Source organism: Pontibacter sp. SGAir0037, assembly GCF_005491705.1.
In the GTDB taxonomy this organism is placed as follows: domain Bacteria; phylum Bacteroidota; class Bacteroidia; order Cytophagales; family Hymenobacteraceae; genus Pontibacter.
Genome location: NZ_CP028092.1, coordinates 1268775 through 1326445, shown reverse-complemented (window position 1 = coordinate 1326445; position 57671 = coordinate 1268775). Strand labels below are relative to the sequence as shown.

At 43.3% G+C, this 57671-nt stretch carries 46 protein-coding genes and 1 tRNA gene (2 of these 47 cut by a window edge); 19 read left to right on the top strand and 28 right to left on the bottom strand.

All coding sequences use genetic code 11. The annotated features are described in order from the left end of the window. The 9 genes from C1N53_RS05490 to C1N53_RS05450 form a co-directional block, all read right to left on the bottom strand. On the bottom strand, positions 1 to 1040 hold the 5' portion of the coding sequence (locus C1N53_RS05490; protein WP_137758354.1) for a folylpolyglutamate synthase/dihydrofolate synthase family protein. Its footprint begins 256 nt before the window's first position; 1040 of the gene's 1296 nt are visible here — the first part of the coding sequence; the start codon lies at positions 1038 to 1040; the stop codon falls past the left edge of the window. 11 nt (positions 1041 to 1051) lie between these two features. Continuing rightward, positions 1052 to 1966, bottom strand: coding sequence for a hypothetical protein (locus tag C1N53_RS05485; RefSeq protein WP_137758353.1), 915 nt, complete (start codon positions 1964 to 1966; stop codon positions 1052 to 1054). An 11-nt stretch (positions 1967 to 1977) separates the two neighbouring features. Beyond that, positions 1978 to 2370: a biopolymer transporter ExbD gene (locus tag C1N53_RS05480; RefSeq protein ID WP_137758352.1), complete on the bottom strand. Its 393-nt coding sequence runs from the start codon at positions 2368 to 2370 to the stop codon at positions 1978 to 1980. Positions 2371 to 2372: 2 nt separating this feature from the next. Continuing rightward, the gene (locus C1N53_RS05475) at positions 2373 to 3080 is read right to left on the bottom strand and encodes a MotA/TolQ/ExbB proton channel family protein (RefSeq protein WP_168193970.1); all 708 of its coding nucleotides are present in this window, start codon (positions 3078 to 3080) and stop codon (positions 2373 to 2375) included. Between the two features lies 1 nt (position 3081). Then, a complete protein-coding gene (locus C1N53_RS05470; protein WP_137758351.1) occupies positions 3082 to 4236 on the bottom strand; it encodes an SPOR domain-containing protein in 1155 nt (384 codons plus the stop codon). 5 nt (positions 4237 to 4241) lie between these two features. Continuing rightward, complete coding sequence (locus C1N53_RS05465; protein ID WP_137758350.1) at positions 4242 to 5939, bottom strand: TonB-dependent receptor; 1698 nt, start codon at positions 5937 to 5939, stop codon at positions 4242 to 4244. Positions 5940 to 5963: 24 nt separating this feature from the next. Next, positions 5964 to 9011 (bottom strand): tetratricopeptide repeat protein, encoded by a 3048-nt coding sequence (locus C1N53_RS05460; RefSeq protein WP_137758349.1) that lies wholly within the window; start codon positions 9009 to 9011, stop codon positions 5964 to 5966. 275 nt (positions 9012 to 9286) lie between these two features. Beyond that, the gene (gene holA, locus C1N53_RS05455; protein WP_137758348.1) at positions 9287 to 10348 is read right to left on the bottom strand and encodes a DNA polymerase III subunit delta; all 1062 of its coding nucleotides are present in this window, start codon (positions 10346 to 10348) and stop codon (positions 9287 to 9289) included. 156 nt (positions 10349 to 10504) lie between these two features. After that, positions 10505 to 10984, bottom strand: coding sequence for a hypothetical protein (locus C1N53_RS05450; RefSeq protein ID WP_137758347.1), 480 nt, complete (start codon positions 10982 to 10984; stop codon positions 10505 to 10507). 221 nt (positions 10985 to 11205) lie between these two features. On the opposite strand from C1N53_RS05450, the gene tyrS reads away from it, so the two are divergent. Then, positions 11206 to 12510 (top strand): tyrosine--tRNA ligase, encoded by a 1305-nt coding sequence (tyrS, locus tag C1N53_RS05445; RefSeq protein WP_137758346.1) that lies wholly within the window; start codon positions 11206 to 11208, stop codon positions 12508 to 12510. A 74-nt stretch (positions 12511 to 12584) separates the two neighbouring features. Here the strand turns inward: tyrS and C1N53_RS05440 are convergent, their stop codons facing one another. Both C1N53_RS05440 and C1N53_RS05435 read right to left on the bottom strand, forming a co-directional pair. Next, on the bottom strand, positions 12585 to 12770 hold the full coding sequence (locus C1N53_RS05440; protein WP_137758345.1) for a histone H1: 186 nt from the start codon (positions 12768 to 12770) through the stop codon (positions 12585 to 12587). A gap of 105 nt (positions 12771 to 12875) precedes the next feature. After that, complete coding sequence (locus C1N53_RS05435; RefSeq protein ID WP_137758344.1) at positions 12876 to 14114, bottom strand: aminotransferase class I/II-fold pyridoxal phosphate-dependent enzyme; 1239 nt, start codon at positions 14112 to 14114, stop codon at positions 12876 to 12878. 211 nt (positions 14115 to 14325) lie between these two features. On the opposite strand from C1N53_RS05435, the gene accC reads away from it, so the two are divergent. After that, positions 14326 to 15831 carry an acetyl-CoA carboxylase biotin carboxylase subunit gene (gene accC, locus C1N53_RS05430; protein ID WP_137758343.1) on the top strand — a complete coding sequence of 502 codons (1506 nt, stop codon included), beginning with the start codon at positions 14326 to 14328 and terminating at the stop codon, positions 15829 to 15831. Between the two features lie 88 nt (positions 15832 to 15919). Here the strand turns inward: accC and bshB1 are convergent, their stop codons facing one another. The 8 genes from bshB1 to C1N53_RS05390 form a co-directional block, all read right to left on the bottom strand. Next, entirely contained in the window at positions 15920 to 16639 is a 720-nt protein-coding gene (bshB1, locus tag C1N53_RS05425) for a bacillithiol biosynthesis deacetylase BshB1 (protein WP_137758342.1), read from the bottom strand. A 17-nt stretch (positions 16640 to 16656) separates the two neighbouring features. Beyond that, the gene (locus tag C1N53_RS05420; RefSeq protein WP_137758341.1) at positions 16657 to 17703 is read right to left on the bottom strand and encodes a M23 family metallopeptidase; all 1047 of its coding nucleotides are present in this window, start codon (positions 17701 to 17703) and stop codon (positions 16657 to 16659) included. Positions 17704 to 17836: 133 nt separating this feature from the next. Next, positions 17837 to 18775 carry a thioredoxin-disulfide reductase gene (trxB, locus tag C1N53_RS05415; protein ID WP_137758340.1) on the bottom strand — a complete coding sequence of 313 codons (939 nt, stop codon included), beginning with the start codon at positions 18773 to 18775 and terminating at the stop codon, positions 17837 to 17839. A 261-nt stretch (positions 18776 to 19036) separates the two neighbouring features. After that, entirely contained in the window at positions 19037 to 19900 is an 864-nt protein-coding gene (locus tag C1N53_RS05410) for an RNA polymerase sigma factor RpoD/SigA (RefSeq protein ID WP_137758339.1), read from the bottom strand. Positions 19901 to 20085: 185 nt separating this feature from the next. Beyond that, positions 20086 to 22227 (bottom strand): polyribonucleotide nucleotidyltransferase, encoded by a 2142-nt coding sequence (gene pnp, locus C1N53_RS05405; RefSeq protein ID WP_137758338.1) that lies wholly within the window; start codon positions 22225 to 22227, stop codon positions 20086 to 20088. Between the two features lie 140 nt (positions 22228 to 22367). After that, entirely contained in the window at positions 22368 to 22643 is a 276-nt protein-coding gene (gene rpsO, locus C1N53_RS05400) for a 30S ribosomal protein S15 (RefSeq protein WP_137758337.1), read from the bottom strand. A gap of 115 nt (positions 22644 to 22758) precedes the next feature. Further along, a complete protein-coding gene (locus tag C1N53_RS05395; RefSeq protein ID WP_137758336.1) occupies positions 22759 to 24195 on the bottom strand; it encodes an LptF/LptG family permease in 1437 nt (478 codons plus the stop codon). A 109-nt stretch (positions 24196 to 24304) separates the two neighbouring features. Next, the gene (locus C1N53_RS05390) at positions 24305 to 24706 is read right to left on the bottom strand and encodes an START-like domain-containing protein (RefSeq protein WP_137761400.1); all 402 of its coding nucleotides are present in this window, start codon (positions 24704 to 24706) and stop codon (positions 24305 to 24307) included. Positions 24707 to 24848: 142 nt separating this feature from the next. Between C1N53_RS05390 and C1N53_RS05385 the strand changes: the two genes are divergently transcribed. After that, a tRNA-Met gene (locus tag C1N53_RS05385) sits at positions 24849 to 24922 on the top strand. A 134-nt stretch (positions 24923 to 25056) separates the two neighbouring features. Here the strand turns inward: C1N53_RS05385 and C1N53_RS05380 are convergent. Together C1N53_RS05380 and C1N53_RS05375 are read right to left on the bottom strand one after the other, a co-directional pair. Then, positions 25057 to 25311: a hypothetical protein gene (locus C1N53_RS05380; protein WP_137758335.1), complete on the bottom strand. Its 255-nt coding sequence runs from the start codon at positions 25309 to 25311 to the stop codon at positions 25057 to 25059. 299 nt (positions 25312 to 25610) lie between these two features. Continuing rightward, a complete protein-coding gene (locus tag C1N53_RS05375) occupies positions 25611 to 27128 on the bottom strand; it encodes a malate:quinone oxidoreductase (RefSeq protein WP_137761399.1) in 1518 nt (505 codons plus the stop codon). A gap of 662 nt (positions 27129 to 27790) precedes the next feature. Between C1N53_RS05375 and C1N53_RS05370 the strand changes: the two genes are divergently transcribed. Further along, on the top strand, positions 27791 to 28198 hold the full coding sequence (locus tag C1N53_RS05370) for a two-component system response regulator (protein ID WP_137758334.1): 408 nt from the start codon (positions 27791 to 27793) through the stop codon (positions 28196 to 28198). A gap of 212 nt (positions 28199 to 28410) precedes the next feature. Next, positions 28411 to 29697 (top strand): citrate synthase, encoded by a 1287-nt coding sequence (locus C1N53_RS05365; RefSeq protein ID WP_137758333.1) that lies wholly within the window; start codon positions 28411 to 28413, stop codon positions 29695 to 29697. 88 nt (positions 29698 to 29785) lie between these two features. Here the strand turns inward: C1N53_RS05365 and C1N53_RS05360 are convergent, their stop codons facing one another. Continuing rightward, complete coding sequence (locus C1N53_RS05360) at positions 29786 to 31717, bottom strand: OmpA family protein (RefSeq protein ID WP_137758332.1); 1932 nt, start codon at positions 31715 to 31717, stop codon at positions 29786 to 29788. 692 nt (positions 31718 to 32409) lie between these two features. On the opposite strand from C1N53_RS05360, the gene C1N53_RS05355 reads away from it, so the two are divergent. Genes C1N53_RS05355 through thrC form a run of 3 tightly spaced genes read left to right on the top strand, consistent with a single transcriptional unit; the run spans position 32410 to position 36114 of the window. Continuing rightward, positions 32410 to 33822 (top strand): aspartate kinase, encoded by a 1413-nt coding sequence (locus C1N53_RS05355; RefSeq protein WP_168193969.1) that lies wholly within the window; start codon positions 32410 to 32412, stop codon positions 33820 to 33822. Positions 33823 to 33832: 10 nt separating this feature from the next. Next, a complete protein-coding gene (locus tag C1N53_RS05350) occupies positions 33833 to 34795 on the top strand; it encodes a homoserine kinase (protein ID WP_137758330.1) in 963 nt (320 codons plus the stop codon). Beyond that, a complete protein-coding gene (gene thrC / locus C1N53_RS05345; RefSeq protein ID WP_137758329.1) occupies positions 34792 to 36114 on the top strand; it encodes a threonine synthase in 1323 nt (440 codons plus the stop codon). Before C1N53_RS05350 ends, thrC begins: the two co-directional genes overlap by 4 nt. Positions 36115 to 36180: 66 nt before the next feature. On the opposite strand, the gene folD is transcribed toward thrC, so the two are convergent. Together folD and lepA are read right to left on the bottom strand one after the other, a co-directional pair. Next, positions 36181 to 37065, bottom strand: a complete 885-nt coding sequence (gene folD / locus C1N53_RS05340) for a bifunctional methylenetetrahydrofolate dehydrogenase/methenyltetrahydrofolate cyclohydrolase FolD (protein ID WP_137758328.1) — start codon at positions 37063 to 37065, stop codon at positions 36181 to 36183. Positions 37066 to 37220: 155 nt separating this feature from the next. Then, positions 37221 to 39005 (bottom strand): translation elongation factor 4, encoded by a 1785-nt coding sequence (gene lepA, locus C1N53_RS05335; RefSeq protein WP_137758327.1) that lies wholly within the window; start codon positions 39003 to 39005, stop codon positions 37221 to 37223. 484 nt (positions 39006 to 39489) lie between these two features. On the opposite strand from lepA, the gene C1N53_RS05330 reads away from it, so the two are divergent. From C1N53_RS05330 to C1N53_RS05315, 4 genes are all read left to right on the top strand, one after another. After that, entirely contained in the window at positions 39490 to 40200 is a 711-nt protein-coding gene (locus C1N53_RS05330; RefSeq protein ID WP_137758326.1) for a LuxR C-terminal-related transcriptional regulator, read from the top strand. Positions 40201 to 40570: 370 nt separating this feature from the next. Continuing rightward, on the top strand, positions 40571 to 43957 hold the full coding sequence (locus C1N53_RS05325) for a methylmalonyl-CoA mutase family protein (RefSeq protein ID WP_137758325.1): 3387 nt from the start codon (positions 40571 to 40573) through the stop codon (positions 43955 to 43957). Between the two features lie 658 nt (positions 43958 to 44615). Further along, complete coding sequence (locus C1N53_RS05320) at positions 44616 to 45224, top strand: FKBP-type peptidyl-prolyl cis-trans isomerase (protein ID WP_137758324.1); 609 nt, start codon at positions 44616 to 44618, stop codon at positions 45222 to 45224. Between the two features lie 163 nt (positions 45225 to 45387). Continuing rightward, complete coding sequence (locus C1N53_RS05315) at positions 45388 to 46812, top strand: Glu/Leu/Phe/Val dehydrogenase (RefSeq protein WP_137758323.1); 1425 nt, start codon at positions 45388 to 45390, stop codon at positions 46810 to 46812. Positions 46813 to 46838: 26 nt separating this feature from the next. On the opposite strand, the gene C1N53_RS05310 is transcribed toward C1N53_RS05315, so the two are convergent. Next, positions 46839 to 47285: a hypothetical protein gene (locus C1N53_RS05310; RefSeq protein WP_137758322.1), complete on the bottom strand. Its 447-nt coding sequence runs from the start codon at positions 47283 to 47285 to the stop codon at positions 46839 to 46841. Positions 47286 to 47746: 461 nt separating this feature from the next. Here C1N53_RS05310 and C1N53_RS05305 point away from each other — a divergent pair, with 461 nt between their 5' ends. The 3 genes from C1N53_RS05305 to C1N53_RS05295 all read left to right on the top strand — a co-directional run bounded on the left by C1N53_RS05305 (position 47747) and on the right by C1N53_RS05295 (position 49885). Then, positions 47747 to 48334: a C40 family peptidase gene (locus tag C1N53_RS05305; protein ID WP_137758321.1), complete on the top strand. Its 588-nt coding sequence runs from the start codon at positions 47747 to 47749 to the stop codon at positions 48332 to 48334. A 124-nt stretch (positions 48335 to 48458) separates the two neighbouring features. Next, positions 48459 to 48794, top strand: coding sequence for a hypothetical protein (locus C1N53_RS05300; protein ID WP_137758320.1), 336 nt, complete (start codon positions 48459 to 48461; stop codon positions 48792 to 48794). A 659-nt stretch (positions 48795 to 49453) separates the two neighbouring features. Continuing rightward, complete coding sequence (locus C1N53_RS05295; RefSeq protein WP_240773398.1) at positions 49454 to 49885, top strand: DUF2147 domain-containing protein; 432 nt, start codon at positions 49454 to 49456, stop codon at positions 49883 to 49885. Between the two features lie 119 nt (positions 49886 to 50004). Here the strand turns inward: C1N53_RS05295 and C1N53_RS05290 are convergent, their stop codons facing one another. After that, on the bottom strand, positions 50005 to 50397 hold the full coding sequence (locus tag C1N53_RS05290; RefSeq protein ID WP_240773397.1) for a hypothetical protein: 393 nt from the start codon (positions 50395 to 50397) through the stop codon (positions 50005 to 50007). A 463-nt stretch (positions 50398 to 50860) separates the two neighbouring features. Here C1N53_RS05290 and C1N53_RS05285 point away from each other — a divergent pair, with 463 nt between their 5' ends. Further along, positions 50861 to 53053: a gliding motility-associated C-terminal domain-containing protein gene (locus C1N53_RS05285; protein WP_137758319.1), complete on the top strand. Its 2193-nt coding sequence runs from the start codon at positions 50861 to 50863 to the stop codon at positions 53051 to 53053. A 7-nt stretch (positions 53054 to 53060) separates the two neighbouring features. Here the strand turns inward: C1N53_RS05285 and C1N53_RS05280 are convergent, their stop codons facing one another. Then, complete coding sequence (locus tag C1N53_RS05280) at positions 53061 to 53687, bottom strand: cytochrome c oxidase subunit III (RefSeq protein WP_168193967.1); 627 nt, start codon at positions 53685 to 53687, stop codon at positions 53061 to 53063. Positions 53688 to 54064: 377 nt separating this feature from the next. On the opposite strand from C1N53_RS05280, the gene C1N53_RS05275 reads away from it, so the two are divergent. Further along, a complete protein-coding gene (locus C1N53_RS05275) occupies positions 54065 to 54631 on the top strand; it encodes a hypothetical protein (protein WP_137758318.1) in 567 nt (188 codons plus the stop codon). Positions 54632 to 54705: 74 nt separating this feature from the next. Continuing rightward, entirely contained in the window at positions 54706 to 55212 is a 507-nt protein-coding gene (locus C1N53_RS05270) for a DUF4920 domain-containing protein (RefSeq protein WP_240773396.1), read from the top strand. An 89-nt stretch (positions 55213 to 55301) separates the two neighbouring features. On the opposite strand, the gene C1N53_RS05265 is transcribed toward C1N53_RS05270, so the two are convergent. After that, positions 55302 to 56498, bottom strand: a complete 1197-nt coding sequence (locus C1N53_RS05265) for a sorbosone dehydrogenase family protein (protein ID WP_240773395.1) — start codon at positions 56496 to 56498, stop codon at positions 55302 to 55304. Between the two features lie 250 nt (positions 56499 to 56748). Between C1N53_RS05265 and ligA the strand changes: the two genes are divergently transcribed. After that, a protein-coding gene (ligA, locus tag C1N53_RS05260) for an NAD-dependent DNA ligase LigA (protein WP_137758317.1) crosses the window boundary here: on the top strand, positions 56749 to 57671 show its 5' portion. It continues 1087 nt past the right edge of the window; 923 of the gene's 2010 nt are visible here — the first part of the coding sequence; it begins with the start codon at positions 56749 to 56751; its stop codon lies off the right edge, out of view.

The window sequence follows — 57671 nt, the reverse complement described above, 5'->3', positions numbered from 1 at the left end:
GCCCCGAATACAAAGTGCACCTGCTTAGGCTCCAGGCTCTGCAACTGTTGTAGTATTTGCTTAATTCCATCTATATTATGACCTGTATCGCAGATAGTTAAAGGCTTACCAGATAAAACCTGCCACCTTCCCTTCAGACCAGTTATTTGTTTGGAAGCAGACAGACCAGAACGAATGGCTTCCTCAGCTATAGTAAAACCCTTGCGTTGCAGAAGCTCAATCGTCTGCAGTACTCCGGGTAGGTTGTACTGCTGGTAAATACCCGTCAGATCCAGTGCTAGGTTAAGCAGCTGCTTCTGATGATCGGCATACTGCACATCAAATACCTGTTTCTGCAGATCAGCCTGCTTGAGCTGCACCTGTACATGTTCGGTTGCAAAGTATAAAGGGGCCTGCACCTGCAGTCCTTTTTCCTGGAAAACAGACATAATTTCTTCCTGCTTTGTACTTATTACAACAGGAACGCCAGCTTTTATGATTCCTGCTTTCTCAGCAGCAATTTCTGCCAGTGTATTGCCAAGCAGCGCCTGATGATCAAAACCAATATTGGTTATGAGTGAAACTTCCGGGAAGATGATGTTGGTTGAGTCGAGCCTGCCCCCCAAGCCTACTTCAATTACAGCAACATCTACTTTTTCATCTGCAAAGAATTTAAAAGCCAACGCAACCGTCATTTCAAAGAATGATGGCTTAACTGCTTCAAACAGAGGTTTATTATCTTTCACAAACTGTACCAGGTAACTTTCAGACAGTTCTATTCCATTGATTTTAACCCGTTCTGTAAAAGATTTTAAATGAGGAGAAGTGTAAAGGCCAGTTTTATATCCTGCCTTTTGAAGTACTGCAGCCAGCATATGAGAGCTGCTGCCTTTACCATTGGTACCAGCAACATGAATGGATTTAAAATGTTGCTGCGGATTTCCGAAGGCCTCACATAACTCGATAATGTTATTCAGGCTCTTCTTAAAAGCAGCATTGCCGATGCGGTGAAACATCGGCAATTGCTCGTAAAGATAATCAAGGCACTCTTGATAGGTCATTCCATGTAATTTTATTGAGCTCGGATCACGAAAGTTACCACACCGGATGCTCCTGCATTAGAACTGCTGTTCCCTGTGCGGCTAAAGGTGGTTTTCTGCAACTGCTCTCTATACCAGCGCTCCACATGCGGCGAAACGGTCTTCTCAATTGTAGAAATATTGGTAATGTTTCCGTCACCGTCAATTTTGATGCTGAATTTTACAAAACCGGTTTCATTCTGATATGGGTCACGTTTCGGATCAATATCATAGCGCCAGCCAGGCATATCCAAACCACCGGCTCCACCGCCAGGGTTACCGCTATAGTTTTTAGCAGTCATTACCCCTCTTGGGTCGCCTTTATCTCCTACTTTGTTCGCATCGTCGCCGTTGTTATTGCCGGTAGCATTATCAGAAGTACCCGCTTTGCCTGTACCAGTACTTTCGGTTGGCTTTCCCGGATAAAGAGCCCTGGGCTTCTCCGGCTCCTTTTTAGGTTCTTCTTTTGGCTTCACTTCCTCCTTCTTTACCACTTCTTTCGGCTGTGGCTGAGGCTTGGGTTGTGGCTTTGGCTCTTCTTTCATGGCAACAGGAGCCTCGGCAGTAGTAGTTACTACTTTCGGCGACTCAACCGGAGTAGGCGGCGAAGCAGCTGCCACAGTAGGTTTTGGCTGCGGCTCTGGCTCCGGATCAGGCTGTGTTGGAGCTGGTTTACTGTCCTGCACATTTTTAGACACATTGGGAGTAGCCTGTGACTGCACATCGCCGCTGCCAACGGCATCCGTACCAAAATTCACCTCTATTCCGATTTCCTGAGCAGGCTCACCGGCAGGGCGCCAAGCCAAAATGTAGAAAAGCAGTAACACAATAATAGCATGCAGCACCACACTGATAATGGCTGCAATGCGCTTATTCTTTTCCTCTTCTTTTGTTAATGCTATTTCCATAGTTAAAAAAATTACTCCGGCACAGAAGCCAGCGTTACTTTTGCTTTCAGGTTCGAAGCAATACCTGCCACCCTTACCAGGTGCTCTACAGGTACTGTTTTATCTACGTGTAACACAACAGACCCTTCTTCTGTTCCCTGCAAAAGTGCTGCCAGTTGCGGCTCGATCTCCGATTCGGCAACAATTTTATCGTTAATGGCATACCGCAAATCCTTATCGATACTAACGCTGATCTTCTGCATAACGATAGTGGTAGCCTTGCTGGAAGGCAGGCTCACCGGCAGCCCTGTAGGCGTAACGAAATTAGAAGTAAGCATAAAAAATATGAGCAACAGGAAGATAATGTCAGTCATAGAAGACATGCTGAACTCTGCATTGATCCTGTTTTTAGAGCGAAGATTCATTCTTACAGTTGTGGTTCTTGTAATAAATCAATGAATTCGATAGAGCTATACTCCATGGCATGCACAATGCTGTCGATTTTGCTCACCAGATAGTTATAACCAACATAAGCAGGTAAGCCGATAATCAGACCTGTAGCTGTCGTTACCATAGCCTGGTAAATACCTGCCGATAATAATTGAGGACTAACAGATCCTTCTGCCTGTGCAATGGCAATAAAAGCCTGAATCATACCAGTTACAGTACCCAGGAAACCAAGCATTGGAGCAGCACCGGCGATGGTTGCAAGACCCGAAAGGTTTTTCTCGAGGCGGCTGATCTCGATCTTTCCTACGTTTTCGATGGAAGTCTCAATATTTTTTAAAGGGTTACCTATACGGGTAATACCTTTCCCCAGCATCCTGGAAACCGGTGTATTAGCCTGGGCACACAACATCTTGGCACCGTTAATATCACCGGCCAAGACCATGCTCTTGATGCGATCGTTAAACCCTTCCGGATTTTTTGCCGCCTTTTTTAGAGTAAGATACCGCTCAAAGAAAATGTACACAGCAGCTAAAGAAAGCAAAGCCAGCGGAATCATGGCCCAGCCACCAGCCAAAGCCAGGTCAATTAAAGAAACAGTATGATTGGCGGCTTCAGCGCCATCTGCCAGGGTTGTGGTCGTATCTGCAGGAGCAGTAGTAGTAATTTGTAATAAAAGCGGTGTCATGTTAATTATTAAGTACCCAAATTGTTTCTCCAAATGTTTTTCTGTAGGTAGCCAAGGAAGCTTTCGCATCTTCTTCAGTCGCAAAATCAGCTACTGATACCCTGAATAATCTGCTGCCTGGTAATGGTAAAAGTACTTTAGCTTCGTGTCCTCCTTTTTTTACGGCTGTTCTGGCCACTTCAGCATTTTCTAACCTGGAATAACCTCCTGTAATAATGTAAAAACGGCCTGTCCTTTCTTTCACTAACAGCGGATTTACTTCTTTCTTCTCTTCCTTTGGAGGAGCAGTATTCGCTTTAACTTCTTCTTTTATAGCAGGTTCGGCATCTTGCACTGTTGCTTTACTTTCAGCAGCCACAGTTTGCTCTGCAGAGAGCTGATATGTTTCCACTGCTACGGCAAAACTATCCGTATGTGCTGTCACATCATAGGCAGAATCTGATACTGCTCCAGCGAGATCTTCTTCTGTATAGAGCTTTTCCCAGTCTGTCACTGCCTCCACTGTTTCAGAGGTCTGAGGCTGATAACCTGATCCGAAAAGAGCAAGCGGGTTCAGGCTGCTGAGATTATAGTCTGTTTGCAATGATAGCAAGTATAGTGCCGAAACGGTAAGACCTCCGATTAAAAGACTTGCAGTAACATTAACGGCACGTCTCAAGCGTTTGCGCAAAGGCAGCTTGGTATAGACCGGAACCTGCTGGCGCTCTTTTAACAAGGTACGAAGCAGAGCAGGATCTTCCAGTTTTACGGGTCTGGCAATCAGCTCCGGCAGTCCAAAGCTGTCTTCCAGCAAGTTATCGCCTTCTACATATTCAAACTCCAGGTTTCTTTCAGCGTTATAACGGAAAATACCGATATCCTGCATTTCAAGCCTGTTTTCTTTCTCCAGAACTTGTTTCGATCTGAAAACAAAATCAGCCACCAGTTTGCGAGCGTCTTCTTTGTCAATGCCATTATGATAGGCAATGGTGCTGATAAGAAGCCCATCGTTCAGCGTCAGTTTTTCATTGAAAGCAATTTTTTTCGACGGTGGTACCAGCGAGTGCTTAACAGGCAGAACGCGCGCCGAAACATAGCGGGTGATCAACCCCCCAAAATCTGGAATAATGACGCAATCATGGTCATATAACAGTGACTTGATATGCTTCTCAACCATAGGCTTTAGAATGAATATGTAACTCCTCCTATTAAATTCAATCCTTTGTTCGGATAATTAACAAACCTTTCGTATTTCTGCCCAAGCAGGTTATTCGCCATCAGGAAAAGAGTAAACCTGCTGGTAAATCTGTAATCTGCTTTCAGGTTCAGATCAACAATTGTATCTGTTTCCCGGAGCACAGACGTGCCGTCGGCCTGGTAAATCTTTCCGAAAGAACTGCCAATATAATAAAGTTCTGAATTAAAGAGAATCTTATCGTAGAAGTTGTAGGTGCCGTATACGCTTGCCATCAGCTCCGGACGGTGGAACGGTTGCTCTAAGGTAGCGGTGTTATAGCTGTTATAATCAGCCTTTAACCCCAAACGAATTTCATCGGAATAGTTAAATACAGCTTCGCCATAAATATTTAACACATCGGTTACACCGTTATCGTACACCAGGTCGAACTTCGCTACATCTTCTCTGGAGTTATTGTAAAAGTAAAGGTTGCGGAAGCTTTGGTAAGCAACCCGGCCTGTTAAATGCACATAGTTGGCAATGTTGGCAGAGAAACCACCATACACTTCAAGACCTTTGTTGACATCAGCTACCTGAACGTTTGGTGCCAGATATGGATTTTCCTGCGTCAGATTGTATAAAGTAGTTCTTTGAAGATCGCCACCTAAACCAGCATATAACAGCAGGTTATCTTTGATAGGCTCCAGGCCGATACGCACAAGTGGATATACATTTAGCTTGCGGGCATCATTTACGGTATCAGCGGTATACGCTAAATTAGCACCTATTGTCAGGCGTAAAGCATTTAGCTGGCGTTCGTAAGTAGGTTTTAACTTAAAAAAGCCGCGGCTAACTGTCTGCGCATCGCTATGTCCTAACAGAGAGAGGTCTGCATCTACTTTGAAGGCAGATACATCATCAATTCCATACTCTACTACAGAGTTGATTGCAAAATTGCGCTCGCTCATGTTATACCTGTCGTTCAGGTAATTAAAACCTATTCCAACCTTATATTGCAGCGGCGACTTTACATCAGTTTGGTTGTGCAGGTAACCTTCAGCAGCAAAACGGTTAAACGATTGCCTTATGGTATCTCTTTCAATTGGAGTCTCTACATTGGCAGGGTATCCGTAGAAGTGATATTTATCTCTGCCGTAACTTAACCTGCCCCCAACGGTCAGGTTTTGCAGGTAACGCTCTCCATTTACTCCGATAGCAGTATTGCCCACTCCGGAATTTCCTCGGTCAACGGGACCCACAGCAGAAGAAACGTGGCTAACATCGGCTCCATAAGAACCAACATCACTGCGTTTGTTATGGAAATAGCCTTTCAGGTACAAACTTCCATAATTACCTAAACCTGCCTTCACATAGTTGCCATACAGCTTTGTTAACTCATCCTGCTTTATGGTAAGCACCTTCATCTGCAGGTTGATGTCCTGCGAGGCTAACTTATAGTCTGTAAAACGGTAACGAACATTTCTGTCTCCGGCTTCCGGTGGGTTTATACGAAATTTTTCGAAGTTACGTGCGGCCTGCGGAAGTTCAATAACACGGTTCTTCTCTACAACAACTTCGGCATCATCGAGCTTGGCTCCTTCACCCCAGTTAGAACCGTTCTGCTGTGCCTGAACATCATTTGTAAACATATAACCTGCACAGAGTAAGAGTACTAGTGAGGCTTTCGTGATTTTATTCTTCATCTTGATGTCTCTGATACCTCTAAATTATTTTACAGTTCCTGTTTTAGTTGTGTCGCTCGTTCCGGTTGCACCGCCTAATTTTTCAAGTCTTTGTTTTGCTTCCTCCACTATTTCAGGTAAAGGAGAATTTTCAACAATAGAATTCAGGGTAGTGCGAGCCTGGAACATTTCGTTTTGTGCTGTATATACATCGGCGATCAAAATGAAAGACTTCCCAAGCCACAGGTCGTAATTAGAGAACTTTGTGTTAAAGTCGAAAGCTACATCCAGCGCTTCGTTATACTTCTTCTGCTTATATAGTATCTCCGACACTAAGTAATGTGCCTCCGCTCCATTTACATCCGAAGCAGTTTTAGCCGCTTCTCTTAGCTCTGTCAGTGCCTGCTCCATATTTCCCTGGGCGTAAGTAGATTTGCCACGGTAAAGTAAAGCTGTGTTATAAGCATTCAGGGCTGCATTTCCCTGGCTGATCAGCTCACTGGCAATTCTCCTGGAACCGGTGTAGTCGTGGGTAAGATAGTAGCTCATCATCAATCCTGTTAGAGCCGTCTGCTGCTCTTTTCTGTTGCTGGCCAGGTCGCGCAAACGGGTATAGTAACGAATTGACTCCGTATAGTTCTTATTTTCGAACTCCAGATCAGCCACACGTTGTATAGCACGGTTTACATACTCGGATTTATTTTCTGAAACCACCTGCTTCATTATTTCTATACCCTTCTCCCTGTTGTTTCGGCGCAGGTAAGAATCAGCTAAGAAGTAACGGGCATCACTTACAAAACGACTTGTTGAATAAGTGGTAAGGTATGTTTCCAGCCTTGTTATTGCCTGATCGTATTTCTCACTGAAATACAAATTCTTAGCAGCTTCGAATTCAATACTTTCCAGAGCTCCGGTATCTGGGTTAGACGACTTGAATTTTGCCACATAAGCATCAAACTCGCTGCTTCTGTCCTGGGTAGTCAGCACTTCCTGTAAGCTATAAAGCGATCCGCTTGCTACTTTAGATGTTGGGTATTCATCTATTACGCGCTTATAATCCTGGATAGCTTCGTTCTGCCTGTTGGTGTTGGCATAAGCTACCCCACGGTTTTGCAGGGCATTCGGAATAAGCCTGCTGCCAGGATAGTTTTGAATAACAGCAGTAAATCCTTCAATTGCAGGGGCATAGTTTCCGGCTTCAAAATCAATAACGGCACGCTGGTATTGCGCAGCATCGGCATACCTCGATTTTGGAAACTGGGTAATCACAGTCTGAAGGTTTTGCTTGGCCTGTTCTTTGTTACCGTTAATGCTCTGCACAACCCCTTTCTGAAAATAAGCATAATCCTTATCCGCAGCATTAGAGCTGATTACCCTATCGTATAATTTAAGGGCTTCGCTGTAGTTCTTGTTTACATAATACAAGTCGGCCAGGCGCAGGGTCGCATCGTAATAATTCGGATTACTGGTGTTTACAGCAGCCAGGTAAGCTTGGAAATGCGGCAGGGCTTTATCATACTGCTTGGTATTATAGTAGGCATACCCAATGCCGTACCGGGATTTGATATAATAATCCCTTTTGGTATCGGTGGTATTACGGAAAACAGCGGCATAGCTGTTAATGGCATCTTCCAGCCTTTGCCCGATAGAATAAGCTTCTCCCTTCAGAAAATGACTCGAAGCAGTAACTTCTTCATCGTACGGGTATTGTAATGATTTATCCAGGGTTACAACCGCCTGTGGAAACTTGGCATCGTTAAACTGGTTTACAGCATGGTAGTAGGTTACGCGCTGGTAAGTCTGCAAGATTTTCCAGCTTTTCTTCGGAAGGCTCTCTATATGGCGGATGGCTTCCGGATAATTGTTTGAGTTAAAGTATGCCTCACTTAGTAAGTCATCTGCTTCTGTTCCCTGCTGGGAGTTTGGGTAATCCTGGTTGAAATTAGCCAGCGAATTAATAACCTCCCGGAAGTTACCCAACTCATAGTTTACCTGGGCATATTTTAGCGTGGCCGCTTCTTTGATATCATTATCAAAAGTGCCTTTGCGTGCCTGATCGAAAGCAGTAAGGGCAAATTGCTTGTTATTGTCTCTCAGGTAGCTTAAACCAAGGTAATAAGCCGCATTCTGACCGAGTGCATCCTTCCGTAGTGCGACATCTTTGAAGTTAGCGATAGCATTTTTAAAGTTGTCGTTCTTATAGTCTGTATAGGCAATCTTATACTGCACTATCGGCTCTAGCGTACGTTTACCTTCTGCATACTGTGTAAAATACTTTGAAGCAGTTTTGTAATCTGCCCGCTGATAGTAGGCATCACCAACAAGCAAGGCAATCTCATCGGCCTGCTGTACCTGTGGTGTTCTGGCCAGCGAGGCTTCGCCATAGCGGATTACCTCGTATACATCGTTTTCTTTGTACAAGATCTCCGTGATCATGTAAGGCACGATCTGAGAATAGGCTTCATTTTTTTCAGCAATTTTCAGATCCGTTTTAGCAGCCGCGTAGTCACCATTGCGGTAAGCGATATAACCTGCATAGTAATTTGAGGCATAGGCAAAGCGGTGCTCGTCTTCCCGAAAACCAGTAGTTTTGTTTTTATCAAAGTAGATTTTAGCGTTAGCAAAATCTTTGGTGGCAAAGTATGAATAGCCCAGCTTAAACTCCAGCTCCTTGTTTTGTTTGATGCTGAGCAAGTGCACTGGCGCCTGCTTTAAAAAATCGACGGACTTTTTGTAGTCCTTGTTCTCGAAGTAATACAGGCCTAATTCATAATTAGCAAGAGCCGTTTTCGGGTGAGCAGGATAGTTTTTAGCAAAGTTCAATATTAACTGCTCGGCATCAGGATGTAGCAGGTACAAACCGCTTAAAGCATAGTAATATTGTGCATCAGCAGTTTTAGCATCATCTCCGATCAGGTTGATATACCTTCTGAAAGCTTCCTGAGCTGCCCCGTATTTAGCACGATCGAACAACTCGACCCCCTCGTGGTATAAACTTTCGCCAGACGTAAAAACTTGTGTATGCTGTGCTGCCACAATGTGCGAGCCCCCAGCCAATACCGATGCAAGCGCTACTTTGTAAGCTATCTTCATATGTTTTTCTAAATGCCCGTTCAAATGGGCTAAACTATATCTTTCGGTTTCAGAAGTAAAATCAGGGCAGGTATTTCTTCCTGTAAGCTTGATCATCTGCTATGCAATAACAGAGCCACATTCCCCTATAAAACTCAATTCTATGAAATTCAAAGTTAATAAAAAAAGCGCAGCAGCCTATTTCTTACCCAGCAAAAGCATAAGTTAAATTATGCAGAAGGGGCTGCTAAATTTATAATACAATGGCTGGAAACAGTATTTTATTGTATAGGTTCCTAAATAATCTCAGGCTGGGTAGCCAAAGTCCTCGGCACGGCATGTAATATCTTGAAAACCAGTTCCCGCAGGATTTCGGCTTCAGCCATATTACCACCTGTAATACCTTTCACCTGCAAATCTGCCACTCGGATAAAGTGTATGATATCTATTGTTCTTTGTATCGGGAAAACCCGCAGCGCATGCATGTATTCCTTTGCCAGGAAAGCGCGGTTTCCAAGGCTCTTTTTTACTGCTGCTTCTGATTTATCGCTTGCCATATGCAGGCACAGCAATTTTGTAAAAAAAGAAAACAGCAGGCTAAGGTTGGGTATAAGCGGGTTATTTTTAGGATTTGCTTCAAAATAATGGATGATGCGGTTAGCCTTAAGCGCATCCTGTGCAATGAGTGCTGTCTGTAATTCGAAAATGTTATACTCCTTGCTAATACCCACATTTTCCTGCACTACCCGTTCATCAATCGTCTGGCCAGGCTTCAGGTTAATCAGCAGCTTGTCTATTTCATTGGAAAGGCGTGAAAGATCGGCACCTATAAATTCGCTTAACAATAAAACCGCTTTCTGTGTTGTCTGCAGCCCTTTCGACTTAATATAGTTGCCCACCCAAGCGGGCACCTGGTTCTCGTACAGCTTCTTAGTGGTAAGCAATACGGCATGTTTGTTTACAGCTTTAGCCAGCACTTTTCTCCCATCAAGGCTTTTATACTTGTGGCAAAAAACCAGTATAGTAGAAGGTAAAGGATTTTGAAGATACGCCTCCAGTTGCCGCATTCCCTCCTCCTTTTCCAGATCCTGAACCGACTGTGCTTCCTTTACAATCACCACCTGCCTGTCCGACATCATCGGGAAGCGTTTGGCCTGTAGCAGAATTGTTGAAACATCGACATCTTTTCCATACACTACAACCTGATTAAACCCTTTCTCATGCTCCTGAAGTGCATGCTGCTCAATATAGTCAGCAATAAGATCGATGTAATATGGCTCTTCTCCCTGTAAAAAATATATGGGAGCAAACTGCCTTTTCTTAAGCTGTTCAAGTATATCTTCGGGTGTATAAGCCATTTTTAAGGATTCAAGCTATTACCACAAAGGTAGTCATAAAACAGGAGGCTGCCACAAGATATTACGGTGTAACAATAGTATAAAACAAACAAACCGCTCGAAGGGAGCGGTTTGTTGTAAAGCTTTAAGGATGATTTAATGTCTAAAAAAAATGCACTACAACTCTCTTCTGCTTAAATTATGAATTGTTTCCATTCTTGCAGCAGTTCTGTCAGTTGTACCATCATTAAATGTGGCATTCTGCTTATTGTCTTCTTTAAACACCATAGTGTTATCTCCTACATTTTCAATCATATACTCCACAGTATAGTTAGACTTTTTAGGAATAACAAGCTTAATTCGGTTAGGTCGTTCAGGATAAGGAAAACTGTATACCACAGAGTCCGGCTCCAATTGATAATGACCTACACGTGCATATTCCTCATTAAAGTCAAAATTAACAATCGTTTCGTCTTTTTCCTCATATATCAAGGCATTTGAGGCATCGTAGTATCTGAATGTGCTAAGTTCTTTTTTCCAATTCCCTTGGATTTGCTCTTTATAAGCGGATTGATTTAGATCAACCACTTCATCATCATCCTTACATGAAGTAAGGCTTAGCACTAGCATTAGCGGTAGTAATAATAACTTTCTCATGGCCCCTTTTACGCTACTATATAGTAATAGTTTAAGCTATTGCATAAGAAATTTTCAGCAAATAAACAACAACTTGAATACTAATATATTAAAAATATTTAATTTTATTTTAAGTGTGTCTTCCAAGGGTTATTTAGCTGCATTGGACCTCCGAAATCATATAAACTTCTTTATACTCATAACTCTTTTTTATATTTGCTTCAAATACATTATAAGCTTTCATGAATCTTATAGAAGAATTGAGGTGGAGAGGCATGCTCCATGATTTCATGCCCGGCACAGAAGAGCAATTAGCATCTGGCATGACAACAGGTTATATCGGTTTCGATCCCACTGCCAAGTCGCTGCACATCGGTAACCTGGCTACTATCATGCTACTGGTTCAACTGCAGCGCGCAGGCCATAAGCCGGTAGCCCTGGTAGGTGGCGCAACAGGTATGATAGGCGATCCTTCCGGAAAATCGGCCGAACGTAACCTGCTGGATGAAGAAACGCTACGGGCAAACCAGGAAGGGATTCGTAAGCAACTGGAAAAGTTCCTGGACTTTAACTCAGGTGCCAATGCGGCCGAAATTGTAAATAACTATGATTGGTTTAAGGAGTTCAGCTTCCTGGGTTTCCTGCGCGAGGTAGGAAAGCACCTTACTGTTAATTATATGATGGCTAAGGATTCTGTAAAGAAGCGTATCAGTGCAGATGAAGAAGGCGATCGTGCCGAGGGCCTATCTTTTACTGAGTTCTCTTACCAGCTGATCCAGGGCTACGACTTTTACCATTTATATAAAAACAAAAATGTACGCCTGCAAATGGGGGCTTCCGATCAATGGGGTAACATCACAACCGGAACAGAGTTGATCCGGCGCATAGATGGCGGGAAAGCTTTTGCCTTAGTCGGTAAACTGGTTACCAAATCAGATGGCACAAAATTCGGTAAATCGGAAGGCGGCAATGTCTGGCTGGACCCGAACCTGACCTCTCCTTACAAATTCTACCAGTTCTGGCTGAACCTGGCAGATGATGAAGCTGAAAAGCTGATTAAGGTATACACGCTGCTTTCTAAAGAAGAAATTGATACAATCACTGAAGAGCACAAACAGGCACCACACCTGCGTGTTTTACAAAAAGCCCTGGCTAAAGATGTTACAATTCGGGTACACTCCGAAGAAGATTATCAAGCAGCTGTAGATGCCTCAGAAATTTTGTTCGGTAAAGGGGATTTAGATACCCTTAAGGCCTTAAAAGAGGATGTTTTACTATCTGTTTTTGAAGGAGTGCCACATATCGAGATATCTAATGCTAGTTATACAGAGGCTGCCACCGTGAGTGATTTACTGTCTGATATTACGCAAGGGCAGATTTTCGAATCAAAAGGTGAGGCAAAACGCATGATCAAAAACGGAGGCGTGAGCATCAACCGTCAGAAAGTACAGGGTCCGGACGACCAGGTAAATTATGAGTTACTGCAGCAGAAATACCTGGTGATACAGAAAGGCAAGAAAAACTATTTCCTGGTTTCAGTTAACTAATTGAAATAAAGCTAATTAATTAAAAAAGGCGATCTGTAAACAGATCGCCTTTTTTATTGATTCTTAATGTTTTCTTACTTCTCAGTGCTGTTTTTCATGTCCTGCACTTCCTTACGGATGTCTTGTGCCATGTTTTTAAGATCCTGCATACCTTTACGTACACGAGTACCAGCAGCAGCATTATTTTTGTCATAGAACTTTTCGAAGTCGGCTTCTAATGACATTACCAGATCCTTTAATTTGCTGAAATTGCTATTCATTCGAGCTTTTATTATAGTTAAACAATTGTTTTAGTAGCTCCAATTTACAAATTAAATGATAACATGCAAAGATTAAGAAAATTTAATATATGCGTTTTAAGCAGATTAAGCGGTAACTGTAGACTTGGAGTACAAGCCTTTATCCAACTTTTGTGCAATTTTCTCAAAAGCTTCAATTGTCTCCTGTACATCCTCCAGTGTATGTACTGCCGTTGGTATAAGGCGCAGCATGATCACATCTTTCGGTACAACCGGATACACCACGATAGAACAGAAAATGTTGAAGTTTTCACGCAGATCCAGCGTTAACTGTGTTGCATCCGGAATCTGACCATTCAGGAATACAGGGGTTACAGGTGTTTGTGTGGTACCGATGTTGAAGCCTTTCTCCCGTAATCCGCCCTGAAGTGCATGCACTATTTTCCAAAGATTATCCTTCAGCTCAGGCTGCGTGCGTAGTAACTCCAGGCGCTTTAAGGCACCCACCGTAATAGGCATCGGGAGCGACTTGGCGAAAATCTGAGAGCGCATGTTGTAGCGCAGGTACTCTACAACCTGCTCATTGGAGGCCACGAAAGCGCCAATGCTGGCCATAGACTTTGCAAAGGTAGAAAAGTAAACATCAATACCATCCTGCACTCCCAGGTACTCTCCTGTTCCCGCACCAGTTTTACCCATTGTACCGAAACCATGCGCATCGTCTACGAACAGTCTGAAATTGTATTTTTCTTTTAGTGCCACAATCTCATCCAGTTTTCCGATGTTCCCGGACATACCAAAAACACCTTCTGTTATCACCAGAATAGCACCTCCTGTGTTCTCAGCCCAACGTGTAGCACGGTCCAGCTGCTTTTTAAGGCTGTCAATGTCGTTATGAGAAAACACGAAACGTTTGCCCTGGTGTAAACGCACACCGTCTATAATACAGGCGTGTGATTCGGCATCGTAAACAATTACATCGTGGCGGTCAACCAATGCATCTATGATAGACACAACACCCTGGTAACCGAAATTCAGTAATAAAGCATCAGGCTTCATTACGAAATCGGCCAGTTCAGACTCCAGCTGCTCGTGCAGATTAGAGTTACCAGACATAATGCGGGCACCCATTGGGTAAGCCATACCCCATTCTGCAGAGGCCTCAGCATCTACTTTACGCACTTCTGGATGATTTGCAAGGCCTAAATAGTTGTTTAAGCTCCAGGTAAGTACCTCTTTTCCTCTGAACTTCATGCGTGGTGCGATCTCCCCCTCTAACTTCGGAAATGTAAAATAGCCGTGTGCATAGTGGGAGTGGCTTCCTAAAGGACCTCTGTTGGTCAACAACTTTTCAAATAAATCCACTTTGAGTAATGGTTTAGTTTAAGGGATAATTTATGATCAAGCTTTCGCTATATGTAAATTGAACTTAGTTCGGTTTAATGCACCGCAAATTTATGTTATTCTAGTGTCATATACAATTTATATCCGAAACAGACAAAGCTTTTTAGTTAAGCAATTTTTAAGTTTCGCCTCAAAACTGTTTCTTTGAAGACTAATCAACTATAGCTGCTGCATGAAAAACATCAAAAAGATACTGATTGCTAACAGAGGAGAAATAGCACTGCGCGTGATGAGATCCGCTAAAGAAATGGGAATCAGCACGGTTGCCATATACAGCGAAGCCGACCGGAATGCGCTTCATGTGCGTTTTGCCGATGAAGCTGTATGTGTAGGTGGTCCAAAATCTAGCGAATCTTACCTGAGAGGCGATATTATTATAGATGTATGCAAGCGTTTAGGGGTGGATGCCATTCATCCCGGTTATGGTTTCTTATCTGAGAACGCGGCATTCGCTCAGCAGGTAAAAGAAGCCGGCTTAATTTTTATTGGCCCCTCTCCCGAAGCCATCGAACTGATGGGAAGCAAGCTGGCTGCCAAAGCTGCTGTTGCCAGGTACAACATTCCGATGGTACCTGGTACCGAGCATGCCATAACCGATATAGAGGAAGCAAAACTAATTGCGGCTCAGGTCGGCTTTCCGATCCTGATTAAAGCAAGTGCCGGTGGCGGTGGTAAAGGCATGCGTGTAGTAGAGGATATCGATTCTTTTGAGGAACAAATGCAACTTGCTGTCAGTGAAGCAACTTCTGCCTTCGGAGATGGTTCTGTTTTTATAGAGAAGTATATTGGCTCTCCCCGCCACATCGAAATACAGGTATTAGGCGATACGCATGGCAATATAGTACACCTGTTTGAGCGTGAGTGCTCTATACAACGCCGACACCAAAAGGTAATTGAAGAAGCACCTTCGGCAGTTCTTACACCTGCCTTACGCGAAGAAATGGGTATGTGCGCTGTGAATGTGGCCAAAGCATGCGACTATATCGGAGCCGGTACCGTTGAGTTTCTGCTGGACGAGAACCTGAATTTCTACTTTCTGGAAATGAATACCCGCTTGCAGGTGGAGCACCCGGTTACAGAGCAGATAACCGGTCTTGATTTAGTTAAAGAACAAATTAAAATAGCAGAAGGCAAACCCTTACCTTTTAAGCAGGAAAACCTCGAAATAACAGGTCATTCCATTGAGCTGAGAGTGTATGCAGAAGATCCAGCCAATAACTTTTTACCTGACATAGGCCGACTGGAAACTTATGTTCGCCCGCAGGGATTAGGAGTGCGTGTGGATGATGGATTTGAACAGGGCATGGATATACCTATCTACTACGACCCAATGATTGCGAAGCTGGTTACTTTTGGCAAGAACAGGCAGGAAGCCATTGAAAAGATGATTCGAGCAATAGATGAATACCAAATTACAGGAATAGAAACCACCCTGCCCTTTGGCAAATATGTACTGCAGCACGAAGCCTTTGTTTCCGGTAATTTCGATACTAAATTCATACAGCGTTACTTCACACCCGATGTGCTAAATACCACAGCAACAGACGATTCTGAGGATATAGCAGCTGTTTTAGCAGCAATCCTATTGCAGCAGCACAAGCAGTTACCTGCTCCATCTGCTGCGGCTCTGAGCGATACTAGCTCTGCTTCAAACTGGAGAAAGAATCGCTTGAAATAGTGCATTAACCTATACGTAAAACAAAAGCGGCTGCCTTTTCAGACAGCCGCTTTTGTTTTGTAATTACCCACAACTAAATTACCCACAACTAAACCAGGTCGAACAGGTTTCTGACTCCAACATAGCGCTCTGTGGTAAATCCTTCGCCGTAGGTTACGCCAATAGCATGCCCCATTTCAAGCGCACGCGCCTCTACGAATTTCATAAATTCCGGAGATGAGATATAGGTATTGGGAGAAGTATCATCCGGGTTATAGAACTGAGACCGGAAAGCTTTGATTGTCTCCAGTTTCTTTTCCCAATACGGCGTTACATCAACCACCAGATCAGGTTTGATAAAGCGGTCCTGGATGAAATGGTAAACCACTTTAGGGCGCCATGGCTGCTGCGGCTGCCCGTTTTCATCAAACGTAGGCACCATTCTTAAACCGGAAATAAAGCAAGATTCAGAAACCAACTGAGAGCCTCTGCCATGATCAGGATGCCGGTCATATACAGCGTTCATGATAACTATCTCGGGCTGGTACTTTCTGATCATCTCAGCCACCTTAAGCTGATGCTCCTTGTCATTTTTGAAAAAACCGTCGGCAAACTGTAAATTTTCCCTGGCCGAAATACCCATGATACGTGAAGAAGCTTCGGCTTCGGCAGCCCTAACTTCAGGCGTACCGCGCGTTCCCAGCTCACCTAAGGTTAAATCTACGATACCAACTTTTCTGCCTGCTTCAATATGTGCGATAAGGGTACCTGCACACCCTAATTCTATATCATCAGGGTGAGAGGCAAAAGCAAGTATATCTAATTTCATGTTGTGCTTGATGTAAACTATCTTACCCGCAGTTTACGACCTACTTTTAAGGTGGTTCGGGTAGAGATGCCGTTTAGCTTTGTTAGTTGTGATACATTCACCCCGTATTTCTTCGCAATGCCTGACAAGGTATCGCCGCTTCTAACGGTGTGATAGGCAGCGCGTCTTCCGCCACTGCTTGAAGAAGAGGATGATTTATTATAATAATTGAATAAAGCCGCTGTGATCTGGAAGTTCTGGTCTTTTATCAGGTACTCGGGGAAGTTATACATTAACTCCGGGTCCAGCGGGTTGCCCTGGTAACGTACCTCATAATGAAGATGCGGACCGGTACTGCGCCCGGTGCTACCGCCCAGTCCGATCATTTCACCCGCTTTTACAAATTGGCCGGGCTGTGCCAGTGCCTTGCTCATATGCCCGTACAAGGTTTCCAGACCGTTGTAATGCCTTACCACAATATAATTACCATAGCCACCGCCGTCCCACTTATTGATTCTTACAACACCATCAAAAGCGGCATAAACAGAGTCTCCGGTATTCAGGTCTATATCAGTGCCATAGTGCCACCGGCCCCACCGGCCTCCGAAATGGCTGGTTATAGGTGTTTTATCTAACGGCATTTTATAATCGCGCTTAGAGCGCGGATCATACAGGGTAATATCCACGGTATCCTTCAGCTGGCGACCATCCATGCGGTACGGATTAATGGTGCGGGTATCCCAGATCGCATAATAACCTGCAATTCTGATCCAGGTGGAATCCACAAGCATCTCCTCCGATATCTCAACTATATGCTGCTCTCCGAGGTCTAGCTCCGAAGTATCTTCGCTAACGATAGAAAGCTCCTTTTTCGGGTTAAAATAAATGGATTTGCCTGCATCGGACTCATCTTCCGGAAATTCTTCATACTTGATAAGTATAGTGGTATCCGGTTTCACATAATCAATTTTGGGCGATTTGACCTTAAATAGATCCTTCACCTTACTTTGTGCCAACGCATTGGAGCACGTTAATGTACCCAGCAACATAAAGGCAAAAAGGAAGGGTGCTTTAAATTTAGACATTCAGATAATATTAGGCTATGCAGCGTTATCAATTTCACTGCCACTTACACAAACAGCACAACCATTTTTTGATTTACTTCTGCAACGCAATGAGCTCATCGAATAGTATGTATAAACACGATGCATCTGTAATTTAATGCAGGTCATTGGCAGCTAAATAGCGTTCTGCATCGAGTGCTGCCATACAACCGGAACCAGCCGCCGTTACAGCTTGCCTATAGGTAAAGTCCTGCACATCGCCACATGCAAACACACCATCGATGTTTGTCTTAGAACTGCCCGGAATAGTTCTGATATAGCCGTTCTCATCCAGGTTCAGGTAATCTTTAAAGATATCGGAGTTGGGTTTATGACCGATTGCAACAAAAAATCCAGACACTGGAATTTCTCTCACCTCATTGGTTACTACGTTTTTTACACGCACACCTTCAACTGCAAAATTACCCAGCACTTCATCTGTTACGCTATTCCAGAGTATCTCAATGTTCTTGGTTTTCTTTACTCTTTCCTGCATAATGGTAGATGCGCGCATCTCTTCGCGGCGCACAATCATATACACCTTGTTACACAGGTTCGCCAGGTAAGTTGCTTCTTCGGCAGCTGTATCTCCGGCTCCTACTATAGCCACATCCTGGCCTCTGTAAAAGAAGCCATCGCAAACGGCACAGGCAGATACGCCACTTCCGTTTAACCGGGCCTCAGACTCCAGTCCTAACCATTTAGCAGACGCACCTGTTGATATGATTACCGTATGAGCTTCAATTACTTTCTGATCATCTATAATTACTTTATGAGGCAATGAAGAGAAGTCAACAGAAGTTGCTATTCCGTATCGGATATCTGTTCCGAAACGCTCTGCCTGCTTCTTGAAATCTTCCATCATTTGAGGACCATTGATTCCATCAGGATAACCCGGATAGTTTTCGACATCATTGGTGATGGTAAGCTGACCGCCAGGCTGCAGTCCTTGATATAATACAGGTTGAAGACCAGCTCTGGATGCGTAAATAGCAGCTGTATAACCGGCGGGTCCGGAACCTATAATCAGGCATTTAACTCGTTCTATTTCCATGTTGGTTGGGTACTTATCGAAATTTGGATGCAAGTATACAAAAAATATGCTCCTCTGCCTGCATTCTGTCCACGATAATTGGTATTCCTGTATCAGTTACAGCCTTAGAAGCCTTTTATTGCAAACTTATCTACTTATTACACTAATTTGAGCTGTTTCCGGTAAAGGGGAATAACAGGTTGAACAAAAGTATCTTCTATGTTTTGTACAAAAGAAAAAAGCCTGGCTTAGGGCCAGGCTCAGATTCTATTTCCAGTAAAATTAACCTAAATAAGGTTTCAGAGCTTTACTTCTGGAGGTGTGGCGAAGTCTTCTGATCGCTTTCTCTTTGATCTGTCTTACACGCTCACGAGTCAGGTTAAACTTCTCCCCGATTTCCTCTAAGGTTAACGAGTGTTCTCCGTTTAATCCAAAATAAAGTGTAATTACATCAGCTTCACGCTTAGTTAAAGTAGATAGCGCACGCTGTACTTCTTTACGAAGCGAGTCATTCATCAAACCTGTGTCCGGCGACTCTTCATCTTCGTTTTCGAGTACGTCTAACAGGCGGTTTTCTTCACCTTGCACAAATGGAGCATCTACGGATACGTGGCGTCCTGATATTTTCAGAGTATCTACAACCTCTGCGGTTGTTAACTCTAATACTTCAGCGATTTCTTCAGGAGAAGGCTCACGCTCAAACTTCTGCTCCAGTTCAGAGAAAGATTTAGAGATTTTGTTCAGCGATCCCACTCTGTTAAGCGGCAAGCGCACAATACGAGATTGCTCTGCTAATGCCTGCAGAATAGACTGACGGATCCACCAAACGGCATAAGAAATGAATTTGAAACCTCTGGTTTCGTCGAAGCGTTTGGCAGCTTTAATCAAACCTAAATTTCCTTCGTTAATAAGGTCGCCCAGTGACAGGCCTTGGTTCTGATATTGCTTGGCAACCGATACTACGAAGCGCAGGTTGGCTTTTGTTAATTTCTCAAGCGCAAACTGATCTCCTTCTCTAATCCTCTGTGCTAGCGACACCTCTTCATCAGGGGTAAGCAAATCAACTTTACCAATCTCTTGCAAGTATTTGTCGAGGGATTGGCTTTCGCGGTTAGTAATCTGTTTGCTTATCTTGAGTTGTCTCATCAGAGTAGTATATTATTGCAAAAATTGTTAAAATTTCTATTTCGGCTCGGAGTGGTAACACGATAAAACCGCGCAAAGTTCTTACATCTGACAAATAAAATCAAGAACAGAGGCGGTAATGATAAAATAAAAAACTCCCAGAGGCGGTTTAGCAGAGCCAAACAGTCTCCGGGAGAAAAAATTACTTATTGGTTCTGCTGAGGAGCTTCTGGTTTAGGTAAAGCAGCCTTGCGGGATAATTTAAATTTACCAGTCTTCTTATCGATATCGATCAATTTAACTTTAACTTCCTCTCCTATTTCAAGCACACCTTCCATCGTTTCCAGGCGCTCGTGCTTGATTTCAGAAATGTGTAGTAAACCATCTTTGCCTGGCATAAATTCTACGAAGGCTCCGTATGGTTGAATTGATTTTACTTTACCGATGTAAGTCTCTCCGATTTCAGGCTGTGCCACAATGCCTTTGATTTTAGACACAGCTCCGTCCATAGATTCCTGGTTGCTGGCAAAGATATTGATATGGCCTTTTTCATTTTTCTCTTCGATAATGATAGTGGCACCGGTATCTTTCTGGATCTGCTGGATTACTTTACCACCTGGTCCAATAACAGCACCGATAAACTCTTTCTCAATAACCATGTTGAATGAACGTGGTGTATGTGGTTTATAGTCTGCGTTAGGAGCCGCAATAGTTTTGTTCATCTCGTTCAGGATATGCATACGGCCTTCTCTTGCCTGAGCTAAAGCCTGGCTTAGTACGTCATAAGATAAACCTTGCACTTTAATGTCCATCTGGCAGGCGGTAATACCTTTACTTGTACCAGCTACTTTAAAGTCCATATCACCTAAATGGTCTTCATCACCAAGAATATCGGAAAGAACGGCAAAGTTACCTGTCTTCTCATCTGTGATAAGTCCCATGGCAATACCCGAAACAGCATCTATTACAGGAACACCGGCATCCATTAACGCTAAGCTACCGGCACATACCGTTGCCATAGAGGAAGAGCCGTTAGACTCCAGGATATCAGATACTACCCGGATTGTATATGGATTCTCTGCTTCAGGAGGAAGTACTTTTTTAAGCGCTCTTAAAGCCAGGTTACCATGCCCGATCTCACGACGGCCAGGACCTCTGTTTGGCTTCACCTCTCCTGTTGAGAAAGCAGGGAAATTATAGTGTAATAAGAATTTGTTAGAACCTGACACCATGGCGCTGTCAATCATCTGCTCATCCAGCTTTGTACCAAGGGTAACAGTTGTTAAAGATTGTGTTTCGCCACGGGTAAAGATTGCAGAACCGTGCGTTGCCGGCAGGTAGTTTATTTCTGACCAGATCGGACGGATTTCATTTAACTTACGGCCATCCAGACGAACGCGATCGTTCAGGATCATGTTACGCACAGCCTCCTTTTCCACATCGTGGTAGTAGGTCTTGATCAGGTCAACATTAAACTCATGCTCTTCACCTAAAGATTCGATGAACTCTTTCAGAACAGAAGCAAATCCTTCTTTACGCTCTGCTTTGTTAGCACGGCCTCTTTTGGCAACCTCATATGCTTTCTGGTAAGTAGCTTCATAAACTCTTTCGCGCAGCACTTCATCATGAGTTTCATGAGAATATTCACGCTTGGTAAGCTTATCAACCATTTCAGTAAGTTCTAACTGCGCCTGGCACTGAACTTTAATAGCCTCATGCGCAAAGCGGATAGCCTCCAGCATTTCCTCTTCAGAAGCTTCGCTCAGCTCGCCTTCCACCATGGCTACACTATCCATAGAAGCACCAACAATCATATCGATGTCGGCACGCTGCAATTCAGAGGCCTTCGGGTTAATCACCAGCTGTCCATCTATACGTGCTACGCGCACTTCGGAAATAGGTCCGTTGAATGGGATATCGGAAACGGCAAGTGCTGCAGAAGCAGCCAGCGCTGCCAAGGCATCAGGCATGATCTCTGTATCAGCAGAGATCAGGTGTATGGTCATTTGTGTTTCAGCATGATAGTCGTCCGGGAACATAGGTCTCAGAATACGGTCTACCAGGCGTGACACCAGAATTTCGTAATCAGAAAGTCTTGCCTCTCTTTTCAGGAAACCTCCGGGAATTTTACCTGAGGAGGCAAATTTTTCCTGATAATCAACAGAAAGCGGCAGGAAGTCTACCCCTTCGCGGGCATCTTTATTAGAAACAACAGCTGCGAGTAACATGGTGTTACCCATTCTTACTACTACAGATCCGTCGGCTTGTTTGGCTAATTTACCAGTTTCAATAATAATTTCCCTGCCATCAGGGAGTGTAATCGTTTTCGTAATCGCGGTTTGTGACATCTTCTTGTATCGTTTATAGCATCAAAAAAGACAGCAATTGCCCTTTGCAAAGCTGTCGGTACTGGCAAAAAAGGGAGGGAATCGGGGGCACTAGAAAAAGATTAGGGAATTCCTGTAACGAAATTCCCTAACACCATCATTTATTTTCTGATACCAAGCTCGCTAATAATAGCTCTGTATCTCTCAATATCGTTTTTCTGGAGGTAGTTAAGAAGTCTTCTTCTTTTACCTACCAGCTTTAAAAGGCCCAAACGGGTTGCATAGTCCTTTTTGTGAGTCTTAAGGTGCTCAGTCAGGTCGTTAATGCGTGTTGAGAAAAGCGCGATTTGTGACTCCGCAGAACCAGTGTCTGTTGCAGACTTTGCAAAGCCGTGCTTTTCAAAAATTTCTTTTTTCGCTTCAGTAGTTAATTTCATTGGGTATAATAAATATCAATCTGTTTATTTATGGCTTGATACCTGTATAAGCCGCAAAGTTAAAAAATTCTGATCAGAATAAAAAATTATTCTAACATCTTCTTTAAGCTATATCTTAGATTTTGTTTCTGAGCAGGCGGGTCATGAGCTTTCTCCAGAAGTCGATTTCCAGCAAACTGGAGTCGTTCTGAGCCTGGTACAGGAAAAACAATCCGATTGGCAGCAGGATAGCATTAGCGGCCCACATACCTGCCCCTACTTCTACCAATCCTTCGCGTGACCATTTTTCGCCCAGCATCCCCATTACATAGAGCAGGATAAAGAAGGCGATGGATATAATAACCGGCACACCCAAACCTCCTTTTTTAATAATGGCGCCTAAAGGTGCGCCTATCAGGAACATAATCAAAACGGCGGCAGACTGGGTGTATTTCTTCCAAATTTCAATTTCATAGTTGTTGGCTTCGCGCTGGGAATTAGCGACACGATCAACATAACTGGCTGTATAGCTCTTGATGTTGCGTGCCTTGTTGGTTGCACTGCTTAATACGTCAGGCGTTATTCCTCCTATTTTTTTTGCCAACACAGAATCCGGAGCCGGTGCTTTGTCTTTTACGCGTATACCATTCTTTACATCGCCTGTATCTGCTTTAAAATAAGAGTAGTACGGGTCGATGCTTGGAGCAAACATTTGCTTGTCGCGGCTTACCATGGTGCGCAGCGAATCTGTGACCACATGCAGCTGGTCAATGTTCTTCATCATCTTGTTATCGGAAAAGAGCTCCTTTTGCGTTCTGTCAAGATTAAATGACGACAATGGAAAAACAATTTTGCTTTCTTCGAAATTCTGCCGCACAAACTGTTCGTTGGCCGATCGCATGCCCATACCAGCGCCTCTGCCCTGGTCTACATAGGTATTACCTTTAAAGAGCTCTAAAACCAAGTATGTATCGTTATGCTGGGTATACATCTTACCGGAATCGGCCAGAATAACAGTGGTGTTGGAGCCTCCCTTGGAGTGGTCATAGATCATCACGTTCCGGATTCCGCCCTCCTCCAGCTTTTCATTGATCTTTATACTGTAGCCTGGCAGCCCGTTGTAGAAGGCACCTTCCTTAAAGTTCATGGTGGGTTTTTTATGGCGAATATCCCAAAGCAAGCTATAGGCATTCAGGTTAGCTTTCGGCACCATCAGGTTGTTGAAAAAGAACGCTCCCACGGAAAAGAGAAATACCAGGATAAAAACAGGGCGCAGAATACGCGGCAGTGCAATACCAGAGGTTTTGATGGCAGTAAGTTCATGGTGTTCGCCCAGCGTACCAAAGGTCATCAGTGAAGACAGTAGCACTGCTAACGGAAGAGCTACAGGAACCATGTTAAGGCTAAAGTAAAATAACAGCTCAGCGAATACCTCCGCACCCAGGCCTTTGCCTACCAGTTCATCGAGGTACTTGAGCATATACTGCGTAAGCAGAATAAACTCCACTACAGCAAATGTTAAAAAGAACGGCCCCAGAAATGACCGTATGATAAGCTTATCTAATTTCTTCATCTTTAACTTAAGAGCCAATCAGCAGTCGTCGTATTGCCAATAAGCTTTGTTCGTAACGCATCTGCACCAAAAATCGTGCAAAGATAAGCAGTGGAATGAAGAAGAAAGTTTATCCGCCTACAATTTCCCTTAAATTCTGGAGCAAATACTCCCAGAGCTCTGATAGCTCTTCCACATCCTCTTCGTCAGTATAATCTACAACCTTTAAAAACTGCTCTTGTGTCAGCTCGCTGGCTTCAATGGAAAAATCGATATAAGAGGCATCGTGAATCTGATTCTTTTCATCATCCAGAAAAAGGAATCGAACCGAGCGGTTAATGCGGTGTCCCGTAAGAATGGCATAATGGTTCTGCCCGTCCCAGACAAAATTGTACACCTTATCCTCGTTTACTTTTACATCATCGCAAAACCACTGGGCAAGGCCGCTGGCAGTACTCAGGTAAGGATAAAGTAGCTTTGCTGAGGCATTGATCGGGTATTCCCGAACAAACTTGGTTTTTGCAGCTCTCATCATAATATCTTAGGTATGGAAGTTATTGAGTAAGTATAGTATTAATTTCTGACTGTATAAACATTTAGAAAATAAAATATTTTTTTTTGCGTGTTCTTGTTGCGAATACAAAAATTAATCTGCTATATTTGCACCACAATTCGGCGGGGTAGCTCAGATGGTTAGAGCGCAGGATTCATAACCCTGAGGTCGGCAGTTCGATTCTGCTCCCCGCTACAAAGCAAAAAAGCTTGTAAGTGTAAACTTGCAAGCTTTTTTGCTTTGTAAGCCTCTGAATAAAAAAGCCTGCTTACCCGGCATTATACCGGACAAACAGGCTTCCCGCTTTTACAGGTAAGGTACAGGAATCGCTATTTTTTTCCTTTCTTTTTCTTTTTGCTGTTATTAGCTTGGTTTGCCTGTACGTGCTTTTTCTTTTGCTGCCCGGGCGCAAACGCTTTAGCCGATTGATGACCATATATTTTCTTAGCCTGTCCCGGAGGCAAAGAAGTTCTGGTGACTGTGCCAGGATACTTTTTACCTGCGACCGTATTGGTTCGGCAACTGTTTAAGGCAACCAGTAAAGCAAGCGCAAGGCTCAATCTCACAAAAATAAGTCTGCTCATTTCGATGTATATGTTAAGTGGCTTAAATAATTTCTTTTGCTATATAGCCTTTCTACTGCATAAGCAACTATACTGCCAAAAGCATTACTATCTCTTTTATTTTAAGTTTTCTATAACAGGTATGGCCTGCACCAGACTTCTGCTAGGTATAGGTTTCTTATGTCGCCATTATTTAGATACCCACAGCACCTCTTTTAAAGCAACCATTTTAACAGGCATAAAACGAACAGGCCACAGGTACAGCGGCTTACCGCAACTACTGTACCTGTGGCCTGATTACAATATTATTTCAGAAGTACCTACTGTACCTTCTCAAAATTATAAAGCCCTAACACCTCGCTTGTCCAGGCCCTGACTTCCTCAGTTAACTGCGGATCTTTTGCCATAGACCTGCCATAGGTCGGGATCATCTGCTTTAACTTCTCCTGCCATAGCGGCGTTTTTACTTTATCCTTAAAGCATATTTCTAAAAGGCTTACCATAATCGATACCGCCGTAGAAGCACCTGGAGAAGCACCTAGTAAAGCGGCTATAGAACCATCAGCTGCACTTACCACTTCTGTGCCAAACTCCAGTATTCCGCCGTGTTTCGGATCTTTTTTGATCACCTGTACCCGTTGCCCGGCAACTTCCAGTTCCCAATCCTGCATCTTAGCATCCGGGAAATAATCGCGAAGTGCCGCTAAACGATCTTCCGGCGACTGACGCACCTGGTTAATCAGGTAGCGGGTAAGTGGGATGTTTTTATAACCGGCAGCCAGCATGGGCTTCAGGTTGTTCAATTTAACAGAAAGGGGTAAATCCAGCAGAGAACCCTGCTTCAGGAACCTGGTAGAAAAACCGGCATAAGGCCCGAAAAGTAATTCTCTTTTGCCATTGATATACCTGGTGTCAAGGTGCGGAACAGACATAGGCGGAGATCCAACAGCCGCCTTTCCATATACCTTTGCTTCATGTCTTTCAATTATATCCTGGTTCACGCATTTCAGCCACTGACCACTTACCGGAAACCCGCCATATCCCTTGCTTTCAGGAATACCGGATTTCATGAGCAAAGGCAAAGAACCGCCACCTGCACCAATGAACACAAACTTAGCCTTCACTTTTCTTTTTGCGCCGGTAGGAATATGCTTCACCTTCACGGTCCAGTTGCCATCGCTGTCCTGTTTCAGCTTACGCACCTCATGGCTAAAATGCAAGTTTACTCCCTCCTTTTCCTGTATATGATTAAACATGCCACGGGTAAGTGCCCCGAAGTTTACATCTGTACCAATAGGCATGCGTGTGGCTGCCACTTTTTTACCATCATGGCGGTTCTCCATCACTAAAGGCATCCACTCACGAAGCACCTCATGATCTTCCGAAAACTCCATGCCGCGGAACAAGTGCGACGATTGCAGCGCTTCATACCGTTTGCGTAGATAATCCACGTTTGCATCTCCCCAAACAAAACTAATGTGCGGAATGCTTTCTATAAAGTTCAGGGGCAGCCGTACAGAGCAATGCTCTACCAGGTAAGCCCAGAACTGACGGGAAACATCGAAAGACTCTGAAATTTTCACAGCTTTCGAAATATCGATACTGCCATCTGGCAATTCAGGTGTGTAGTTTAACTCGCAAAAAGCCGCGTGTCCTGTACCTGCATTGTTCCAGGCATCCGAGCTTTCAGCAGCTGCGACGTCAAGTCGCTCAAATATTTCAATTTTAATATCAGGCTGTAACTCCTTCAACATCATGCCGAGAGTAGCGCTCATTATACCAGCACCAATCAAAACAACATCAGGAGCAGCCTCATAAGAGTCATTGTTTTTTAACATATTCATTCATCAGCATTAAAAAGGTACTAGTTATTAAATAAGAACTACTACCTGAAATTAAACGATACGTTTTTTCACGTTTTTTGTCGGGAAAGCGAACTGTTTTTATTGAGCCTGGTGCAAATGAAATGGTCTTTTGGCAACAGGTATTCAGCTATTGTACCGCCAATGAAGATTTTAAGATGCCATTAACGATATAATTTGGCCGCAAAACTAAAAATATCTGAAGCAAAAACAGTATGCATGAAGAATTTTTTAAGTTTATTGCTGTTTTGCCGTATAATTGTTTCAGCTTAAGACACCTGGCTTATTGCGTTTAGAACTGCTATAGCTTATTTTTAGCGCCTCCTGAAACATTTACCTAATATTATAAGTCAGGTAAATTTTATAATTACATTTTTTGAATAAAGCTATGTCGGCTTTAAAAACAACTAATGCTTAAAACTGTTTAATTCCGACATAGCCGCTTTATGTAGGGTGCTGAATTCTATCACATTAAGCGACTTATTTAAAATTTTATATAAAAGCAGCAACAAAGCAGAATCGATCCTGTGTTATGATTGATTACTCACTTTTTAATACTGACTGTTTTTATTTTAGATCTAATCACTATAACCTGAATAATATTCGGTATTTTTAAAAGATAGAAGTCTGCCAACACTATGAAAGAAAAGAAAATATTCATTATTGATGATGATGAAATCAGTATCTTCCTTTTAAAGGAATTGCTTTTGACACAATCCATCGGTGACAATGTTTTTACTTTTCTTTTTGCAGAAAAGGCACTGGAAGAAATACGTATCGCTTTGGATACCGACCCTGCCCAGCTGCCGGATATTATTTTCCTGGATTTGAGTATGCCCCAGATGAGTGGCTGGAATTTCCTGGATTCTCTCAGGTTCTATGAAGACAGGATGAAGGGAAAGTGTGTCGTGTATATCATGACATCCGCTATCGATATATCCGAATACAAAAGATCATCAGAATACAAGCTGGTTGGCGGCTATTTTAACAAACCCATTGAAATGGATGCCCTCGATATCATCAGGAAAGATATTTACTCCCGTTAAGCTGCAGTTCTTCTGATAGGAAGAACAGACTGCCTGCATACTGTAAAACATTAAGCGCTGTATTCAGTTTAAATACCAGGCAACCGAAAGCTGCCTATATTAATTTTCTTTAATACGGCAGATTAGTGTTGGTCTAATTTTATTGTTTATACATTTTTCCATAATTTCGCTTTTATTAAGAGATAAAACTACAGACATAAAAAAAGATAAACATGTCAGATACCGCTGAACTAATTTTAGAGGGTAAATCCTACAAGCTACCAATCGTAGAGGGTACCGAAGATGAAAAAGCAATCGATATTTCTTCTCTGCGTGCAGAGTCTGGATATATTACGCTGGACTCCGGTTATAAAAATACAGGAGCAACTAAAAGTGCTATCACTTTCCTGGACGGAGAAAAAGGTATCTTAAGTTATAGAGGCTATCCGATTGAGCAGCTAGCCGAAAAATCGAATTTTATCGAGGTTTCTTACCTCCTGATATACAGAAAATTACCAACGCAGCAAGAACTGGACGAGTTCAGCCACAACATCAAATTTCATACGCTTATTAACGAAGATATGCGTAAAATTCTGGATGGCTTTCCGTCTACTGCTCACCCAATGGGTATTTTGTCTGCGCTGGTAAGCTCTCTTACAGCTTTCTACCCTGAATCGCTGAACCCGAACCAGACAAAAGAAGAAGTGGATCTTTCCATTATCCGCTTAATGGCAAAGCTTTCTACCATTGCTGCCTGGTCGTACAAAAATTCAGTTGGGCATCCGGTAAACTATCCTAAAAACAAGCTGGATTATTGCTCTAATTTCCTGCACATGATGTTTGCTTATCCTACTGAGGAGTATGAAGTAAACCCTGTTGTAGTTGATGCCATCAACAAGCTTCTGATCCTACATGCCGACCACGAGCAAAACTGCTCTACTTCTACAGTACGTCTGGTAGGCTCAGCAAATGCCAGCCTTTACTCTTCAGTATCTGCGGGTATAAGTGCTCTGTGGGGTCCGTTGCATGGCGGTGCCAACCAGGCTGTTATCGAGATGCTGGAGCAAATTAAAGCAGATGGAGGCGACTCGAAGAAGTTTATAGAAAAGGCAAAAGATAAAAACGATCCGTTCCGCTTAATGGGCTTCGGACACCGCGTATACAAAAACTTCGATCCAAGAGCTAAGATCATCAAGAAAACGGCTGATGAAGTGTTAACAGCTCTTGGTATACATGATCCGATTCTGGGCATCGCCAAAGAACTTGAAGAAGCAGCCCTTACTGATCCATACTTTGTAGATCGTAAGTTGTATCCTAACGTGGACTTCTATTCCGGTATCATTTACCGTGCAATCGGTATCCCAACCAACATGTTTACGGTTATGTTTGCTCTTGGCCGCCTACCGGGCTGGATTGCACAGTGGAAAGAAATGCGTGAGAACAAAGAGCCTATCGGTCGTCCTCGCCAGATCTATACTGGTTCTACAGAACGTGATTATGTTGCTATAGAGAAACGCTAAGCTAGGCGGACCTTCAACAGCAAAAAGAAAAGGCCGGCAATTTAATTAAATTGCCGGCCTTTTCTTTTTGCTGTTTTTATAGCATAATTTACAAAATAGTCATTTCGATGCGGCGGTTTAACTGCCGGTTTTCGTCTGATGTATTAGGTTTTACCGGCTTTGTTTTGCCATAGCCTTTCGAGCGTAGCCTCTGGCCACTAACCCCATTCGAAGTCAGGTAATCTGCTACCGCCTTGGCTCTGCGTTCTGATAAAAGCTGGTTGTCCTTATCTGAGCCTACATCATCTGTATGCCCGGATATTTCGATCCTGAGCTCGCTGTTCTGGTTCATAAACCGGATCAGTTTATTCAGTTCCGTCCTGGAGTTTTTATTCAGGTCGTATTTTCCGGTATCAAAGAAAAGGTTGTTCAACACAACGGCCGCTCCTGCTTTTATCGGCTTCAGGTATACATCCAGCGCTACAGGACTTAAGGCCTTCGATGAGGTATAGTCAAAGTTGAGGCTATTCATCATATAGCCAGTTGCGTTCACATAAAAGGCATACTGTTTTCCTTCCGATAACACAGCGGTATATTCTCCAGTAAGTTTATCAGACTTAACCTGCTGCATCAGCGAATCTGTCTCTAAATCGTATACCTGTACCACCGACTCAAGCGGCTTCCTGGTGCTTTCGCTAAAAACCCGGCCTTGGGCGTAGGTACTAGTAAGAGAACTCTTCCATTCCGCTGGCACCTCAAATCCGAAAAGCTTGATTCTTATGTTTCCGGTTGCTGCACCCTCCTGCCTTGAGTAAAATCCAATGCTATTATCCGGAGAGATAAACAAGGAGCCTTCGTCGGCGTGTGTGTTTAACGGGTATCCCAGATTCTTTGGTGTCTGCCACTGCATCTGCCCGTCAAGGGAAGTCATAAATACATCTAAACCGCCTAAACCAAGGTGGCCATCGCTTACAAAATATAAAGTAGAGCCACTGCCATGAATAAATGGTGCCATGTCTCTTTCTGAAGAGTTTACTGTTGGCCCCAGGTTAACAGGTGTCTGCCAGGAGCCGTCGTCATTTAGCTTTGTTACCCAAATGTCTTCTTTACCTATGCCCCCGCCTCTTGTAGATGTAAAGTAAAGCGTACGGCCATCTGCAGACAAGCTTGGCTGCGACTCCCATGCCTTCGTATTAACGGGTGAACCAATATTCTTCGGTTTACTCCAGTCGTTCCCAGTTCTAAACGAAATATACAAGTCACAATCACCCTGACTGTCGGGCCTGTTACAGGAAGTAAACACAAGTGTTTTGCCATCCCCGGAAATAGCTGCCGCGCCTTCGTTCGCAGTGGAGTTTATGGCATCCGATATAGAAACGGGCGCCTGCCACTCCCCCTCCTGGCGCTGACTCACATAGATATTTTCATCATGATCCGGCCTGGTACCCGCCCGGGCAGTATACAGCAGCTGTCGTTGATCTGCTGTAGTAGACGGGAAATACTGAAGTGAGAAGGCATTAACGGTAGCAGATAATTCCACAGGATTGAAAGCAACAGGTTGCTGCATTGCCTGTAGTGCAAACTCAGTGGTTTTTAATTGATTCTGCACATATTCCACCTGCCTGGTACTCTTAGGTTTCGCCTTCAGATAAGCGTTATAATTGTTCCTGGCTTCCTGGTAATTCCCCCTGTCAAAGTACAGTTCAGCTACATCGAAATAACTGTTGGCAAAAGCAGGGCTATGTGGTGCAACAGCCATTCCTTTCTGTAGCTGGTCAAACATAGCCGCTTTATCGCCCATCATTTTGTATAGGTTAGCCGCTTTAAAATAAGCTTCTGGAAAATTAGGGTCCTTTTTAACAGCTTCATTCAAAGCAGCGAGGGCACGATCAAAATCCCGTGCTCTGATATATTCGTCTGCTTTGTTAAATAAAGACTCCGCTTTCTTGGAAGTGGTATTCAGGCTTCGGTTCTGGGCAACTAAAGGGATTGAGGTAGTAAACAGTATAAGCCAGAAGGCAAACAGCAGTCGTTGCATCATGTAATGTTTTGTATTTGTATAGGTGTGCAGTTGTTCAGAGCACAGGGTTCGATATTATTATGACGTATAGTACTTAGATAGCTCACATTATGTTGGCTTTGCCACTAAGCCTGTTCAGGTGGAGGCCTTCAGGCAAAAAAGCAACAGAACACATTTCTTATCTTAACAAGACCATCATCAGGTCGTAAAAAAGAGGCAGCAACTACCAGCTCTTTACCTTTAAACCTCTAAGTTAAAAGCTCAAAAAAGTGTAAGGCAAATAAGCGGTTATTTTGCAAAATTCAAACAAGAAGGTATAGCCAATATGTTCCGGAAAGGCCTAAAACAACAAGCAAAAGCAACTGATATAATTACAACACGAAGCAGTATTTGGCTGAACAATAGAATTAAAATAGGAACAAGTAAAGGAATTAAATTAAATCAGCTTTGATTTTTAATAAAAACGCGTAAAATTTAGTATTTTATTAAAATTAATGCTGATATTGACGGCACTTAAAGACATGAAACAATCTACCGCTATATCTCCCGCACCTTACCTATTAAAGATAGGTACATGTGGCGCTGCCTGCACAACAGGTATTTGTTTCATTTCTACAATTACCCCCTAGGGGGTTAAGTATACATATCGTCCTTTCTTCTTTATGCCCTTTCTGGCATCGTGCTTTTTTTTCATTGTCCTTAATCACATTGCTATGCTGGTTTTAAAATTCGGAGGTACTTCCGTCGCAAATGCACAGGCTATCTTACAAATAGCCTCTATTTTAAAAGAAAAAAATTACCCCGACCGTGTACTGGTAGTTGTTTCAGCTATGTCAGGAGTAACGGATATGCTTATTTCCTGCTACCAGAAAGCTACAGAACATGATGATACTTATCAGGATGTGCTGACACAACTGGAAGCAAAGCATATGGAGGCGATTGAGCAACTCATTCCGATCAACCATCAGATTGAGATCAAAGGAAAGCTTAAGCTGATGCTTCGGGAATTGGAAGACCTGAGTAAAGGAATCTATCTGCTCGACGAAATAAGCGATAGTGTGAAAGCGCGCATCATGGGGTACGGAGAACTACTTTCATCAGCTATAATTTCTGAGTCGTTCCAGCACAAGGAATTAACCAATACTTTAATTGACAGCTGGCATTTTATTGAAACAGATAACAATTATCTGAATGCAAAAGTTAATTTAAGGTCTACTTATCAGAAGATACAGGACAGTTTCCCGCATACAGCTAGCCTAGTAATTGCACCCGGCTTCGTAGCCCGATCGCACACAGGTAAAGCAACGGTACTTGGCCGTGGCGGCTCCGACTACAGCGCTTCTCTATTTGCTGCAGCGCTTCATGCTACCAGGCTGGAAATATGGTCGGATGTGGATGGTATGTATACCACTGACCCACGTAAAGCAAAATCAGCTTATTCTATAGAAGAATTAAGCTATAAAGAAGCGATGGAACTGGCTTATTTCGGAGCAAAGGTACTGTATCCGCCTACCATAGCGCCACTTATTGCTGCCAAAATACCTTTGGTATTAAAGAATACGTTTAACCCTTCACATAAAGGTACCTTAATATCAGATAGCCCTGCACCTGGCAAGCATCTGATTAAAGGGGTGTCCTGTGTCGACCATATTGCCCTTATTACCTTAAGCGGAAGCGGTATGGTGGGTGTGCCGGGCATGGCCGTTCGTATGTTTAAAGCGGTGGCTAGCGAAAACATAAATATCTATTTCATCACTCAGTCCTCATCGGAGCAAAGTATAACCATTGGCTTGTCTGACCTGGAGGGAAAAAGGGCGCTGGAGGCATTATCGGAAGAATTTGCCGAGGAAGTAGCATCCGCCACCTTGGATCCGTTAAATTTAGAAGCACCTATGAGTATTGTTGCCTTAGTAGGTAACGGTATGATTCAGCAGCCGGGTATTGCAGGCACTATTTTCTCGATACTGGGGCAGCACCAGATTAATATAAGGGCCATAGCACAGGGAGCTACAGAACGTAATATTTCATTGGTAGTGAAAAGCGAGGATGCGGCAAAAGCTATAAACGTTTTGCACGATAGCTTCTTCCTTTCCAGCTCGAAAGAACAGAACCTGGCTCTGGCATAACGAAGAAATCATGAACAAGAAGGAATTTGTAAAAGCATTTGCACCCGCTACTGTAGCAAACGTTTGCTGCGGCTTTGATGTGCTGGGGTTTGCCCTGGAGCAACCCGGTGACGAAGTTTGGGCCCTTAAAACACACGAGCCTGGCATTGTGATCTCTGCAATAGAAGGCATTACAGGTCTGTCAGCTGATCCTGAAGAAAACGTAATTGGCGTAGTAGCACAGAAAATGCTCACCGATTTACAGGTGGAGCATGGGCTTGAACTGCAGTTGCACAAAGGTATGCCCGTTGGCAGCGGACTAGGTAGTAGTGCTGCCAGTTCGGCGGCGGCGGCCTTTGCGGTAAACGAAGTACTCGGGCAACCTTTTACAACAGCAGAACTGGTAACCTATGCCATGGAAGGCGAACGCAAAGCCTCCGGCTCGGCACATGCCGACAATGTGGCTCCCTCTCTGCTGGGTGGTTTTGTACTGGTAAGAGATTACGAGCCACTGGACCTGGTGCCTCTTGGCGTACCGGCAGCTTTATACTGCACCATTGTTTATCCTCAGATTGAGCTGAAAACTTCTTTGGCAAGAAGCATCCTGAAAAAAGAGATCCCGCTTAAAAAGAGCATCAGGCAATGGGGAAACCTGGCCGCCCTGATGGCAGGCCTCTTAAGAGCAGATTATGGTTTAATAGGCAGAAGTTTACATGATGAAATATTCGAGCCTGAACGTTCGGTGCTCATCCCACTGTTTAAACAGGCCAAAGAAGCTGCTTTAAGCTCGGGTGCCCTAGGATGCGGTATATCTGGCTCCGGACCTTCTATTTTTGCATTATCTGCCTCAGAGGAAACAGCTGAGCAGGTGAAAGTTGCTTTTGAGAAGGTATACGCAGAAAGTGGCATTGCCTTGAAAACCTATGTGTCGCAGGTTCCTGAACAGGGAGCCCGCCTGGTAGAACAATCCATCTTACAAACCGCTCAAGCATGAACTACTATAGCACCAACCGCCAAGCAGGCACTTTAAGTTTTAAAGAGGCCGTTATAAAAGGTTTACCCCAGGATAAAGGCTTGTTTTACCCGGAACAAATTCCTGTTTTACCAGCCTCTTTCTTCGAAGCCTTGCCTGGCCTGACACTTCCTGAAATTGCTTATAAGGTTTTAAGTCCTTTTACCACACCTTCTATCAGCGAAGAATACCTGAAAAGCATTTGCGAAGAAGTCTTTACTTTTCCTGTTCCTTTAGTAGAAGTTGAAAAGGGAATTTATGCGCTGGAGCTGTTTCATGGCCCAACCTGTGCCTTTAAAGATGTAGGTGCCCGTTTTATGTCGCGCTGCCTGCAGGCTTTTGCCGCAAAAGACAGACCTGTAACAGTATTGGTCGCTACCTCCGGAGATACAGGCAGTGCCGTGGCCAATGGCTTTTTAGGTGTTGAAAATATTGAGGTGGTAATACTCTATCCCAACGGTGGCGTAAGCGACATCCAGGAAATGCAGTTTACCACGCTGGGGCAGAATATCAAAGCTGTAGCAGTAGAAGGTGTATTCGACGATTGCCAGGCCCTGGTAAAGCAAGCTTTTGCCGATGAAGAACTTGCCAAGGAGATGCAGCTTTCTTCAGCCAATTCTATTAATGTTGCGCGCTGGCTGCCACAAATGGTTTACTACTTCCACGCCTGGGGGCAGTGGCGTAAGCTGAACCCGGAAGCAGAATCAGCAGCACTGACGATATCTGTGCCCAGCGGTAACTTCGGAAATATTGCAGCAGGTCTGTTAGCCAGGAAAATGGGCTTACCGGTCCAATACTTTGTAGCAGCTACAAACAGAAACAAGATTGTGCCGGATTATCTTCAGTCAGGCGTATATACACCTGCGCCATCGGTGGCAACTATTGCCAATGCGATGGATGTAGGAAGCCCTAATAATTTTCCGCGTATCCTGGAGATGTTTCAGAACAGCCACGAGTCTTTAACACAGGTAGTGAAAGGTTACTGGGCCGACGACGAACAGATAAAGTCTGTAATTCAGGAGGTACACAAGCAGCTAGGATATTTAATGGATCCACATGGGGCCATCAGTTACTTGAGCCTGAAGCAATACTTACCTGAAGTTAAAACCGCAGGCATTTTCCTGGAAACAGCTCACCCGGCTAAATTTAAAACAAGTATAGAGGAAATTGTAAAAGAAGAAATTGCACTTCCGGAGCAGTTACAGGCTTTCCTTAACAAACCCAAGCAAAGCATTGTCATACGAAACAACTACCAGGAGCTGGCAAACTTTCTGCAGGAACAAAGCAAGGTAAACGCTTGACCTCCTGATAAAAAACAGCGGCTGCTTATACTTATAGTTGAAGCGGCCGCTGTTCTTAATATAACACTATTTCGTGTAAACTTCTCCCTTTGCAGCGCTTAAGGTATTCTTCAGCAACATGGCAATAGTTAATGGTCCTACACCACCCGGCACAGGTGTAATATAGCTACATTTAGGTGCCACTTCCTCAAAATGAACATCCCCTTTCAGCCTGAAACCTGATTTACGGCTAGCATCCGGAACACGAGTAGTACCTACATCAATCACAACGGCTCCTTCCTTAACCATATCAGCGGTAACAAACTCAGGCTTGCCAATGGCAGCAATAATGATGTCGGCTTGTCGGGTATAAGAAGGTAAATCTACTGTACGGCTGTGGCAAAGGGTAACGGTACAGTTGCCAGGGTAGGCACTCTTTGCCATCAGAATACTCATAGGCGAGCCTACAATATTACTGCGACCGATAACCACACAATGTTTACCGGCGGTTTCGATGTTGTACCGCTGTAACAGCTGTAAAATACCGGACGGTGTTGCTGGCAGAAAGGCCGGTAAGCCTGCCACCATGCGCCCAACGTTTATCGGGTGAAAACCATCCACATCCTTTTTGGGGTCAACAGCTTCCAGTACTTTCTCCGGATCAATGTGCTTAGGCAGGGGCAGCTGAACTATAAAACCATCGATTTCAGGATCTAAATTCAGCTCTTTAATCTTAAGTAAAAGTTCTTCTTCTGAGATCGTTTCCTCATAATGAAACAAAGAAGAGGCAAAGCCCACACGCTCACAGGCTAATACTTTATTATTAACATAAGTTACAGAACCACCGTCATTGCCAACAAGTATGGCAGCTAAATGAGGTACTTTACCACCGTTAGCTTTAATTTCTGTAACAGCAGCAGCTATTTCTTCCTGAATGGCTTCAGAGGTTTTCTTACCGTCGAGCAGAGTCATCTATTTTAGTTATGAGTTATGAGTTAAAAATATAAGTGTGCAGGAAAAAGAAAGACCGGCACCTGATTCTTTTACTAATTGCTTCTGATGAGTAACAAGAATACTATTAAAGCAACAAGCCCCGACGCGCAGGGGCACATCGGGGCTTGTTGTTTCTAGTCGAGTTTGAGCACGGCGAGGAAGGCTTCTTGTGGAATCTCCACGTTACCTACCTGGCGCATACGCTTCTTCCCTTTCTTCTGCTTTTCAAGGAGCTTTCGTTTACGGGAGATATCACCGCCATAGCATTTGGCAAGTACGTTTTTACGCATAGCCTTAACTGTTTCCCTGGCAATGATCTTTTGCCCGATAGCAGCCTGAATGGCTATTTCGAACATCTGGCGAGGTAGCAATTCTCTAAGTTTCTCACATAAGCGCTTGCCCCAGTCATAGGCTTTATCGCGGTGTACAATGGCTGACAAGGCATCCACCTTCTCCCCATTCAGCATCACATCCAGCTTCACCATGTTCGACTGGCGGAAACCAATCAGTTCATAGTCAAGGGAGGCGTAACCCCGGGAGATGGTTTTCAGCTTATCAAAGAAGTCGAACACAATTTCTGCCAGCGGCATCTCAAACGACAACTCCACGCGGTCGCTGGTCAGGTAAGTCTGGTTTTTCAGAATACCTCGTTTGTCCATACACAACGTGATGATAGGACCAACGTATTCTGCCTTCGATATGATCTGGGCTTTAATGAACGGCTCTTCAATATGATCGATGTAATTAGGTTCAGGCATCTCGGAAGGTGCATTTACCTTGATCAGATCGCTTTTGGTAGTGTAAGCATGAAACTGCACAGACGGCACGGTTGTAATTACCGTCATGTCGAACTCACGCTCGAGGCGCTCCTGTACAATTTCCATGTGCAGCATGCCCAGGAAACCGCACCGGAAGCCAAAACCTAACGCAGCAGAGGTTTCAGGCTCCCACACCAGCGAAGCGTCGTTTAGCTGCAGCTTCTCCATAGAAGCCCGCAACTCCTCATACTCGCTGGTCTCTACCGGATAAATTCCGGCAAATACCATAGGCTTCACATCTTCGAAGCCCTGGATGCCCTGTGCCGGACGCTCCACATGCGTAATGGTATCTCCTACTTTTACTTCTTTTGCATTCTTAATACCAGAGATAAGATACCCCACGTTTCCGGCTTTCATCTCATCCCTGGCTTCCTGGTTCAGCTTCAGAACACCGATTTCATCGGCTTCGTAGGTCTTGCCCGTATTAATGAATTTTACCTTCTCTCCTTTTCTCAGGCTTCCGTTAAAGATACGGAAGTAAACTTCTATACCTCTGTAAGAGTTAAAAACAGAGTCAAAGATCAGCGCCTGCAGAGGTGCTTCAGGATCACCTTTCGGAGCTGGGATACGATCACAGATCGCATTCAGAATGTCTTCAATGCCTATTCCTGCCTTGCCGGAAGCATGTATGATATCTTCTTTATCACAGCCAATCAGATCAATGATCTGGTCCGACACTTCTTCAGGCATGGCATGCGGAAGGTCTATTTTATTAAGCACCGGTATAATTTCTAAATCGTTACCTATAGCCAGGTACAAGTTAGAAATAGTCTGTGCCTCTATACCTTGGGAGGAATCCACAATCAGCAAAGCACCCTCACAGGCTGCGATAGAACGCGAAACCTCGTAAGAAAAGTCCACGTGCCCGGGGGTGTCGATCAGGTTCAGAACATAGTCTTCGCCTTTGTAGTGGTAGTTCATCTGGATGGCGTGGCTCTTAATGGTAATACCACGCTCCCGCTCCAGGTCCATGTTATCCAGTAGTTGGTTTTGCATTTCCCTCTCTGCCACCGTTTGGGTAAACTCCAGCAGGCGGTCGGCCAGCGTACTCTTTCCGTGGTCGATGTGGGCAATGATGCAAAAATTACGAATGTTCTTCATATGCTATAAATACGAGAACAAAGTTAATAATATTCCTTTCAATTTAATTCAAAAGCGCATGCCCAACCTCATAAAAAGTGGAAATAAACAGAAAAGCCTACACCAGCAGGTGGCTGTACTTGGTCTGCCAGCCCTCTTGCATCTTTTGTACTCCATACGGCACGTGTTGGATAAACAGGGCTATGCTTAACATAACTTTTCAACCTGAAACTAATATTTAAAGCTGTAAACGCAAGGCCAGCTTTGCGGTACGCAAACCATAAGACAGCACAGTCTCTTGCTTTGCTTGCCTCCTCCATACTTTTTAGGTTTTTTGGAAAAGCAACTCCTTTACAAGAAGGTTGACTCTGACAAATAATATAGTTATGTTAGCATGTTAACGGTAAATAAACACGCTGTAGAATCACTCATTTTGAAGAGGACGGAAGAAGATTGCTCTTTCACAATCTTCTAAGCAGATTTAATTTAAAATACATAATACCCTATGCCTACAGGTACAACTGAACAAGATCTTTTAAATGAAATTGAAATCCTGAAGGAAGAACTGAACTTACTTCGGCAAGAAAATGAGTTTCTGAAAAAGGTTATAGACGAAGTTCCTGCTAATATTTACATCTCTGATCTGCAGGAAGGTGTGATTTGGTGCAACAAAACCAACGAAGAAACATTGGGCTTCAGCATGGATGAAATCCGGGAAATAGGTGGTATGGAATACATGCAGAAAATTCTTCACCCGGATGATTTAAACGTGCCTGATGACAGCATCAACCACTATAAAAACTTTAACGGACCAGAGTATGGCGGAATTTTCCGGGCAAAGCATAAACTGGAGCGGGAGTATAAATGGTATATGGGTTGGGCCAAGGCATTTAAAAAGAAGGCAAACGGCGAAATAGTTGAAATTGTCTGTGTAGATGTTGATATGAACCGCCAAATGAACACAGAATCCCAACTGATCAGCGCCCTGAAAGAAAACCTGAAACGAAAAAATAAACTTCTCCTCAACAGCCTCCGGAAAAGAGAAGTGGAAATTCTGCATTTGATCTGCCGGGGAAACAGCACTAAAAAGATCTCAGAGCTATTGCACCTGAGCAGCCATACCGTTTCTACCCACCGCAAAAACATTCAGAAGAAATTAGGGACAGCGAATGTAGCCGATCTGGTTGCGTTTGCAAGTGAAGCTGGCTTGGGTTAGTTCTCCACCTATAGGTTATGGTAACCATTAATGAAGTTTTCCGGGCTTTTTCCTGTTCCTCTTTCTTGAGAAATTATAAGCTATACCGCAAAGCAAAACGGTGAAAGTCAGCAGAAGTAAACCAATATTCGAGTATTCCATTTCTCTATAAGTTTATTGACAGTACAATTTTTAATTTGAATATAACAAATATCTATAAATTTTCAAATTTATGATTCGGGAAGCGCTCAATGATCATATAAATCAGTGCTTAATCACTTTTTAACACTCACATACAAGCTGTTCGCGCGTAGGTAACGTATATTTCAAGGCAAAAAGGCCGGTATTAACTATATTTGCACCAAACTAAGCTAAACTTTCTTAAAATTCGATGTCATTTACTAAAGTTGAACCATATAAACCTGTGCACCACATCCGTGTGGTTACGGCAGCCTCTCTTTTCGATGGTCATGATGCTTCCATCAACATCATGCGTCGCATCATACAGGCCTCAGGAGCCGAAGTAATTCACCTGGGCCACAACCGTTCGGTTCTGGAAATAGTGGATTGTGCCATACAGGAAGATGCCCAGGCTATTGCCCTTACTTCCTACCAGGGCGGACACCTGGAATATTTTAAATATATGTATGATCTGCTGAAAGAGAGAGGTAGCAGCCATATCCGCATCTTTGGCGGTGGTGGAGGCGTTATTTTACCCTCTGAGGTAGAAGAACTGCATGCTTATGGAATTGCCCGCATTTACACGCCCGACGATGGACGCTCTATGGGACTTCAGGGCATGATTAACGATATGCTTGAAAAATGCGACTTCCCGACCGGAAAAAATCTGAACGGCGAAGCAAAGCATTTAAAAGAAAAAGACCCGAAAGCGATTGCCAGACTTATTTCAGCCGCTGAAAACTTTCCAGAAGAAGCACGAGCCATTCTGGAGGAAGTAAAAGAGCAGGCTGGCCTGGTAAAAACTCCGGTTCTTGGAATTACGGGTACAGGTGGTGCCGGCAAATCTTCGCTTGTAGATGAACTGGTTCGTCGCTTCCTGCTGGACTTCCAGGAGAAGAAAATAGCCATTATTTCTGTGGACCCTTCCAAGCGTAAAACAGGTGGTGCTTTATTAGGTGACCGCATCCGGATGAATGCTATTTCTAACGAAAGAGTATACATGCGCTCACTGGCCACACGCCAGAGTAACCTGGCACTTAGCAAGTATGTGCAGGACGCTGTAGACATTGTAAAGGCTGCCAGCTTTGATCTGATTATACTGGAAACATCTGGTATAGGCCAGTCTGATACAGAGATTATTGAGCATTCTGATATGAGCCTGTATGTGATGACACCGGAGTATGGTGCCGCCACACAACTTGAAAAAATAGACATGCTTGATTTTGCCGATATTATTGCGTTGAATAAATTCGACAAGCGCGGTGCCCTGGACGCTCTACGCGATGTGAAAAAGCAATACAAGCGAAATCACCAGCTTTGGGATGTGAAAGACGAGGATATTCCGGTGTTTGGCACCATTGCTTCCCAGTTCAATGATCCGGGCATGAACCAGCTTTATAAAGCTGTGATGGCTAAAATAACGGAGAAAACGGGCATCGCATTTAGAACCAGCCTGGAGACATCCAATGAGATGTCGGAGAAGGTGTTCATCATCCCTCCCAGCCGAACCCGCTACCTTTCGGAAATTGCTGAGACCATCCGCAGTTACGATAAATGGAGCCGCGATCAGGCTGAGGTGGCCCAGCAGCTGTATGGAATCCGAAAGTCTATAGAAGCGGTTCAGGGACTGGAGATAGAAGACAAAGACAGGCTTTTAAAGCAACTGGAGCAAGCCTATACAGAGATAGAACTTAATCTGGACGGTCAGAACAAAAAGATACTGGAGAACTGGAAAGAGAAAGTACAAGCTTATAAAAATGAGTTCTATGTATTTAAGGTTCGAGACAAGGAAATAAGGATAAAAACACATACCGAATCGCTCTCACACCTTCAGATACCGAAAGTCGTAACTCCCCGCTACGAAGCATGGGGAGATTTGCTGAAGTGGAACCTGCAGGAGAACGTGCCTGGGGAGTTTCCTTATACAGCAGGTGTATTTCCATTCAAACGCGAAGGAGAAGATCCCACCCGGATGTTCGCAGGCGAAGGCGGACCGGAACGAACCAACAGGCGCTTCCACTATGTTAGCCTTGGAATGCCGGCCAAACGCTTATCCACTGCTTTCGACTCAGTAACGCTTTATGGCGAAGACCCCGACTTCAGGCCAGACATTTATGGCAAAATAGGCAACTCCGGTGTTAGCATCTGCTGCCTTGATGATGCTAAAAAACTTTACTCCGGCTTTAACCTGGCTGATCCCAAAACATCGGTTTCCATGACCATCAATGGTCCTGCTGCTATTCTGACAGGCTTTTTCATGAATGCAGCCATCGATCAGCAATGCGAATTATACATCAAAGAACATGGCCTGGAATCAGAAGTTGAAGCTAAAATAGAAGCTATCTATCAGGAGAAAGGTATTGCCCGGCCACAATACCAGGGCAAGCTACCGGAAGGCAACAATGGCCTCGGACTTATGCTCTTGGGAGTAACAGGCGACCAGGTTCTACCAACCGATGTATACCAGGAAATTAAGGCACGAACGCTGGCCTCTGTAAGAGGTACGGTACAGGCAGATATCCTGAAAGAGGATCAGGCCCAGAACACCTGCATCTTCTCTACCGAATTTTCGCTAAGGCTGATGGGAGATGTTCAGCAGTACTTCATCGAGAAGAATGTACGCAATTTCTACTCTGTCTCTATTTCAGGTTATCATATTGCAGAAGCGGGAGCCAACCCGATTTCACAGTTGGCTTTTACACTGGCAAATGGCTTTACCTTTGTAGAGTATTATGTAAGCCGTCGCATGGACATCAATAAATTTGCACCGAACCTGAGCTTTTTCTTCTCCAATGGCATCGATCCGGAGTACGCTGTGATTGGCCGCGTTGCCCGTAGAATCTGGGCAAAAGCCATGAGACAGAAGTACGGTGCCGATGCCCGATCCCAGATGCTGAAGTACCACATCCAGACATCAGGTCGCTCGCTGCATGCGCAGGAGATAGATTTTAATGATATACGCACGACGCTTCAGGCACTGTATGCGATTTACGACAACTGTAACTCCCTGCACACAAATGCCTACGACGAAGCCATAACAACTCCTACAGAGGCTTCTGTGCGTCGGGCTATGGCTATACAGCTGATCATTAACCGGGAGCTTGGTCTGGCTAAGAACGAGAATCCACTGCAAGGTTCCTTCATCATCGAGGAACTCACCGACTTGGTTGAGGAAGCTGTTCTGGCAGAATTTGATCGCATAACAGAACGTGGAGGAGTATTGGGCGCTATGGAAACCATGTACCAGCGAGGCAAAATTCAGGAAGAAAGCCTTTACTATGAAACCTTGAAGCACACAGGAGAATATCCGATTATTGGTGTGAACACCTTCCTTTCTTCCCAGGGCTCCCCTACTGTTATTCCTACAGAAGTGATCAGGGCAACAGAAGAAGAGAAACAATACCAGATCACGATGCTACAGGCTTTGCAGCAACGCAACACTGGTACATCTTCCCAGATGTTATATCAACTGCAACAGGTAGCTATCAACAATGGTAATATTTTCGAAGAAATGATGGAAACGGTAAAATATTGCTCTCTCGGACAGATTACAAACGCTTTATTCGAAGTAGGCGGACAGTACAGGAGGAATATGTAGTACGAGCATCACGTTGATTTTAAGAGGCTTCGGAAACTGTTGTACCGGAGCCTCTTTTCGTTTATGAACAAATCATCTCTGCTCAGTTCAGCTTCTGAGTTCTGTCAGGACCTCTACCTCTTTCAGTAGACGTGCAACAATAAAGTAAAGGAACAGCACTATTCTATCTGTTAACTAAAACTTAATAATCTTTACATCATAAATTGCACAACTTTCATGGCTATATAGCGTTAGTAAAGCAGGTTCTACTTCAAATAATTTTATATATGAAACGCTTATCTACTATATCATCACTATTCCTTTTAGGCACAACTGTTGGCTTTTTTATCAAAGACTGGCTTACGCCAGCAAATGTAGCGTTGCAGGAGGAGGAAATACACCTCTATCTATAATTTTTTTATAAATATATAATAGTGATTACTCACTATTAAAACTTAAAAATTAATTTAAAGCACATCCTATTTACTTACTTATTAAAGTATGGTAAATAGGATGTGCTTTAAATTATTAGTGCTATCATACAATGCCTTATCGTTCCTGCCATAAAACTAACCATTGCTTTTAGTTTCCGTTTTCAATAATATAGCTAGCTTTGCACAAGGCAATGCCTCAGCAGATGTAATATAAATAAGCACCCACAGGTGAAAAACCATTAACTATGGATTTGAAAAGCACAAAAGACAAAATCAGCTACATTATTGGCCGCGATATGGCTGCTAACCTTGCAAAACAAGGTATAGAGATAGACGCAGAACCATTTATAGCTGGTCTGAAAGAAGTTTTAGCTGGCCAGCCTTCGTCTCTTTCACAGGCAGAAGTACAGCAGGCTATGATGGCCTTACAACAGGAGATGGCTCAAAAGCAAAGTGCCAGCGGTTCTCAGAATCAACAGGAAGGCGAAGCATTTTTAGCTGAAAATAAAGGAAAAGAAGGTGTAAAAACATTGCCAAGTGGTTTACAATACCAGGTGCTGCAGGAAGGAAATGGCAAATCTCCTTCTGCTTCGGACAAAGTTACTACTCATTATCATGGTACTCTTATAGATGGCACTGTGTTCGACTCCAGCTACGAAAGAGGACAACCGGCCACTTTCCCGGTGAATGGCGTAATTGCCGGCTGGACAGAAGCCTTACAACTTATGAAAGAAGGAGCAAAATGGCGTCTGTTCATTCCTTCTAAACTGGCCTACGGCTCACAAGGTGCGGGTGATGTAATTGGCCCTAACACAACACTTATTTTTGATGTAGAACTTATTTCTGTACATTAAGACAGACATAGGCAACAGCTAGAAGGGCGTGCTATCTACTATAGTACGCCCTTTCGACTTTAGCAGTAACTTTAACTGTAGTACCTGTTGTTACAAAATTCAAACAAAACTATATTATACACGTTGTAAATCATTAATCTTACACTAAACATTAGCTACTTGTATGGGAAACGACCATAATGAAGGTAAAAAATTTCTAGACAGTGTACTTCAGTTTTTTGACCACGCCGCCAGCTACTCCCGTTTAAATCCAGGAATTATCGCTCAGATCAGAGCCTGCAACAGTGTTTACAAAATCTCCTTCCCTATCGAGGTAGATGGAAAAGTAGAAGTTATAGAAGGGATAAGGGTACAGCATAGCCACCACAAACTCCCATCGAAAGGAGGTATACGCTTCAGTATGCAGGTAGATGAAGACGAGGTAAAAGCCTTGGCCACTCTCATGACCTTTAAATGTGCTGTTGTTGACGTTCCGTTTGGAGGCGCCAAAGGTGGTGTTAAAATAAACCCGAGAACCAGCACTGTTAAAACCTTAGAAAAGGTAACCAGACGCTACGCCGCAGAACTTATTAAAAAGAACCTCATTGGTCCGGGTATGGATGTTCCGGCACCTGACTATGGTACAGGTAGCCGCGAAATGGCCTGGATTGCCGATACCTATCAGGCGCTGAAATATGGTGAGACAAACGCTTTGGGCTGTGTAACCGGTAAACCAATTGGCCAGGGAGGTATACGGGGACGCGCTGAAGCCACAGGCCTGGGTGTTTATTTCGGCATCAGAGAGCTTCTGGAAGATACAGCCCTCCTGAAAGGAAAAGGCTTGGAAGGAACAAGCATGGAAGGCAAGCGCATTATTGTACAAGGTTTAGGAAACGTAGGATACCATGCCGCTTTGTTTTGCCAGCAGGATGGTGCTTTGATTACCGGTATAGCCGAACGCGAAGGAGGTATTTTTGATCCGAACGGTATAGATGTAAAAGATGCCTTCAGGCACAGAAGCGAGACCGGCTCTATCCTGAATTACAAGAATGCTAAGAACTTTGAGAACTCTGTTGAGCTGCTAGAAGAAGAATGCGATATCCTGCTTCCTGCGGCCTTAGAAAATCAGATACATATTGGAAACGCTGCCAATATCAAAGCCAAAATTATAGCGGAGGGTGCTAACGGACCTATTACACGTGAAGCAGAACAGGTGCTGCTTCAGAGAGGCATTATTATTATTCCTGACCTATACCTGAATGCCGGCGGTGTAACCGTTTCCTATTTCGAGTGGCTTAAGAACTTGTCGAACGTAAGGTTTGGCAGAATGGGTAAACGTGCAGAGGAGGCTAATTTCAGGCGTTTAGTAAATGCTATAGAGACTTCTTCCGGCAAAAGCTTGTCTGATCACGAAAGATCGCTGCTTATCCATGGTTCAGATGAAATTGATTTAGTGCGCTCTGGTTTAGAAGACACCATGATCAATGCCTACCATGAAATCAGAAATGTGATGGATCAGAAAGGCATACCGGATATGCGGACAGCCGCTTTCTTACTGGCTATTGAGAAAATCGGGGTAAGCTACGAAGCGCTTGGCATTTTCCCTTGATCCAATTTCAAGCAATTACCAGGAAGTCAGGATGCAGATAAAAACAATGCTGCATCCTGGCTTTTTTGTATAGCACCTATCCAATCCCAGGCTTCATCGATGTCAGTAAAATAGTTGAAGTTAACATAGTCCGGCTGTTTGCTGCCAAAAGAAGCATGGTAGTTTTGAACGATGGCCTTAAAATGCCCTTCAGAAAAGACGACAGCAACATAAATGCTGTCCTTCAGCACCTCAAACACGCGCTGGTAATACGAAGAAGTTAACCAGGTCTCCTGTTCTCTTGTTAAGGCTCCTACTCTACTTAAATCGGTACAGTAATGCTTTACCCGATACTGCTTTACAGCAAGCTCCAGCACTTTGTTGTAAGCAGATTGAAATGCCTCCATAGATACTATACATTTCCATTGCAACAGAACACCCTTGGTTTTGGAGCAATAGCTGATAGTAACAAAGGAATTCTCTTCAAGCAGCATAGGAAATAAAAAGGAATAGAGTCTCTTTCAAAAATAATAAAGGGCCATTAGTAAAGCAAAAAACATCAACCAATCTTCTTAGAAAGATTTAATTCCACAGCCACCGCGTTGCGTGTTATGGAAGGCATACCAGAAAATATATCTTGTATTCTTATGCCACCTAAAGCCACACTTGCAACTTTTAAAACCTTATAAGTAGTACTTTATCTGAATTACCTGCATCAATAAACTACAACCAAGGCATGGTCATATAAAAAAATTCATATCGTTCATCATATTTAAGTTAAAAGAAAATCTGCTCCTTCTCATTAGCCTCTACTTGCACATTATGTATATACTGCCTTCGGTGCCTCCTTACAATAAACCTTTTAAGGCTTAAAATTTGTTATAGATCTATAAGAGCATGTTCATATGTAATTGGATACATGTTACTGTGCCTGATTTGACCTAAAGCTAAAACCATGAAAAAATTAATTGCCCTGGTTCTTTCGCCGCTACCCCTTCTGTATTTTTCACTTGAAAGTGAACTTGACAAACCGCTACATCTTCACCCGGATAAACCGGCGTCTAAAGTAGAAACAAATATGGTTGCCTCTGCCGGAGAGCTAAATACCGATTTTTCAGGATTTAGAAGCCCTGACTCTGACAAAGACGCCAAAAGCAGAAGAAAGCAACTGGTTCATTTTGCTACACAACTAATCGGGAGCCCTTACATTTATGCAGGTACCACTCCAAACGGATTCGACTGCTCCGGCTTTACCACCTATGTGTACGAAAACTTTGGTATAGACGTAGGCAGATCATCGGCCATGCAATCCGGCGACGGTATCGAGATTGATCGCTCAGAAGCCCGACGCGGTGATCTATTGATTTTTACAGGTACAAACCTACAGGTAAGAGAGCCTGGACATGTTGGCATTGTAATTTCCTCACCAGGAGAAGACACAATTAAATTCGTTCATTCTTCCTCTAACGGAGGAGTTAAAATCAGCTCTGTAGAAGGCACCCGTTATAATGACAGGTTGCTACAGGTAAGAAGGGTTTTCTGATTATAGCTCTTTTTTTCATAACCATCCCCTTTTTTCACGTAGAGCATTATTACAAAACACCTATTGGCACTTTTCACAGGAATCGTGTCAATAGGTGTTTATGTTCAACATCAAATAAACTATAATGCATCCGTACGTGATTAATTCTGTAAATGCCCTTGTTTTAGTGGCGGCAGGGCTTTTAAGCTATTTTCTTGATGTTACAAAACCGCCAACGGCTCTTATACCTCCTGCCATTGGATTCCTGTTGCTGGCTTGCAGTTACCATTTAAGCAAGAGCAACCGTTTTGTATTACATACGGTTACTGCCCTCACTGTGCTTTTAGCGACGCTGCTGTTACTTCAGTTAGATTTCAGCACCTTCTCCTGGTCTTGGTCGGAACTGCTGCTCCTGTTGATGGGGATTAGCTGCCTGGTAACAGCAGTTGCGCTGATCAGCAGCTACTTCAGAAAAGCATAAAAATAAAATGCCTGATGCAGCCCGTCAAGGTACATCAGGCATTTAAAAATCCTTCTTGCCATAGTAAGCGATAATCTGTTGTTCAGGTTATCATCTAAAAGACCAGAAAGGTAATAAGCTATCTGCGCAAGCAGTAGCGACTACTGCTTACTAAGCCTGCTCACCTTTAGAGTGAACAAAATTACCTAGGCTTACTAAGACGACCGATGGATTAGACATAGCACCTCCTTTCTCTTTAGTCCGACATACACTTTGAAAGAAGGGGGTTAAATACCTTCATAAAACTCAAAGCCGTAGCACTCGCTACCGTTATTATAAAGATAAAAACAAACAGATAAGTTCACAACAATGAGAAATAAATTTTAGGACTTTTTTTAATACTATGTTGTGCTCCAATAAAATACACAAGTCCTGAATATAACTTTTCACCTATCACTGTAATAAAATCAACTCATAATCAGCAACTTAAATTCCAGGTAATTATTCCATGTCAATTTTTTGCAGGTAAAACGAATGGCTAAACAATAAAAATCAGCTAAATGAGTTAGCTGTTGAAACAGGTTTGAACAAAGGGTAAGCTGAAATTGGATAGATATTTGTATGAGATTAGGGAAAATTACCTATATTTAGTTACAGATCTAATCTAAAAAAATCACCTCATGAAAAAACAATTGTTAACTCTTGTAGTACTAATGCTGTGCACTACATTTGCCTGGGTACAGAAAGCGTCTCCGATCGGTGTCTGGACGAATGAAGAAGGAAAAGCTAATTTTGAAATCTATCAGTGCGGGGATAAGCTTTGTGGTAAAATCGTCTCGCTTAAGGAGCCAAACAGAAATGGAAAACCTAAAACTGATATCAATAACCCGGACGCAAAGCTAAGGTCTCAACCTTTGCAGGGCTTGGTTTTTTTGAAAGGCTTTGAATTTAAGGGCGACAACAAATGGGACAATGGTACTATTTATGACCCGGAAAGCGGCAAGACGTACTCATGCTACATGAAAATGAAAAACAATAAACAAATGGAGGTGAAAGGCTACATAGGCATATCGCTTATAGGCCGTTCTCAAAACTGGACCAGGATAAACTAGTATACATCAAAAAAGGTTGGCAATGCTGCCAACCTTTTTTGTTCTAACCCTTTACCTTTATTTAAACTGTATCCAGTTAAAAAGGTTGTAGTTTCTTATGCTTATTTTAAGCACCAGTATTATAAAACCTGCTTAATGGTATACGATTTTCCCCTGAACTGAAAAGTTTCTCCGGTTGTTTTGCCTTCCATGGCTTTGTACAGCGGCGACATACCGGAAATAGCGTAGTAGGACTCCCCTTCAAGCTTTATCTCCCCCAGGCTTACACCAATAAAATAGTTCTGCAGATCGGTTTGAACAATTGCACCAAAAGAAACATCGGCATTTGTTTTAGTAGCGTTTATTCGCTTTAAAAGTGCCATAGTTGTCAGGAGTTCATCCAGTTGCCTGGCGTACAAATCCCGTTGAATCTGGCAAGCCTCCCTAAAAGACTCAAATTTATCTTCCATGGCGCCATGATGTTCGTTAGCACTTTCCTGTGCATCATCCATGGCGGCCTTTGCCGCATTCATTTGGTTAGTAAGAACTCTGGAGCATTCCTGTAATAGTCTCTTCTTAAGTTCAAGCTCTTGTGTTAGCATTTCAGTGTCCCGGATCATATCAGTATAGCAAAGTATGTACAAATTGAAGCTGATAAACTCTTGTTAAATCAGTAAAACACATGTTGATTTTGTATGCGAAATATTAACTGCTTCAGAAGGCGCCTGTTCAGAAATTAGCCCTAACCTGTTATTGCAGTTTAACAAAGTCCTAAACGAAAATTATGGGTACATGTTAATATAATTTTAAGTTTTTTTCAAGATAAGTACAGGAGTCTCTTACAACAGTACAACTTACAGCTGCATTTCAGGAAAATGATTCTGAACGATAGTTAAAGTTTAATTATAATATAGTTGATTCAGGAGTTTTAATTATCATTAATTTTAAATATTTTTCATAAAGAATTATAATACTGTTTTTTCTTAGATCGGAAGAATGAGGCTAAGTATACTTCTCCTGCTTTTTGGCTTTTTCTTAAGCTACTATTCACATGCCACCCATATAGTGGGCGGTGAATTTGAGCTGCAGCATAGGTCCGAAAATACTTACAGGCTAACCATGAACCTGTATTTTGATGCCATTAACGGAAGCCCTGGGGCTTTAGACCAGGAGGTAACTGTTAGGATTTTTGAGAAAGCAACCAATACATCGATGGGCTTTGTAACAATGCGGCTTCGTTCAAACACATCAGTGCCTTATACCAGCCCCGACTGCTCCATTGGTCAGCTCCAAACGCTTAAGTTGGTTTATTACCAGGATATTACGCTTAACCCTGCTAACTTCAGGCATCCCGATGGGTACTATGTTGTCTGGGAGAGGTGCTGCCGTAACAGCACAATTCAGAATATACGTTCTCCTGAAGGAGCCGGTCAGGTTTTTTACATGGAGTTCCCACCGGTTGTTAAAAATAATCAGCTCTTCATCAATTCTTCGCCAAGATTATTTCCTCCGCTAAGCGACTATGCCTGCCTGAACGAATTGTTTTATTACGATTTTGGTGGCACCGACTCTGATGGCGATTCGCTGGTATACGAAATGTCGACGCCCTTGAACGGTTACAGTTCTGCGGTTGCCGGCAATGAGAGGCCTACCCCCCGGGCAAGGCCTTACCCTGAAATAACCTGGCTCAGTGGCTATAGTACCAACTCTCAGATATCGGGAGATCCAGCTCTGAATATAGATGCTGAAACAGGACGATTAGTAGTAAAACCTACCCGATTAGGATTGTTTGTTTTCGGCATTAAAGTTTCTGAATACCGCAACAAAATAAAAATCGGAGAAGTAAGGCGCGATTTTCAATTGCTGGTTGTCAGGTGCAATCCAAATGCATCACCTGTCGTTATGGCTAAAGAAAAAGATGAAAAATCTTTTTACAACGAAAACAAAATTTTACGTGTCACTCCCACTTCAGAGCGTTGCCTCGACATTTACTATACAGACAGCGACAGGCGCTCCCCTCTTTTCCTGACTGCAAGACCTGTAAACTTTAACAACAGCAACTACACGTTATCTGGAAGCACCAGCGGAACAGTAAACACAAGTACTATCCAGGATTCTCTTAAAGCCACCTTATGTTTTGATGAATGCTTTAATACGGATGGCAAAGTTTACCAGATGGATCTGATCGTGCGCGACAACGGCTGTAGCCTGCCGCGACAGGATACCCTCAGAATTAGCTTTATTATTGAACCCGTACCTGATGTCCCACCCACTGTATCGTTAACGACCCCAGATCGCATCATTTATGTGCGCGAAGGCGACGTTGTTAATTTTAACGCCATTGGTGACGATCAGGATAACAGCCCCATAAGCTTAACTGCAGCGGGAAAAGACTTCGATATGGGCAGCCAGAAAATTACTTTTCAGAATAAAACAGGAACAGGCCACGTAGAATCTCCTTTCCGTTGGGAGATAGATTGTAACGCGCTGCAGAAAGAATCTTATCAGATAGAATTTAAGGTTACATCTGATGTTTGCAATGCAGCAACTTCACGAACAGAGATTGTTGAAGTAAGAACCATTTATGAAAACAATGCGCCGGAAATCTCTACTGATTTAACCACGTTTGTATTTGAAATGGAGCTTGATGAAACGTTCGATGCCAACTTCTTTGGAGCCGATGTAGATCTGGATCAGCTCCATTTATCGGCCGAGGGAGAAGGTTTTAGTCTGGCTGATATGGGAATGACGTTTAATGCCACACCTGGAGCAGGTACCGCAGAAGGGAAATTTTCATGGATAGCTAACTGTGCCGCATTTTTGCAGGGAGAAGACATAAAAGTGAAGATAAATTTAAATGAAGGGGCCTGCATTCCTGCCGACAAGAAATTTATCATGCTACAGTTTAAGATAAAAGCACCTAAGCTAGACGATTACATTCCAGCTAATATTTTTACCCCTAACGATGACGATAAGAACGATTATTTTGAAATGCCTGATTTACCAGTTGAGTTCTGTACAGCTACTTTTAAAAATATCAGAATCTTTAACAGGTGGGGCAAAGAAGTATACTTTAGCGAAAACAGTAACTTCCGCTGGGATGGCAAAGGCGTAAACGACGGAGTTTATTTTTATGTAATTGATTTTAACACCAAACAATATAAAGGTTCGGTTACATTAGTGCGTTAGTGTGGAGCTAGGCCATAAACAAGAATACCACATATAAACCAACCCACAGAAATCCCATAAAATGCCAGTAGCTGCGAAGCATTGCGATTTGCAGGGTACGATAAGGATCCCGGATGTACACAAGGCTTCTCACTCCATCGGCTGCTACATGTAATGTTTTAAGGAAGAGAAACGACAGGAAAATTAAACCTCCGAGCAGGTGCAGAATATGTAAAGCAGAAATCAGGTACAGGTAAGTACCTGATGCTTTACCCTTGAAATTCAAACCTGAATCAGACACCTCATTCCATCCCAGAAACTGTGCTCCAATAAAGAGGCATCCTAATACCAGTGTATAGCCTAAATAACGGGCCATTTTCTTTAGTTTGTCCTTTTTATACAAACCTGGTATCTTACTGATGGTATAACTGCTGAAAAGTATCAGGATAGTGCTGATGCTAAAGAACCTGGGAAAATGGAAAGTCTCTGACTGAAAACCGCCAGTTCGGGCAAATGCTATTATCAGAATGAAAAAAAGAACTCCAATCCCGATCATGCTTAAATAAAGCAGCATCCTGATCGGGTGCATCTCTTCTATTTTACTGAATGCAGAATACTGCTTCGCTCTAACCTTATTTTTTTTATCTGAATCCATTGCCTTAAATCGCACCTTGCCTGATGCAGTTCCCCCTGTGTAAATACTACTTCATTAACATTTTCAGTATATAACATTTATACCTATACTACCTCTCTATAGTTTTAAAATTAGAGCCAAAAGTTTATGTAATAATCATTAAATAATTCTTTTCCTCCTGAAACGGCTCTTTCAGATGAAAACCTCAAAAATGGCAGTAAGAAAACAAATAATCAATCTTACTAAAGAACAAAATTGCAAACTAATTATGCTAAAACTGTTCAGTACCTTTCTCAAAGAGTTTTCTATTAAGTTAGCATGAAAGGCATCATTTTGCAATTAATGGTTCGCCATAGTTTAAAAATTTGCGTTAACTAGTTAGGTGCTAATTCTTTTATATGTATAAAATTATACTTTTTATAATCGGAGGATTCTTCATTCTGATCAATACCTCCCAGGCTCAAACCGGTCCCGCCTTTACTAACGGAAATACTATATTAATTTCTATAGAAGGAAGCGAAAGAAATTATGAGTTTACCTCTCAAAGCATGCTGGTGCGCTATAACAGGAACACTCAGAAACTGGAGTGCATTTTAAATATCAGCACCTTGGAAGCAGCAAACAATGCGAGCCCGCTATCCATGATACAGGACATCTTCTACCTTGCCCGATTCCCTGAACTTTTAATAGAAATTGAAGCGCCTGTAGAAAAAATCAATGCCGGCAATCTTTCAACTGAAACAATGGGCAGGCGCACAAGAGTTTTTTTCCAGGATGTAATTAATGAACAAATACTGCCGATTTTGTTTACCCCCGAAAACCAGGCCTTAATTTTTAGCACCTCATTTGATATGCTATTAGACCAGTACCAGGTTCAGCTTCCGGCAAAGTATATGCCCATGCTTACCGGAAGAATCATGGTTAGCATCCAGAATGCACGGTGGCTGGATAACAGGCCTCACTAAAGCTTTAGGATAAGCATACATTCTCTTTTTCAGGTTCATGTTATTGGCTATATTTGCTTAAAAATTACTGCCTTATGAAGAAGACATACCTGGTACTTTTTGCTGTTGCTGCTTTAGTAAGCTGCAACAAAGCCAACACGCTCTCCGATGCCACTAAAGAAACAGGTACCACTGCAGTTGCTCAGCCTGCAGCAAGTAACTATGGAATGACATTCTCCGAAACAAACGTGCTGACAACCTCTCAACTTGCGGAACTGGTAACTGAACAGGATTCTTTACAAGCAACTGTTACAGGTGAAATTTCCTCCAGCTGCCAGTCTAAAGGCTGCTGGTTAGATGTAAAATTAGCCGATAACCAGACCATAAAGGTCACCTTCCGGGACTATGGCTTTTTTGTACCGGTAGAAGACTTATCCGGCAAAACTGTTGTTTTTACAGGTACAGCTAAACGCACGGTAACATCTGTAGAAACACAACGCCATTATGCCGAAGATGCAGGTAAAACACCAGAAGAAATAGCTGCCATCACCAGTCCTAAAGAAGAACTAAGCTTTGTAGCTGATGGTTTAGTTATTAAATAATTAAAGCTTATATCAAAGTATTGCTTTAAAAAAAGAAGGGGCTACCTTAGATAAGGTAACCCCTTCTTTTTTATCTGCTTCTGCAAAAGTTACTGTTTAGAGACTCTGTAAATTGCGCCATTGGTATCATCAGAAACGAGCAGGGAACCATCGGCATGTACCGCTAACCCAACCAGCCTGCCGAAGTGAGAGCGGCCGTTATTAATGAGGAAGCCTGTTAAAAAATCTTCGAAACCAGCCGGTTGCCCGTTCGCAAACCGCAGTCTCACCACCTTATAGCCCACCGGAGAACTTCTGTTCCAGGAGCCACGCATGGCAATAAATGCATTATTCTGGTACTCAGCCGGAAACTGGCTTCCGGTATAAAATACCATTTCCATTGGTGCTGCATGTGCCTCCATGTACAGTAAAACAGGCATTGTTGTTTTCTGGGCATACTGCTGATAAGTTGTATCTCCCTGTGGTCTGTCCGAAGGGTTATACTTTCCCATATCGTAGATGTAGGGCCAGCCATAATTTTTACCTTCTTCAATCTTATTCAACTCTTCTTTCTGTTCATGATCTCCTAACCAGTCTATGCCATGATCCATACCCCACAGCTCACCAGACTGCGGATGCCATCCGAAGCCAATCGTATTCCGGAGCCCTCTGGCAAATATCTTTCTATCCGATCCATCTGGCTCGGCTCTTACCATAGTTGCGTGTTCCGGATTAGGTTCTGGGCAGGAATTACAGGTACTGCCAATGCTAATGTACATTTTACCGTCTGGTCCGAATGCAATGGTACGGTTCGGATGCTGCCCTCCATCGGGCAAATCGTTTAGGAGCATTCGGGGCTGTGAAAGAGTACCATTTGCATTTATATCAGCCACATATAGCTCTTTAACTGATACTATATAAAGTTTTTCTTCATGTATAGTCAAACCATGTGCCTGACGGATATTGGCTACAACTTCTTTTCTTTCTGCCACACCATCTCCATCACTGTCCTGCAGGAGCATAACCTCCCCTGCTTCGCGATCAGAAACATACACGTAGCCGGAGCTGTGTGCTACAAGTATGCGTGGTTTTCCTATATTCTCAGCAAATTTATTTACTGCAAACCCGGCAGGCACCTTTAGCTGCTGCACATTGGCATCTGTTGCAGGTTCAACACCAGGACGGAACACATAGCCGGAAACTTGGGTGCTGGTAGGATCATCGTCTGTTTCGGGAATCATCCAGTCCCAGAAATTTTCATCATCAGAGTTGCTACACCGGATTGCAACTACAGATAACAAAATCATTAAGCAAGTAAAAGTCATCCATTTTTTCATAGCATTGGTTATTTGGTATTAGCGGTAAGTATTTACACTATTATACTTTTTATATATAAAATATAACGAAATACCCCCAAGTTAGTTTAAGCAAATATTACATCTGCAAGCCATTCATGGTATTAGCAGTTCTAAAAACTCAATGCCCATGCTTTCGCATTACATGTATTGAAAGCTTAGAGCTATTTAAGTACATTTACCGGCGGAAAATCAAGTTAAAATGGCTATAGAAAAAGACCCTGCTTCCGAAATCCAGGAGCTTGTACAAAGAATAAATTACCTCAACTACCAATACTACCAGAACAGCATCTCTGAAGTCCCAGACTATGAATTTGATATGCTGCTTAAGAGGCTTCAGAAACTGGAAGAGCAGCATCCGGCTCTAAAGTCACTCAACTCTCCTACACAACGGGTTGGCGGTACTATTACCAAGAGCTTCCCGACTGTTTTTCATAAATACCCGATGCTTTCGCTAAGCAATACTTATTCAGAAGAGGATCTCCGCGAATTTGACAGGAGAGTTAGAAAAGTTGTAGGAGATGAGGTGGAATATGTATGTGAACAAAAGTTTGATGGTGTGGCAATTAGCCTAACCTATGAAAACGGAAGCTTTATACAGGGTGCAACACGAGGCGACGGCACAAGAGGTGACGATATCTCTGCCAACGTCAGAACGATAAGAGATATTCCGCTTCACGTACATGGCGAAAATTTCCCGGAGCTGTTTGAAGTACGCGGAGAGGTTTTTATGCCTTTGTCAGTTTTTGAGCAGCTAAATTCAGAGCGCGAAGAGGCTGGCGAACAATTGCTGGCTAACCCCAGAAATGCAGCATCCGGAACACTAAAACAACAGGATTCAGCGGTGGTGGCAAGCCGCAAATTAGGCTGTTACTCCTATAGCTTCCACGCCTCTCCCAATCCTTTCGATTCGCATTCGGAAAGCCTGCAGGCTATACAGAAATGGGGCTTTAAGGTATCAGATACCTGGCGCAAATGCAGTTCGATAGAAGCTGTACTCGACTATATAAATGAATGGGAGCAAAAGCGCCTGGAGCTGCCTATCGCTACCGATGGCGTTGTGGTGAAGGTAAACAGTTATGCCTTGCAGGAAGAACTTGGCTTCACCGCCAAAAGTCCGCGCTG

Coding starts and splice junctions, on each gene's coding strand:
- C1N53_RS05355 (WP_168193969.1), top strand. CDS start 32,410: ATGCTGGTTTTAAAATTCGGAGGTACTTCCGTCGCAAATGCACAGGCT.
- C1N53_RS05360 (WP_137758332.1), bottom strand. CDS start 31,717: ATGATGCAACGACTGCTGTTTGCCTTCTGGCTTATACTGTTTACTACC.
- C1N53_RS05485 (WP_137758353.1), bottom strand. CDS start 1,966: ATGGAAATAGCATTAACAAAAGAAGAGGAAAAGAATAAGCGCATTGCA.
- rpsO (WP_137758337.1), bottom strand. CDS start 22,643: ATGAAATTAACTACTGAAGCGAAAAAAGAAATTTTTGAAAAGCACGGC.
- C1N53_RS05440 (WP_137758345.1), bottom strand. CDS start 12,770: ATGAATAGCAATTTCAGCAAATTAAAGGATCTGGTAATGTCATTAGAA.
- C1N53_RS05305 (WP_137758321.1), top strand. CDS start 47,747: ATGAAAAAATTAATTGCCCTGGTTCTTTCGCCGCTACCCCTTCTGTAT.
- C1N53_RS05290 (WP_240773397.1), bottom strand. CDS start 50,397: ATGAATGCGGCAAAGGCCGCCATGGATGATGCACAGGAAAGTGCTAAC.
- C1N53_RS05285 (WP_137758319.1), top strand. CDS start 50,861: ATGAGGCTAAGTATACTTCTCCTGCTTTTTGGCTTTTTCTTAAGCTAC.
- C1N53_RS05380 (WP_137758335.1), bottom strand. CDS start 25,311: ATGAGCAGACTTATTTTTGTGAGATTGAGCCTTGCGCTTGCTTTACTG.
- C1N53_RS05265 (WP_240773395.1), bottom strand. CDS start 56,498: ATGATTTTGTTATCTGTAGTTGCAATCCGGTGTAGCAACTCTGATGAT.
- C1N53_RS05395 (WP_137758336.1), bottom strand. CDS start 24,195: ATGAAGAAATTAGATAAGCTTATCATACGGTCATTTCTGGGGCCGTTC.
- C1N53_RS05420 (WP_137758341.1), bottom strand. CDS start 17,703: ATGTCTAAATTTAAAGCACCCTTCCTTTTTGCCTTTATGTTGCTGGGT.
- C1N53_RS05370 (WP_137758334.1), top strand. CDS start 27,791: ATGAAAGAAAAGAAAATATTCATTATTGATGATGATGAAATCAGTATC.
- accC (WP_137758343.1), top strand. CDS start 14,326: ATGAAAAACATCAAAAAGATACTGATTGCTAACAGAGGAGAAATAGCA.
- C1N53_RS05465 (WP_137758350.1), bottom strand. CDS start 5,939: ATGAAGAATAAAATCACGAAAGCCTCACTAGTACTCTTACTCTGTGCA.
- folD (WP_137758328.1), bottom strand. CDS start 37,065: ATGACTCTGCTCGACGGTAAGAAAACCTCTGAAGCCATTCAGGAAGAA.
- thrC (WP_137758329.1), top strand. CDS start 34,792: ATGAACTACTATAGCACCAACCGCCAAGCAGGCACTTTAAGTTTTAAA.
- lepA (WP_137758327.1), bottom strand. CDS start 39,005: ATGAAGAACATTCGTAATTTTTGCATCATTGCCCACATCGACCACGGA.
- bshB1 (WP_137758342.1), bottom strand. CDS start 16,639: ATGAAATTAGATATACTTGCTTTTGCCTCTCACCCTGATGATATAGAA.
- C1N53_RS05480 (WP_137758352.1), bottom strand. CDS start 2,370: ATGAATCTTCGCTCTAAAAACAGGATCAATGCAGAGTTCAGCATGTCT.
- C1N53_RS05315 (WP_137758323.1), top strand. CDS start 45,388: ATGGGAAACGACCATAATGAAGGTAAAAAATTTCTAGACAGTGTACTT.
- pnp (WP_137758338.1), bottom strand. CDS start 22,227: ATGTCACAAACCGCGATTACGAAAACGATTACACTCCCTGATGGCAGG.
- C1N53_RS05320 (WP_137758324.1), top strand. CDS start 44,616: ATGGATTTGAAAAGCACAAAAGACAAAATCAGCTACATTATTGGCCGC.
- tyrS (WP_137758346.1), top strand. CDS start 11,206: ATGAATCTTATAGAAGAATTGAGGTGGAGAGGCATGCTCCATGATTTC.
- C1N53_RS05365 (WP_137758333.1), top strand. CDS start 28,411: ATGTCAGATACCGCTGAACTAATTTTAGAGGGTAAATCCTACAAGCTA.
- C1N53_RS05475 (WP_168193970.1), bottom strand. CDS start 3,080: ATGACACCGCTTTTATTACAAATTACTACTACTGCTCCTGCAGATACG.
- C1N53_RS05275 (WP_137758318.1), top strand. CDS start 54,065: ATGTATAAAATTATACTTTTTATAATCGGAGGATTCTTCATTCTGATC.
- C1N53_RS05330 (WP_137758326.1), top strand. CDS start 39,490: ATGCCTACAGGTACAACTGAACAAGATCTTTTAAATGAAATTGAAATC.
- C1N53_RS05270 (WP_240773396.1), top strand. CDS start 54,706: ATGAAGAAGACATACCTGGTACTTTTTGCTGTTGCTGCTTTAGTAAGC.
- C1N53_RS05450 (WP_137758347.1), bottom strand. CDS start 10,984: ATGAGAAAGTTATTATTACTACCGCTAATGCTAGTGCTAAGCCTTACT.
- C1N53_RS05350 (WP_137758330.1), top strand. CDS start 33,833: ATGAACAAGAAGGAATTTGTAAAAGCATTTGCACCCGCTACTGTAGCA.
- trxB (WP_137758340.1), bottom strand. CDS start 18,775: ATGGAAATAGAACGAGTTAAATGCCTGATTATAGGTTCCGGACCCGCC.
- C1N53_RS05300 (WP_137758320.1), top strand. CDS start 48,459: ATGCATCCGTACGTGATTAATTCTGTAAATGCCCTTGTTTTAGTGGCG.
- C1N53_RS05460 (WP_137758349.1), bottom strand. CDS start 9,011: ATGAAGATAGCTTACAAAGTAGCGCTTGCATCGGTATTGGCTGGGGGC.
- C1N53_RS05310 (WP_137758322.1), bottom strand. CDS start 47,285: ATGCTGCTTGAAGAGAATTCCTTTGTTACTATCAGCTATTGCTCCAAA.
- C1N53_RS05325 (WP_137758325.1), top strand. CDS start 40,571: ATGTCATTTACTAAAGTTGAACCATATAAACCTGTGCACCACATCCGT.
- C1N53_RS05410 (WP_137758339.1), bottom strand. CDS start 19,900: ATGAGACAACTCAAGATAAGCAAACAGATTACTAACCGCGAAAGCCAA.
- holA (WP_137758348.1), bottom strand. CDS start 10,348: ATGGCTTATACACCCGAAGATATACTTGAACAGCTTAAGAAAAGGCAG.
- C1N53_RS05390 (WP_137761400.1), bottom strand. CDS start 24,706: ATGAGAGCTGCAAAAACCAAGTTTGTTCGGGAATACCCGATCAATGCC.
- C1N53_RS05470 (WP_137758351.1), bottom strand. CDS start 4,236: ATGGTTGAGAAGCATATCAAGTCACTGTTATATGACCATGATTGCGTC.
- C1N53_RS05280 (WP_168193967.1), bottom strand. CDS start 53,687: ATGGATTCAGATAAAAAAAATAAGGTTAGAGCGAAGCAGTATTCTGCA.
- C1N53_RS05375 (WP_137761399.1), bottom strand. CDS start 27,128: ATGTTAAAAAACAATGACTCTTATGAGGCTGCTCCTGATGTTGTTTTG.
- C1N53_RS05295 (WP_240773398.1), top strand. CDS start 49,454: ATGAAAAAACAATTGTTAACTCTTGTAGTACTAATGCTGTGCACTACA.